At 73.8% G+C, this 56,527-nt stretch carries 50 protein-coding genes and 1 pseudogene (2 of these 51 only partly in view); 27 read left to right on the forward strand and 24 right to left on the reverse strand.

Going from position 1 to position 56,527, the window contains the following annotated elements; all coding sequences use genetic code 11:
• From AC069K_RS08520 to AC069K_RS08550, 7 genes are all read left to right on the forward strand, one after another.
• Positions 1-3,389: the 3' portion of an nSTAND1 domain-containing NTPase gene (locus AC069K_RS08520; RefSeq protein WP_478613550.1), read on the forward strand. It extends 418 nt beyond the left edge of the window; only the last 3,389 of its 3,807 coding nucleotides appear in the window; its start codon lies off the left edge, out of view; it ends in the stop codon at positions 3,387-3,389.
• A 213-nt stretch (positions 3,390-3,602) separates the two neighbouring features.
• Positions 3,603-3,986: a hypothetical protein gene (locus tag AC069K_RS08525; RefSeq protein WP_358834233.1), complete on the forward strand. Its 384-nt coding sequence runs from the start codon at positions 3,603-3,605 to the stop codon at positions 3,984-3,986.
• Positions 3,987-4,452: 466 nt separating this feature from the next.
• Entirely contained in the window at positions 4,453-5,724 is a 1,272-nt protein-coding gene (locus AC069K_RS08530; protein WP_365106220.1) for a phenylacetate--CoA ligase family protein, read from the forward strand.
• Positions 5,721-7,046, forward strand: a complete 1,326-nt coding sequence (locus tag AC069K_RS08535) for an MFS transporter (RefSeq protein ID WP_478613555.1) — start codon at positions 5,721-5,723, stop codon at positions 7,044-7,046. Before AC069K_RS08530 ends, AC069K_RS08535 begins: the two co-directional genes overlap by 4 nt.
• Positions 7,043-8,179, forward strand: a complete 1,137-nt coding sequence (locus tag AC069K_RS08540) for a GNAT family N-acetyltransferase (protein ID WP_478613558.1) — start codon at positions 7,043-7,045, stop codon at positions 8,177-8,179. The genes AC069K_RS08535 and AC069K_RS08540 overlap by 4 nt, the downstream gene beginning before the upstream one ends.
• Positions 8,176-9,324 carry a LuxE/PaaK family acyltransferase gene (locus AC069K_RS08545; RefSeq protein ID WP_365106212.1) on the forward strand — a complete coding sequence of 383 codons (1,149 nt, stop codon included), beginning with the start codon at positions 8,176-8,178 and terminating at the stop codon, positions 9,322-9,324. Before AC069K_RS08540 ends, AC069K_RS08545 begins: the two co-directional genes overlap by 4 nt.
• Positions 9,321-11,864 carry an acyl-CoA reductase gene (locus AC069K_RS08550; RefSeq protein WP_478613563.1) on the forward strand — a complete coding sequence of 848 codons (2,544 nt, stop codon included), beginning with the start codon at positions 9,321-9,323 and terminating at the stop codon, positions 11,862-11,864. Before AC069K_RS08545 ends, AC069K_RS08550 begins: the two co-directional genes overlap by 4 nt.
• Before the next feature lie 52 nt (positions 11,865-11,916).
• Here AC069K_RS08550 and AC069K_RS08555 read toward each other — a convergent pair whose 3' ends face one another.
• A complete protein-coding gene (locus AC069K_RS08555; RefSeq protein WP_365106207.1) occupies positions 11,917-12,264 on the reverse strand; it encodes a VOC family protein in 348 nt (115 codons plus the stop codon).
• 82 nt (positions 12,265-12,346) lie between these two features.
• Positions 12,347-13,162: a uracil-DNA glycosylase family protein gene (locus AC069K_RS08560; protein ID WP_365106205.1), complete on the reverse strand. Its 816-nt coding sequence runs from the start codon at positions 13,160-13,162 to the stop codon at positions 12,347-12,349.
• A gap of 144 nt (positions 13,163-13,306) precedes the next feature.
• On the opposite strand from AC069K_RS08560, the gene AC069K_RS08565 reads away from it, so the two are divergent.
• The 5 genes from AC069K_RS08565 (at position 13,307) to AC069K_RS08585 (ending at position 19,815) form a co-directional block, all read left to right on the forward strand.
• Positions 13,307-14,938, forward strand: coding sequence for an amidohydrolase family protein (locus AC069K_RS08565; protein WP_478613566.1), 1,632 nt, complete (start codon positions 13,307-13,309; stop codon positions 14,936-14,938).
• Between the two features lie 24 nt (positions 14,939-14,962).
• Positions 14,963-15,847 carry a hypothetical protein gene (locus AC069K_RS08570; protein WP_478613569.1) on the forward strand — a complete coding sequence of 295 codons (885 nt, stop codon included), beginning with the start codon at positions 14,963-14,965 and terminating at the stop codon, positions 15,845-15,847.
• On the forward strand, positions 15,840-16,151 hold the full coding sequence (locus AC069K_RS08575; RefSeq protein ID WP_478613572.1) for a hypothetical protein: 312 nt from the start codon (positions 15,840-15,842) through the stop codon (positions 16,149-16,151). Before AC069K_RS08570 ends, AC069K_RS08575 begins: the two co-directional genes overlap by 8 nt.
• A 90-nt stretch (positions 16,152-16,241) precedes the next feature.
• Positions 16,242-19,337 (forward strand): hypothetical protein, encoded by a 3,096-nt coding sequence (locus AC069K_RS08580; protein WP_478613575.1) that lies wholly within the window; start codon positions 16,242-16,244, stop codon positions 19,335-19,337.
• 31 nt (positions 19,338-19,368) lie between these two features.
• A complete protein-coding gene (locus AC069K_RS08585; protein WP_478613578.1) occupies positions 19,369-19,815 on the forward strand; it encodes a hypothetical protein in 447 nt (148 codons plus the stop codon).
• A 48-nt stretch (positions 19,816-19,863) separates the two neighbouring features.
• Here the strand turns inward: AC069K_RS08585 and AC069K_RS08590 are convergent.
• Both AC069K_RS08590 and AC069K_RS08595 read right to left on the reverse strand, forming a co-directional pair.
• A pseudogene (locus AC069K_RS08590) lies at positions 19,864-21,060 on the reverse strand (alcohol dehydrogenase catalytic domain-containing protein).
• Between the two features lie 151 nt (positions 21,061-21,211).
• Positions 21,212-21,709, reverse strand: coding sequence for a MarR family winged helix-turn-helix transcriptional regulator (locus AC069K_RS08595; RefSeq protein WP_478613581.1), 498 nt, complete (start codon positions 21,707-21,709; stop codon positions 21,212-21,214).
• Positions 21,710-21,850: 141 nt separating this feature from the next.
• Between AC069K_RS08595 and AC069K_RS08600 the strand changes: the two genes are divergently transcribed.
• A complete protein-coding gene (locus AC069K_RS08600) occupies positions 21,851-22,201 on the forward strand; it encodes an HGxxPAAW family protein (RefSeq protein WP_478613583.1) in 351 nt (116 codons plus the stop codon).
• On the opposite strand, the gene AC069K_RS08605 is transcribed toward AC069K_RS08600, so the two are convergent.
• The 8 genes from AC069K_RS08605 to AC069K_RS08640 form a co-directional block, all read right to left on the reverse strand.
• On the reverse strand, positions 22,111-22,713 hold the full coding sequence (locus AC069K_RS08605; protein WP_478613586.1) for a GNAT family N-acetyltransferase: 603 nt from the start codon (positions 22,711-22,713) through the stop codon (positions 22,111-22,113). The two genes, AC069K_RS08600 and AC069K_RS08605, sit on opposite strands and share 91 nt — an antisense overlap.
• A 102-nt stretch (positions 22,714-22,815) precedes the next feature.
• Positions 22,816-23,082, reverse strand: a complete 267-nt coding sequence (locus AC069K_RS08610; protein WP_365106180.1) for a hypothetical protein — start codon at positions 23,080-23,082, stop codon at positions 22,816-22,818.
• 382 nt (positions 23,083-23,464) lie between these two features.
• Positions 23,465-24,322 carry an alpha/beta fold hydrolase gene (locus tag AC069K_RS08615; protein ID WP_365106177.1) on the reverse strand — a complete coding sequence of 286 codons (858 nt, stop codon included), beginning with the start codon at positions 24,320-24,322 and terminating at the stop codon, positions 23,465-23,467.
• 169 nt (positions 24,323-24,491) lie between these two features.
• Positions 24,492-24,686, reverse strand: coding sequence for a hypothetical protein (locus AC069K_RS08620; RefSeq protein WP_478613591.1), 195 nt, complete (start codon positions 24,684-24,686; stop codon positions 24,492-24,494).
• The gene (locus AC069K_RS08625) at positions 24,686-25,108 is read right to left on the reverse strand and encodes a hypothetical protein (protein WP_478613594.1); all 423 of its coding nucleotides are present in this window, start codon (positions 25,106-25,108) and stop codon (positions 24,686-24,688) included. The genes AC069K_RS08620 and AC069K_RS08625 overlap by 1 nt, the downstream gene beginning before the upstream one ends.
• A 45-nt stretch (positions 25,109-25,153) precedes the next feature.
• Positions 25,154-26,611, reverse strand: coding sequence for a sensor histidine kinase (locus tag AC069K_RS08630; protein WP_478613597.1), 1,458 nt, complete (start codon positions 26,609-26,611; stop codon positions 25,154-25,156).
• Positions 26,608-27,303: a response regulator transcription factor gene (locus AC069K_RS08635; protein ID WP_478613600.1), complete on the reverse strand. Its 696-nt coding sequence runs from the start codon at positions 27,301-27,303 to the stop codon at positions 26,608-26,610. The genes AC069K_RS08630 and AC069K_RS08635 overlap by 4 nt, the downstream gene beginning before the upstream one ends.
• 93 nt (positions 27,304-27,396) lie before the next feature.
• Complete coding sequence (locus AC069K_RS08640; protein ID WP_478613603.1) at positions 27,397-28,278, reverse strand: GNAT family N-acetyltransferase; 882 nt, start codon at positions 28,276-28,278, stop codon at positions 27,397-27,399.
• Positions 28,279-28,525: 247 nt separating this feature from the next.
• Between AC069K_RS08640 and AC069K_RS08645 the strand changes: the two genes are divergently transcribed.
• The 6 genes from AC069K_RS08645 (at position 28,526) to AC069K_RS08670 (ending at position 37,512) form a co-directional block, all read left to right on the forward strand.
• The gene (locus AC069K_RS08645) at positions 28,526-29,065 is read left to right on the forward strand and encodes a GNAT family N-acetyltransferase (protein WP_365106301.1); all 540 of its coding nucleotides are present in this window, start codon (positions 28,526-28,528) and stop codon (positions 29,063-29,065) included.
• 230 nt (positions 29,066-29,295) lie between these two features.
• On the forward strand, positions 29,296-31,734 hold the full coding sequence (locus AC069K_RS08650; protein WP_478613606.1) for an RICIN domain-containing protein: 2,439 nt from the start codon (positions 29,296-29,298) through the stop codon (positions 31,732-31,734).
• Positions 31,735-31,807: 73 nt separating this feature from the next.
• A complete protein-coding gene (locus AC069K_RS08655) occupies positions 31,808-33,694 on the forward strand; it encodes an ABC transporter ATP-binding protein (RefSeq protein WP_365106160.1) in 1,887 nt (628 codons plus the stop codon).
• A gap of 253 nt (positions 33,695-33,947) precedes the next feature.
• Positions 33,948-35,291 (forward strand): discoidin domain-containing protein, encoded by a 1,344-nt coding sequence (locus AC069K_RS08660; RefSeq protein ID WP_478613610.1) that lies wholly within the window; start codon positions 33,948-33,950, stop codon positions 35,289-35,291.
• Positions 35,291-36,526 (forward strand): MFS transporter, encoded by a 1,236-nt coding sequence (locus tag AC069K_RS08665; RefSeq protein ID WP_478613613.1) that lies wholly within the window; start codon positions 35,291-35,293, stop codon positions 36,524-36,526. The genes AC069K_RS08660 and AC069K_RS08665 overlap by 1 nt, the downstream gene beginning before the upstream one ends.
• On the forward strand, positions 36,523-37,512 hold the full coding sequence (locus AC069K_RS08670; RefSeq protein ID WP_478613616.1) for a TolB family protein: 990 nt from the start codon (positions 36,523-36,525) through the stop codon (positions 37,510-37,512). The genes AC069K_RS08665 and AC069K_RS08670 overlap by 4 nt, the downstream gene beginning before the upstream one ends.
• 2 nt (positions 37,513-37,514) lie before the next feature.
• Here AC069K_RS08670 and AC069K_RS08675 read toward each other — a convergent pair whose 3' ends face one another.
• Both AC069K_RS08675 and AC069K_RS08680 read right to left on the reverse strand, forming a co-directional pair.
• Positions 37,515-39,851: a protein kinase domain-containing protein gene (locus AC069K_RS08675; RefSeq protein WP_478613619.1), complete on the reverse strand. Its 2,337-nt coding sequence runs from the start codon at positions 39,849-39,851 to the stop codon at positions 37,515-37,517.
• Between the two features lie 36 nt (positions 39,852-39,887).
• A complete protein-coding gene (locus AC069K_RS08680) occupies positions 39,888-40,679 on the reverse strand; it encodes a polysaccharide lyase family 7 protein (protein ID WP_478613622.1) in 792 nt (263 codons plus the stop codon).
• Positions 40,680-40,964: 285 nt separating this feature from the next.
• Between AC069K_RS08680 and AC069K_RS08685 the strand changes: the two genes are divergently transcribed.
• The 4 genes from AC069K_RS08685 (at position 40,965) to AC069K_RS08700 (ending at position 44,885) form a co-directional block, all read left to right on the forward strand.
• Complete coding sequence (locus AC069K_RS08685) at positions 40,965-41,807, forward strand: MIP/aquaporin family protein (protein WP_478613625.1); 843 nt, start codon at positions 40,965-40,967, stop codon at positions 41,805-41,807.
• A gap of 53 nt (positions 41,808-41,860) precedes the next feature.
• On the forward strand, positions 41,861-42,475 hold the full coding sequence (locus tag AC069K_RS08690; RefSeq protein WP_478613627.1) for an AAA family ATPase: 615 nt from the start codon (positions 41,861-41,863) through the stop codon (positions 42,473-42,475).
• An 81-nt stretch (positions 42,476-42,556) separates the two neighbouring features.
• On the forward strand, positions 42,557-43,780 hold the full coding sequence (locus AC069K_RS08695) for a 4-hydroxybenzoate 3-monooxygenase (RefSeq protein ID WP_478613630.1): 1,224 nt from the start codon (positions 42,557-42,559) through the stop codon (positions 43,778-43,780).
• Positions 43,781-43,955: 175 nt separating this feature from the next.
• On the forward strand, positions 43,956-44,885 hold the full coding sequence (locus AC069K_RS08700) for an ATP-grasp domain-containing protein (protein ID WP_478613633.1): 930 nt from the start codon (positions 43,956-43,958) through the stop codon (positions 44,883-44,885).
• 84 nt (positions 44,886-44,969) lie between these two features.
• Here AC069K_RS08700 and AC069K_RS08705 read toward each other — a convergent pair whose 3' ends face one another.
• A complete protein-coding gene (locus tag AC069K_RS08705) occupies positions 44,970-45,257 on the reverse strand; it encodes a hypothetical protein (protein ID WP_478613636.1) in 288 nt (95 codons plus the stop codon).
• Positions 45,258-45,482: 225 nt separating this feature from the next.
• On the opposite strand from AC069K_RS08705, the gene AC069K_RS08710 reads away from it, so the two are divergent.
• Complete coding sequence (locus AC069K_RS08710; protein ID WP_358834478.1) at positions 45,483-45,671, forward strand: DUF6381 family protein; 189 nt, start codon at positions 45,483-45,485, stop codon at positions 45,669-45,671.
• A gap of 242 nt (positions 45,672-45,913) precedes the next feature.
• Here AC069K_RS08710 and AC069K_RS08715 read toward each other — a convergent pair whose 3' ends face one another.
• The 3 genes from AC069K_RS08715 to AC069K_RS08725 all read right to left on the reverse strand — a co-directional run bounded on the left by AC069K_RS08715 (position 45,914) and on the right by AC069K_RS08725 (position 48,133).
• Complete coding sequence (locus AC069K_RS08715; RefSeq protein ID WP_478613639.1) at positions 45,914-46,747, reverse strand: polyphosphate polymerase domain-containing protein; 834 nt, start codon at positions 46,745-46,747, stop codon at positions 45,914-45,916.
• Complete coding sequence (locus AC069K_RS08720; RefSeq protein WP_358832067.1) at positions 46,744-47,367, reverse strand: DUF4956 domain-containing protein; 624 nt, start codon at positions 47,365-47,367, stop codon at positions 46,744-46,746. Before AC069K_RS08720 ends, AC069K_RS08715 begins: the two co-directional genes overlap by 4 nt.
• Positions 47,368-47,566: 199 nt before the next feature.
• Positions 47,567-48,133: a thiol:disulfide interchange protein DsbA/DsbL gene (locus AC069K_RS08725; RefSeq protein ID WP_478613642.1), complete on the reverse strand. Its 567-nt coding sequence runs from the start codon at positions 48,131-48,133 to the stop codon at positions 47,567-47,569.
• 128 nt (positions 48,134-48,261) lie between these two features.
• Here AC069K_RS08725 and AC069K_RS08730 point away from each other — a divergent pair, with 128 nt between their 5' ends.
• A complete protein-coding gene (locus tag AC069K_RS08730; RefSeq protein WP_478613645.1) occupies positions 48,262-49,101 on the forward strand; it encodes a carboxymuconolactone decarboxylase family protein in 840 nt (279 codons plus the stop codon).
• Positions 49,102-49,176: 75 nt separating this feature from the next.
• Here AC069K_RS08730 and AC069K_RS08735 read toward each other — a convergent pair whose 3' ends face one another.
• Genes AC069K_RS08735 through AC069K_RS08745 form a run of 3 tightly spaced genes read right to left on the reverse strand, consistent with a single transcriptional unit; the run spans position 49,177 to position 53,001 of the window.
• Complete coding sequence (locus tag AC069K_RS08735) at positions 49,177-50,769, reverse strand: class I adenylate-forming enzyme family protein (protein ID WP_478613648.1); 1,593 nt, start codon at positions 50,767-50,769, stop codon at positions 49,177-49,179.
• The gene (locus AC069K_RS08740; protein WP_478613651.1) at positions 50,766-51,206 is read right to left on the reverse strand and encodes an acyl-CoA thioesterase; all 441 of its coding nucleotides are present in this window, start codon (positions 51,204-51,206) and stop codon (positions 50,766-50,768) included. Before AC069K_RS08740 ends, AC069K_RS08735 begins: the two co-directional genes overlap by 4 nt.
• Positions 51,187-53,001 carry an AMP-binding protein gene (locus AC069K_RS08745; RefSeq protein WP_478613654.1) on the reverse strand — a complete coding sequence of 605 codons (1,815 nt, stop codon included), beginning with the start codon at positions 52,999-53,001 and terminating at the stop codon, positions 51,187-51,189. The genes AC069K_RS08740 and AC069K_RS08745 overlap by 20 nt, the downstream gene beginning before the upstream one ends.
• Positions 53,002-53,535: 534 nt before the next feature.
• Between AC069K_RS08745 and AC069K_RS08750 the strand changes: the two genes are divergently transcribed.
• Positions 53,536-53,706 carry a hypothetical protein gene (locus AC069K_RS08750; RefSeq protein WP_365106113.1) on the forward strand — a complete coding sequence of 57 codons (171 nt, stop codon included), beginning with the start codon at positions 53,536-53,538 and terminating at the stop codon, positions 53,704-53,706.
• Positions 53,707-53,866: 160 nt separating this feature from the next.
• Here AC069K_RS08750 and AC069K_RS08755 read toward each other — a convergent pair whose 3' ends face one another.
• The 3 genes from AC069K_RS08755 to AC069K_RS08765 all read right to left on the reverse strand — a co-directional run bounded on the left by AC069K_RS08755 (position 53,867) and on the right by AC069K_RS08765 (position 56,221).
• Positions 53,867-53,998 (reverse strand): hypothetical protein, encoded by a 132-nt coding sequence (locus AC069K_RS08755; protein WP_358832060.1) that lies wholly within the window; start codon positions 53,996-53,998, stop codon positions 53,867-53,869.
• A gap of 35 nt (positions 53,999-54,033) precedes the next feature.
• Positions 54,034-54,576, reverse strand: coding sequence for a heme-binding beta-barrel domain-containing protein (locus AC069K_RS08760; protein ID WP_358832059.1), 543 nt, complete (start codon positions 54,574-54,576; stop codon positions 54,034-54,036).
• A gap of 220 nt (positions 54,577-54,796) precedes the next feature.
• A complete protein-coding gene (locus AC069K_RS08765; protein WP_478613660.1) occupies positions 54,797-56,221 on the reverse strand; it encodes an amidase in 1,425 nt (474 codons plus the stop codon).
• A 144-nt stretch (positions 56,222-56,365) separates the two neighbouring features.
• Between AC069K_RS08765 and AC069K_RS08770 the strand changes: the two genes are divergently transcribed.
• Positions 56,366-56,527, forward strand: the 5' portion of a protein-coding gene (locus AC069K_RS08770) for a TetR/AcrR family transcriptional regulator (protein WP_478613663.1). It continues 531 nt past the right edge of the window; only the first 162 of its 693 coding nucleotides appear in the window; its start codon is at positions 56,366-56,368; its stop codon lies off the right edge, out of view.

A 56,527-nucleotide genomic window follows, 5' to 3' on the forward strand; every position in this document is an offset into this window, starting at 1 on the left:
AGCGCGTGGGCCACGGCCCCCTCGCGGTGGTCGCGCCCTCGGGCGCGGGCAAGTCCTCGCTGCTCCAGGCCGGACTGCTGCCCGCGCTGCGGCGCGGCGCCCTCCCGGTCGCCGGGTCCGCCGCCTGGCCCGCCGTGGTGTGCACCCCGACCGCGCACCCGCTCAAGGAACTGGTGCGCTGCGCCGCGGACCGGCTGGGCCGAGCGGGCGACGACCTCACCCCCGAGGCGCTGACCGCCCGGCCGCACGTCCTGCTGGACGCGGCCCGCGACGCCGACGGCCGGCCCGGACTGGTGCTCGTGGTCGACCAGTTCGAGGAGCTCTTCACCCTCTGCGCCGACGAGGACGAACGCCGCGCCTTCGTGACCGTCCTGCACACCCTGGCCTCGGGCACCGGGGCGCCCACGGCCGAGGCGGCCGTCGTCCTGGGCGTGCGCGCCGACTTCTTCGGGCACTGCCTCGACCACCCCGAACTCGCCGAGGCGTTCACCCACGGCCTGTTCGCCCTCGCCCCCATGTCCGACGCCGAGCTGCGCACCGCCGTCACGGGCCCCACCGAACGGGCCGGCCTCACCCTGGAGGCGGGCCTGGCCGAGCTGCTCCTGCGCGACCTGCGCTCCGGCCCGGCCGCCTCGCCGGGTTCACTGCCGCTCCTCGGCCACGCCCTGCTGGCGACCTGGCAGCAGCGCTCGGGCCGGGTGCTGACGGTCGCGGGGTACGAGACGACCGGCGGGATCCACGGGGCGGTGGCCCGCACCGCCGAATCCGTGTTCAGCCGCCTCGATCCGGCGGAGCAGCGGATGGCGCACCAGCTGCTCGTCCGGTTGGTGCAGGTCGGCGAGGGCGTCGCCGCCCAGACCCGCCGCCCCCTCGAACGCGCCCTGATCCCCGGCCAGTCGGCGGACCCGGAGGCCGCAGCGCGCGCCCTCGACGCGTTCGTCCGGGCGCGCCTGGTCACCGCGGGCGCCCAGAGCGTGGAGATCACCCACGAGGCGCTGCTGCACGCCTGGCCGAGGCTGCGCGGCTGGATCGAGAGCGACCGCGCCGCCCTCGTCCAGCGCCAGCAGCTCGCGGACACCGCCGTGGAGTGGGCGCGCGCCGGCCGCGACCCCGGGCTGCTGTACCGGGGCGCGCGGCTCGACGCGGTCCGCGACTGGGACCGGCGGCCCGGGGGCGGGGACCCGCTGGGGGAGCGGGAGGCCGCGTTCGTGGCGGCCTGCCTCGCCGAGGAGGAGCGCGGCAGGCGGGCGGCCCGCCGCCACGTCCGGGTCCGCCGCACCCTGCTCGGCGCGCTCGCGGGCCTGCTCGCCGTCGCCGTGGCGGCGGGCGCGGTGGCCTTCGGCCAGCGCTCCGACGCGTACCGGGAGCGGCGCACCGCCCAGTCGCAGGCCATGGCGGTACGGTCCGAGGCGCTCGCCGAGGGGCGACCCGAGGCGTCCATGCTGCTGGCCGCCGCGGCCTACCGGACCGCCTCCACCCCCGAGTCGCGCGGCGCCCTGCTCAGCACCCAGGCCCAGTACTTCGACGGACGGCTGACGGGTCATCAAGGAGCCGTGAACGGCGTCGCGTTCAGCCCGGACGGACGCCTGCTCGCCTCCGGCGGGGCGGACGGCACCGTACGGATCTGGGACACCGCCCGCCACCGGGAGACGGCCACGTTCACCGGGTACGACGGCCCGGTCACCGCCGTGGCCTTCGCGCCCGGCGGCCACCGGCTGGCGACGGCGGGTACGGACGGCTCGGTCCGTCTGTGGGACGTGTCCGCGCGCCGGATGACCGCGATGCTGACCGGCCACCGCGGAGCCGTGCGCGCCGTCGCCTTCGCGCCGGACGGACGCACGCTCGTCTCCGGCGGCGCCGACCGCACGGTACGGCTGTGGAACACCGCCGACGGCACGGCCCGCGCGGTGCTCACCGGGCACGGCGACGCGGTGATGGCGGTCGCCTGCGCCCCGGACGGACGGACGGTCGCCTCGGCGGGCGCCGACCGTACGGTCCGGCTGTGGGACACGGCCGGGCAGAGCGCGGGCGCCGTCCTGACCGGCCACACCGACCAGGTGCTGGGACTGGCCTTCGCCCCGGACGGCCGCACCCTGGCGTCCGGCGGCGCCGATCGCACGGTACGGCTGTGGGACCCCGAGGACGGCACGGCGCGCGCGGTCCTCACCGGGCACGGCGACGACGTGAACGCGGTGGTCTTCAGCCGCGCGGGGGACACCCTCGCCAGCGCGGGCGGAGACGGCACGGTCCGGCTGTGGGACCCGGTGAACCGCCGGGTGGCGGCGGTGCTCTCGGGCCACACCGACTATGTGCTGTCCCTCGCGGCGGGCCCCGACGGGCGCCTGGCGAGCGGCGGGTTCGACCAGTCGGTGGTGGTGTGGGACCCGGCCGGACCGGCGCTGACCGCGCGGCCGTTCACCGAGGCGTGGCAGTCGGCCTTCTCCCCGGACGGACGGCTGCTGGCCGCGGCGGCGGCCGATCACACGGTACGGCTGTGGGAGGTGGCCGGGCGCCGTCCGCTCCCGCCGCTCACCGGGCACGACGGATCGGTGTTCGCCGTCGCCTTCTCGCCCGACGGCAGACTGCTGGCCTCGGCGGGCGCCGACCGCACGGTCCGGCTCTGGGACGTGGCCCGCCGCCGGCTCCTCACCACGCTGACCGGCCACGCCGGTTCGGTCTTCGCCGTCGCCTTCGCCCCGGACGGCCGCACCCTGGCGTCCGGGAGCGCCGACCGCACGGTACGGCTGTGGCGCGCCGCCGACGGCGCGCCCCTGGCGGTCCTGCGCGGGCACACCGACTTCGTCAACGCGGTCGCCTTCGCCCCGGACGGGCGCGCCCTGGCCACCGGCAGCGACGACCTGACGGTCCGGCTGTGGGACCCGGTGGGACACACGGCGGGCCGGATCCTGCGCGGCCACACCGGCTCGGTGCGCGGGGTGGCGTTCTCGCCCGACGGCCGCACCCTGGCCGGTGGCGGCAACGACGGCACGGTCCGCCTCTGGGACACCCGGCGCGGCGCCGCGCTCCGCACGCTCACCGGGCACAGCGGCCCAGTGCGCGCGGTGGCCTTCAGCCCGGACGGGGCCGTCCTCGCGAGCAGCGGCGGCGACCGGACCGTACGGCTGTGGCAGCCCGGCCCGGGGCGGCTCGTCGCCACCCTCAGCGGCCACACGGGCGCCGTGTGGGGCGTGGTCTTCGCGCCCGGGGCGCGAGGCCGGCCGCGGACCCTGGCGAGCAGCAGCAACGACGGCACGGTCCGGCTGTGGACCACCGACGTACGGGCGCGCCGGGCCCAGGTCTGCCGCCTTCTCGGCGACCCGGGTCCACGCGACTGGGCGCGGCTGCTGCCCGGGCTGCCCTACGAACGCGTCTGCGGGCCGGACGGCTGACGGCGGGCCCGGCAACGGGCGCTGTTTCCCGGGGTGTTTCCCGTTTCACGTCGGCGCGGGCGACGGCCGGCTCCTCGACAGGGGCTCCCGGCGACGGCCAGGCTCGAACCCGTCCAGGCCGCGGCGGACGCCACCCCCACCTCTCACGAGCGTCGCTCCACGCGGCCCGGGACACGCGCAGCACTCACGACGCGAACAAGGAGCACGCACACCATGAACGTACGCGACAAGCTCGCCCTGATGGCGTCCGCCACCGTCCTCGCGACCGGCCTCACCGCCGCCGTCCCGGCCGTGGCCGCCGCCCCCGCCAAGGCCGCCAAGCCGGCCGCCGAGTGCGGGGTGCGCTCGGACGGACGGCTCTACTGCGGCAACAAGGCGGGTGCGAAGGGCTATGCGGACCGCTCGTACCGCTCGGCCACCCGCGGGCAGCTGAACGGGACCTTCAGCTGGTTCCAGTGCTGGGGCCACGGCGACCCGCACCCGGGCCAGAACGACATCTGGTACTGGACGCAGCTCGACAACGGCGCCTGGGGCAACGTGCCCGCGGTGGACGTGAACACGGGCCAGGACCCGGCCCCCGGTCTGCGCCAGTGCTGACCGCTCACCGTAGGTGACACCGCGGCCGCTCGCCGACTCTCCCCGGCGGGCGGCCGCGGCGCGTCCGGACGCCGGGCACGCACCGCTCGGGCCCGGGGAACGGCGGCGTGGACAGGCCGAAGGGGATGACCCCGTCCAGGGCGAGGACGGCCACGGCGTGCAGGACGCCAACCTTGGAAGAGCCTCCCGATTCCGGCCGAACGCCTTCGATCGTTGCATGATCAACCGCTTTTCCCCGTAGGAATCATTGTTTTCGGCCAGGAATACCGGTGGATGTGCGGCCAACTTTGCGATTCGCGCGCTGATGTCCCATCATCGTGACCGCGCGTCAGTTCTCGACGCGCCTCAAGGCGCCGGGGGCACGGGGAAACCCCTGGACGTCGACCGATCCCGCAGGCGGCGAGCACCTCGGCGCGCCCTGCCGCGGTGATTCCCGCCCGACTCCGTTCACCTAGGCAAAGGCCGCATGTCCGCCCAGCAGCTTTCGGACCTCATCCGGTTCGCCCGTCACAACTCGCCCTTCTACCGGGAGCTTTACGCGTCCCTGCCACCGGACGCCGACCGCCTCACCGACCTGCCGGTCGTGGACCAGGAGGCGTTCTGGGCGGCCAACACCCTCGACGGCAACCGCGTCCTGACCGGACCCCTCAGCGAGGCGACCGTCTACAAGACCGGCGGCACCACCGGGGCCCCCAAGTTCTCGGTCTACACCCGCGACGAGTGGCGCACCTTCGTCACCGTCTTCGGCCAGGGCCTGGTGGACACCGGTCTGCGCCCCGGCCACCGCGTCGCGGACCTCTTCTACGCGGGCGAGCTCTACGCCAGCTTCCTGTTCCTCCTCGACTCGCTCGCCCACGCCCCCGTGGACAACGTACGGCTGCCCATCGGCGGCGCCGCGCCGCTGGAGTCGACGGTGGCGACCCTGCGGGAATTCGCCGCGCAGGTCCTGACGGGCACCACGACCACGCTGTGCCGCCTCGCCGAGCACGTTCTCGCGGCGGAGCTGCGCCTGGACGCGGTGGAGCTGGTCCTCTTCGGCGGCGAGGCCCTCTTCGCCGACCAACGGCGGCTGCTGGCTGCCGCGTTCCCCAACGCGGCGATCCGCTCGGTGGGTTACGCCAGCGTCGACGCCGGACTGCTCGGCCGCCCCGTGCCCGGCCCCGACCCCCGGGTGCACCGCGCCTTCACCCCGCACTCGGTCGTCGAGATCCTCGACGACACCACCGGCGAGCCCGTCACCGAACCGGGCCGCCCCGGCCGCGCCGTGGTGACCAGCCTCTTCCGCCGCCTCATGCCCGTCATCCGCTACCCCGCGGGCGACCGCGCCGAGTGGACCGACACCGAGCGCGGCCACTTCCGCATCCTCGGCCGCGCCGAGGAGGGCGTGCGGGTGGGGCCCGTGTCCCTGTACGCGCAGGACGCGCAGGACGCCGTCGCCCAGGCCGACACCGAGGGCCGCATCGCCGGTATGCAGCTGGTCGTACGCCGCTGGGAGGGCCGCGACGGCCTGGTGCTGCGGCTCGCCACCGCCCCGGGCGACGACGACCCGGCCGTGCTCGACGTCCTCGCCAAGGCCGTCGTCACCGAACTGGAGAACGCCCGGCCGCTGTACCCGGACAGCGTGAACGCCGGCTTCGTGCACCCGCTCTCGGTCGAGTGGGCGCGCCACCGCGACCTCGCCGTCAACCCGCGTACGGGCAAGCTCGTCCGCGTCCTGGACGAGAGGCCCACGATATGAGCGCCCCGCTCGTGGACGAGGGCCGCCGCGCCCCGCTGGTCCTGCGCAACCGCGCCTTCGGCGCCGTATGGCTGAGCCAGGTCCTGACCCAGGCCGCCGTCCGTATGTTCCAGGTCGGCGTCTCCTGGTGGCTGGTGGCCTACGCGGTCGAGGGCGGACGCGGCCTCGCCTCCGGCCTGTTCATGGCCGTCAGCACCCTGCCCGCCGTGGCGCTCGCCCCGGTGGTGGCCCGTGTCGTCGCCCGCAGCGCCCACCGCTCGGTGCTGCGCACGGCCGCCGCGGTGGCCGGAGCCGTCGCCCTCGCACTCGCCGGGTGGGCGTGGACGAGCGGACTTCCGCTGCCCGCGGTCTATGCCGCGACCCTGGCACTCGCCACCTGCCAGGCCTTCTTCGACCCCTGTCTGACCACCTCGGTGCCCGAACTCGTCGACGACGAGGACATCGAGACCGCGACCGGCTTCGAGCTGTCCACCCAGTCCCTGGCCGGGCTCGGCGGGGCGCTGCTCGGCGCCGTGACCGTCGACGGCGCGGGCTTGGCCGGGCTCGGGGCCGGCTGCGGGGCCGCCTACCTCGCCGCCGCGCTCCTCGTCACGGGCGTCCGCTTCCGTACCGCACCCGGCGCCGACGGCGAGCACACCGAGCACACCGAGAACACCGAGCACACCGAGAACGCCGCGCCCGAGCGGCGCACGCTCCGCGCGATCCTCGGCGGACTGCCGTACGTACGCCGCATCCTGGTGTGCTTCACCGCCGCCAACCTCTTCACCACGGCCGTGTTCGTCGTCATCCCGCTCTACACCCGCACGGTCCTCGACGGCGGCGGCTCCACCGTGGCCCTCCTGGAGGCGTCCCTGGGGTGCGGCACGCTGCTCGGCTCGTTCACCGGCGCCCGGGTGCCGGGGCGGCCCACCGTCACCGGCGCCTGCTGTCTGGCGCTGATGGCGGGCGCCCTCGCCCTGCCGGGCCTGTTCCCCGCGCGGCCGGTCTTCGCGGGGAGCCTGGTCGTGGCCGGCTGGTGCGTCGGCGTCATCGGGGTCCGCTTCGTGGCGCTGTTCCAGCGGCTGGTGCCCACGGCCGACAAGCCCGGCTTCTTCGCGGTGATGCAGGCGGTCCTCGGCGCGTCCTTCCCGGTGGCCTCGCTGCTGTTCGGCCTGGCCGGGGACCAGCTGTCCGCGCGGACCCTGTGCCTGGTCCAGGCGGCCGGACTGCTGCCCGCCGCGGTGGCCCTGGCCCTGCTCGGGTCTCCCGAAGCCGCCGCCGACAGCGCGAGTCCGGGCGAGCCCGCGGCCCGTACCCCCGAGACCGTCGGGAGCGAGCGGTGAACGCCCTCGTCACCCCGGCCACCCGCGCCGACATCGCCGAACTGCGCCAGCTCTACTACGCCGTCTACGGGCCCCACTACCCGGCCGGGCTCGGCACCGACCCCGCCGAGATGGCCCGCCTCATCCAGGACCCCGACTCCCTGTGGCTGGTGGCCCGTTGCCCCCAGACCGGCGAGCTCGCCGCGTCGGCGGCCATCCACGGCGAGCCGGGCAGCAGGATCGGCCGCCTCGAAGGCCTCGCCGTCCACCCCGAGCACCGCGCCGGCGGCCTGGCCGCCCTGCTGACCGAGGCGCTCTGCGCCCGCATGCTCGACAGCGGGCGCCTGGACTCCGTGTACGCCACCGTCCGCACCGTCAGCGCCGGACCCCAGCGCGTCGTCGCCCGCAACGGGTTCCGCCCGCTGGGCGTCCTGCCCAACGCGGTGGATCTCAGCAGCCGCGAGAGCCTCGCGCTCTACGCGCGTCACTCGGCCGGGGTCCTGGAGCGCCGCGTACTGGTCACCGAGGTGCCCGCCGCGCTGCTCCCGCTCCTGAACGTCGTGGAGGGCTGTCTCGGCGTCCGTTACGGGGACGTCCGCGCCACCGGCCCGCTCCCGGAGCCGGAGCGCGGGGACACCGAACGCCTGGAGATGATCGAGGCCCCCGCCTTCGTACGCCGCCGCTTCCGCGAGCGCTTCCCCGACACCGCCGGGTGGTTCTACCCGCTGCACACGCCCAATGTGCTGCTCCTCCCCGAGGACGGCCGGTTCGAGGTCTACGCGTACCTCAACCGCACCGGCGGCTACTGCTCGCTCCTGACCGCCCACCCCGACCCCGCCGCCGCTGCCGCCCACCTCGAACCCGTGACCAGGGCCCTGACCCGGGCCGGGGCGGGCTATGTGGAGGCGCTGGTGCCGCTCGCGCACCACCAGGCGCTCTCCGCGTTCCTCGCCCAGGGCTTCGTCGCGGGCGCGCTCTACCCGGCGATGCGCGCGGACGGCGACGGCTTCCACGACTACGTGGTGCTCTCGCGCACCACCGAGCAGATCGACTTCCGCGGCGTCGTCGTGGAGCCGCCCCTCCAGCCCTATCTGGACTGCTATGTGTCGGCCTGGGCGTCGACCTACCTGCCCACCCCAGAGGTTGCCTCATGAACCCCCATCTCGCCCCGGTCGGCGTCCCCGACCCCGCGCTCCTGCCGCATGTGCAGGAGCTGTGCGACCTGACCGACCCGTACGCCTGCGGACCCGCCGTGGACGAGCTGTTCGCCGCGGCCATGGCGGAGACCAACGCCTGGCACGCCGAGCGCTCCCCGTTCTTCCGCTCGCTGTACGAGGCGACGCCGCCCGCGCACCCCTACCGGGCCCCGCTGGTGCACGCCACCTTCTTCAAGCGCCACGAGGTGCTGTCCATCCCGCGCGAGGACGTCGAGCTGCATCTCACCTCCTCCGGCACCACCGGCCAGAAGTCGCAGATGTTCTTCGACCGCTGGACCATCCGCTCGGCCCAGCGCATGGTCGCCCGCATCTTCGAGCGCAACGGCTGGATCACTCCGGACACGGAGGTCAACTACCTCCTCTACAGCTACGAACCGGCCCCCTCCCTCAACCTCGGCACGGCCTTCACCGACAACTACCTCTGCGACTTCGCACCCGCCCGCACGGTGGAGTACGCGCTGCGCAACACCGGCGACGGCCACGAGTTCGACCCCTTCGGCTGCGTCGCCGCGCTGCGCCGCTTCGAGCGGGACGACGCCCCGGTGCGCATCCTGGGCTTCCCCGCCTTCCTCTACTTCACCCTGGAGCGGATGCGCGCGATGGGCCTGCCGCCGCTGCGGCTTCCCGAGGGCTCCCTGGTCGTCCTGGGCGGCGGCTGGAAGGGCCACGCCGACCGGAGCATCGGCAAGGACGAGCTGTACGCCCGTGTCACCGAGCAGCTCGGCATCCCCGGCGACCGCATCCGCGACACCTTCGGCTCCGTCGAGCACTGCGTCCCGTACATCGAGTGCGACCACCACCGGCTGCACGCCCCCGTCTGGTCGCGCGTCGCCATCCTCTCCACCGCCACCCTGGAGCCGCTGCCGTACGGCGAGCGCGGCTATCTGCACCTCGTCTCCCCGTACATCACCTCCGTACCGGCGCAGAGCGTCGTCATGGGCGACCTCGCCTCGCTTCACCCCGGCTCGGAGTGCGGGTGCGACCTCGGCACCGACTGGTTCACCGTCCACGGACGCGCCGGAGTGAGCCGCAACAAGAGCTGCGCGGTGGCCGCCGCCGAACTGATGAAGGGCATGTCGTGACCGCGCGGACGGAGAAGGAGACAGAGAAGGAGACGCAGACCATGGACCGGACGGCCGGACACCACTACTGGCAGGGCGCGTTCATCGGCGACGAGGAGGCCGGGCGGCGCCTGGCCACCCTGCCCGCCCTCGTCGAGGAGGCCCTGGCGAGCCCGCTGGAGACCGAGACGGTCCTGGCCGCCTGCGACGCCCTCGCCACGGCCCTGCGCGACCCGGCGCACCCGGTACGCGACCGGCTCGTACGGCATCTGCCCGAGGGCGAGGACGCGGCGCTCCTCGACGAACTCGGCACCCACCTCAGCCGTACCGAGCTGACCCGCAAGCTGCGCCGCGAACTCGGCGGGACCGCCCCGGGACGGCTGAACCGGCCCGACGCCCGCGAGACGGTGTACGAGGCGTGGGCGCCGGTCGGCCTCGTCGCCCACATCGCGCCGGGCAACGCGGCCACCGTCGCCCCGCTCAGCATCGTCGAGGGCCTGCTCGCCGGAAACGTCAACATCCTCAAGACCAGCGGCGGCGACACCCTCCTCACCCAGCACCTGCTGGCCGAGCTCGCCGCGTTCGACACCTCCGGCGCCCTCGCCGCCCGCGTCGTCGTGCTGCGCTTCTCCTCCTCCCGCAAGGAGTGGCTGGAGAAGATGTGCGCGCCCGCCGACGCCGTCGCCGTATGGGGCGGCGAGAGCGCCGTCGAGGGGATCGCCGCCCATGTGCCGCCCGGCTGCCGGCTGGTGGAGTGGGGCCACCGCATCTCCTTCGCCTACCTCACCCGCGACGCCTGGGACGAGAGCGCGACGCTGGAGGCACTGGCGGACGACGTGTGCCTCCACGAGCAGCAGGCCTGCTCCAGCCCCCAGGTGGTCTACCTCGACACCGAGGACGAGCGGGACGTCTTCGCCTTCGCCGAGCGTTTCGCGGAGGTCCTGGCCGCCCGGCCCGCGGCCGTGGAGAAGCCCGGCATCGCCGAGCAGGCCGAGCTGACCACCACCGAGCTCGTCGCCCGCCTGGAGGAACACCTCGGTCTGACCCGGGTGTTCGCCGCCCCCGACGGCTCCTGGCGGGTCATGGCCGACACCCGCCCCGCCCTCACCGCCTCGCCGCTGCACCGCAGCGTGTGGGTCAAGCCGCTGCCGCGCGGGAAGCTGATCGCCACCCTGCGTCCGATGCGCCGCTACCTCCAGACCGTCGGCATCGCGGCGAGCCCCACCGACACCGCCGAACTCGCCCGCGCCGCCTTCGCCGCGGGCGTCACCCGCGTCACCCCGCTCGGCGCGATGCTCGCCGGGTACTCGGGAGAGCCGCACGACGGGGTGTACGCGCTCCAGCGCTACAGCCGCCGCGTCGCGGTCCAGGCCGACGCCCGGTTCGCCACCACCGCCTGCCTGGACGACCTGGCCCGGCCCGTCCTCCTGCCGCCCCCGAGCGGCCCGCTGACCGGCAAGGAGGAGGTGCAGGAGCTCAACCGCCAGGTCTCCAGGGCCGACGCCGAGCTGTACTTCCACAGCGGCGGCAGCACCGGCGCCCCCGCGCTCTCCCTCTTCAGCTACGACGACTACGACACCCAGATGCACGCCGCCGCCCGCGGCCTGCTCGCCGCGGGCTACGACCCGATGGCGGACCGTACCGCCAACCTCTTCTACTGCGGCGGTATGTACGGCAGCTTCATCAGCTTCTTCTCCATCCTGGAGCGCCTGGGCGGCGTCCAACTGCCGCTCGCGGCCGGCCCCGACCACCGGGCCACGGCGCGGGCGCTGATCGACCACCGGGCGGACACCCTCTTCGGTATGCCCTCCTACCTGTGGCAACTGCTGCACGAGGAGGCGGACGCGCTGCGCGCGTACGGCGGTATCCGCAAGGTGTTCTACGGCGGCGAGCACTTCACCGACGCCCAGCAGCGCACCCTGCGCGACACCTTCGGCATCGAGGTCGTACGGTCCATCACGTACGGCAGCACCGACCTCGGCCCGCTCGGCTACCAGTGCGCCCGGAGCACCGGCGGCGTCCACCACCTGCACGCCGATCTGCACACCATGGAGATACTCGACCTGGAGGCCGACCGCCCGGTGGCCCCGGGGGAGACCGGCCGGCTGGTCTTCACCACGCACGCCCGGCGCGGCCAGCACCTCGGGCGGTACGTGATCGGCGACCTCGGCCGCGCGGTCGAGGGCCGCTGCCCGTGCGGCAGCCACGCACCCCGCTTCGAACTGCGCGGCAGGACCGGGGACGTGGTGCGGGTCGCCACGTACTTCCTCAACCACCGCCGTTTCGCGGCCATCGCCCAGGAGCGCGCCGGCTACAGCGGCGAGCTCCAGACCGTCCTCACCCGGCTGGACACCCGCGAGCGGCTCACCGTCCGCGTGGAAAGCGCCGGCGGGGCCGACCCGGAGCGGCTGCGGGCGGCGTTCCTGGCCGGCTATCCCGAGCTGCGCTCGGCCGTCACCGAGCGGCTGCTCGACCTGGTGGTGGAGGCGGTCGACGGCGCGAAGCTGGACCGCAGCCCCACCAGCGGCAAGCTGCGCGCGGTGGTGGACCTGCGCGGATAACCGCCGCCCTCCCGCCGGCCCGGGCGATACGCCCGGGCCGGCAGGGGCCGTGTCAGCGGTGTGCCAGCACGTTGACCACCCGGCCGTCGGGGTCGCGGACGAAGAACCGGCGCACGCCCCACTCCTCGTCCTGGAGCGGATGCACGATCTCGGCGCCGCTCGCCCGTACGGCCGCGTAGGCCGCGTCCACGTCGTCCACCTCGACGCTCAGGTCGGGCACCACCGGCGCGGTCCTGTCCTCGGACATCAGGCTGACCTGGGCGGTGGCGGCGGTCGGAGAGGCGAGCGTCATGATCCAGCCGTGGTTCATCACCTCCTCGAACCCCAGCAGTCCATAGAACTCCCGGCTCCGGGGCAGGGCTTCCGTCCGGATGTTGGGCACTACGCGGCGCACGGCCATGGCGGTCTCCGGTCTCCACAGGGGCACAGACGGGTCTCGGTCGCTCCCAGGAGTACCAGAAGTGGTGCCCACGGCCCGGGCTTCAGGTGAACGGGCGCTGGTCGGCCGGGATCTGGACGGTGATCGTGGCCCGCTTCTCCGCCGGGGTCGCCCCCTGCCGGGAGGCCCACGGCTCGTCGGAGCGCATCCACGCCGGGAGCCCCGCCGGGAGGTCGCCCGAGGGGATGGTGGCGAGGTCCGCCGGGGTCAGGGTGGTGCCGTAGTGGACGAGCGGGCGCGCGGCGTCGGGCGTGACCGTGCCGTGCAGGGCGTCGAGCGCGCTGTTCCAGTTCGTCAGCAGCTTCGCCATCGCCACCGCGGGGTCCGTCCCGGAGCCGGCCGCGCTGTCGGGGTAGGTGGGATGGAGGATGTGCTGGTAGGCACCGGTGTACGCGGCGCCCGACGTGGTCTCGCGCCAGCTGTGGAACGCGGTGTCCGCCAGGCCGCCCAGGGCGATCACCGCCTCGATGGGCTGGTGCTCGACGATCGCGTCCAGCCAGCGGTGCCGGTACGCGGCGATGTGCTCGTCCCTGGCGTGCGCGGTACCGCCCTGCTGTCCGTACACGCTGTACAGGAACGTATTGACCATCACATAGCTGGTGTCGACGCCGAGTTTGGCGAGGAACCCCTGGAAGCGGCGGCCCGCGGTGCCGACGAGGATGCGGCGCGTGATGGCCTCGTGGGCCGCCGGGTCCTGGCCGATGACCAGCACGCGGGCCGTGCCGTCGAGCCGCCCGCGGTGGAAGATCGGGCCCCATTCCACGCGGAAGTGGTTGACCGGATAGACGTCGGGGCCGGGGTGGTCGCGTACGAGCGTGGCGTACGGCTCCTGCGCGTAGCCGGGGTCGAAGGGCTGCATTCGGGCTCCTACTCCATGCGGGCGATCAGTCATGACAGAAGGTGATCGCCGGATGACATTACGGCATGGTGTCTATTAAGTGATGTTCATCCGATATGCGGTGTTCATCCTTACCTCCTCGGGAGGACGAGAAGGGACGCCCGTATGTCACCTGGAGCAGACGCCCCGGATACCGGCCGGTTCGCCTTGCGCGGCCGTATCGTCACCCTCGACCCGGCGGACACCGTGCTCGACGACGGAGTCCTCTATGTGTCCGGCACGCTCATCGAGGCGGTGCTCCCGGCCACCGCCCCCGCCCCGCCCGGTTTCGCGGGCGTGACCCCCCTCGACACCCGCGGCTCGGTCTACCCGGGGCTGATCGAGCTGCACAACCACCTCCCGTACGACGTGCTGCCGCTGTGGCAGGTGCCGAAACGGTACGGCAACCGCTCGCAGTGGGGCGGCAGCGGCAACCCCGCCTACCGCACCCTGGTCACCGGCCCGATGAAGGTGCTCGGCCAGGACCCCCGGCTGATGCCCGCCGTCGTGCGGTACGTCGAGGCGAAGGCCCTCGTCAACGGCACCACCACCAGCCAGGGCATCGCCCTGTTCAGCAACGCCGGGGCCCGCCGGATGTACCGCGGCGTCGTCCGCAACGTCGAACAGACCGACACACCCGACCTGCCCGAGGCCGCCTCGCGCATCGCGGACGTGGAGGCGAAGGACGCCGAGAAGTTCCTGGCCCGCCTCAAGCAGCCGCACCGCCTCCTCCTGCACCTGGCCGAAGGAACCGACGCGGCCGCCCGCGCGCACTTCCAGGCCCTCCAGTTCCAGCCCGGCAAGTGGGCCATCACCGAGAACCTGGTGGGCATCCACTGCACCGGCCTGAACGCCGACGACTTCACCGTCTTCGCCGCGCACGGCGGCTCCATGGTGTGGTCGCCGCTCTCCAACCTCCTGCTGTACGGGAAGACCGCCGACATCGCCGCCGCCAAGGAGGCCGGTGTGCTCATGGGTCTCGGCTCGGACTGGTCGGTGTCCGGCAGCAAGGGGCTCCTCGGCGAACTCAAGGCGGCCCGGCTGGCGTCCACCGCCGCCGGATCCGTCTTCAGCGACCGGGAGCTGGTCGCGATGGTCACCCGGGACGCGGCCCGCATCCTGCGCTGGGAGTCGGCCCTGGGGTCGCTGGGCGCGGGGATGCGCGCGGACCTCGTCGTCGTCGCCGGCACCCACGGCGACCCCTACACCTCCCTCGTCGACGCCCGCGACGAGGACATCCGGCTGGTGGCCGTCGACGGCGTCGCCCGCTACGGATCCGGGCGGCTGATGCGGGCTCTGGCCCCCGGGGAGAACCTGGAGCCGGTCCCCGGGACGGCGGGCGAACACGTACTGCGTCTGGACGACGGGACGGCCGACACCATCGTCGCCGGGCTGAGTCTCGGTGAGGCCACCGAGAGGCTGGCCGGCGCGCTGGCCGACCTCCCCGCGCTCGCCGCCACCCCCGTCCCGCCGATCACGGCGTCCCCCGGCGGCGGGGTGCGCTGGCAGCTGGCCCTGGACGAGATCGAGCCCACCGGCGCCGAACTGCGCCCGCGCCTGCCGCTGCTGAGCGCCAGTGGTGAGACGCACCCGACCGGGCCCGGGATCGGCGCGCTCACCGCCGCACCGGCCGAGCTGGAGCCGGTCGCGCTGGACGCCCTGACCGCGTCGGGCGACCCCGTCTTCCTCGCCACCCTGGCCGACGAGGGGAACCTGCCCGCCGACTACGCCGAGGCGCTGGCCCGCCTGCTGACCTGACCCTTCCCCAGACAAGGAGCCCCCATGCTGGTCACCCAGCTCGCCCTCGTGTCCGAGACCGACCAGATCACCTCGTCCCAGCTCACCCGGGTGGCCGCCGCCCTCCAGAAGCAGGCCATCCGGGACTTCGCGCCGCTGTGGCAGATCCCGGCGTCCGTCGACGCCTTCGACAGCCTGCACGACGTGCCGGTCGGCTACTGGCCGATGATCGTCCGCGACGACATCGGCGAACCCGGCGCGGCCGGTGTCCACATGGACAAGAACGGCCAGCCCTTCTCCCTGATCCAGTACAGCGACAGCTGGTCGCTGACCGCCAGCCACGAGATGCTGGAGATGCTCGGCGACCCCTGGGGCAACCGCCTGGTGGCGGGGCAGTCACCGAAGAAGGACCAGGGCGTGGTGGAGTTCCTCGTCGAGGTCGCCGACCCCTCCGAGGCGCCCGAGAACGGCTACACCATCAACGGCTTCCTCGTGTCGGACTTCTTCACCCCGAACTTCTACGACCCCGTCACCGCGCCCGGTGTCCGCTACAGCTTCACCGGCAAGCTCGACGGCCCGCGCAAGATCCTCGAAGGCGGCTATCTGAGCTGGCGCGAACCGGTCACGGACCACTGGTGGCAGCAGATCTGGTTCGACACCAAGGGCCCCGTCTTCCGCGACCTGGGCAAGCTCACCGCGCACGCCGGAAGCCTGCGCTCCGCCATCGACGCGCACACGAGGACCAACGCGCGCATCGCCGCCAGCGGCCCGGAGTCCGACCGCTTCAGCGCCGCCCGGACCCTGACCGCCACCGTCAAGAGGACGACCGCCTCCCGCGCCGATCTGTGGCGCTCCCAGATCGACGAGCTGAAGGCCGGTCGGGTCACCGAGGGGACCTGGCAGGGCGGCGGCAAGCACGACCATGGGTAGCACACCGCGCTCCGGCGCCTCCGGCCCGCGGGAAGAGCCCGAGGGCGACGCCGCCCGGACCCCCGAGCCCGAGGCCTCCGAGCCCGAGACCTCCGAGCCCAAGACGCCCGAGCCCGAGACCCGCGAGCCCGAGGCTTCCGAGCCCGAGACCGGGCCGACGCCGTCCACGCCCGGCGAGGAGAGCCTGCGCGAGGCCCTGCACCGCCGGATGCGCGAGGTGGACGACCGCCGCGCCGGGAAGCCCGCCCCGGGCGACGACAAGGCACCCGCCGACGACGTGGAACCGGAGGAACCTCCGGACTGACCCGCGCGTACGGCCCCGGTGGCGCACCGAAAGGGGGACGGTGGACCACCAGGACGGTACGCATGACCACCGACCTCATGAGGTGAGCCGATGCCTCACTCCTCGCCGCCGCTCCCGACCACCGTCCGGCCCGCCCGGCCCGTCACCGCCCGCCAGGGCTTCCTGCGGGCCTGGGCGGCGCTCGTCCCGGCGGCGCTCGGCCTCGCCTACTTCCTGTGGCGCGCCCCGGACGTCGACCTCCCCCGGCTCCAGCTCGCCGGCTCGGCCACCGCCGCCAAGGAGGTGTACGAGGGGCACGCCGCCGCCTTCCGGGACGCGCTGGTGGCCCATATGGTCTGGGTCGCCTGCGGCGCCGCGACGCTGCTGCTCGTCTTCCAGATCGGGCACCACACTTACGCCGGGCTGCGCGGCCGGCAGGTCGCCCACTGGGCGCTGATCGCCACGTTCGCCGGGGCGGTGTTCGGCCTGGTGGAGAACGGCCTGCTGGTCGGCGCGCTGCGGGCGCACGGCCGCGTCCACGACTGGCCGTTCGCGACGGCCGCGGCGCTGGAGACCGTCCGATGGCTGCTGCTCGGGGCCGCTACGGTCGTCGGCGTGGTGGTGTGGACCACCACGGTCACACGCGCGGGCAGAGGCATGCTGGCACGGCCGACGGCCACGACCCCCGACACCGCCGAGGAGCAGGACCGAGACCAGGACCGGGACGAGGAGCAGGGCGAGGGCCAGGACCGGGGCCAGGGCCAGGGCCAGGGCCAGGATCAGGAGCAGGACCAGGGCGACGGCCAGGGCCAGGACCGGGACGAGGACCGGGGCGGGGTCCTGGGCGAGGACCAAGGCCAGCATCAGGACCAGGACGAGGGCGCGGACCACGAGCCGCACGCCCCGCCGCCCCCCTCGTCCCACCACGACCACGCCCCCTCCACCCCCGAGCTGGTCCCGCCCTGGCCCGTCATGGAGGCGGACGGCCGGTTCTGGCCGTCCGGCGTCGCCCATCCGCGCACCGAACCCGGGGTCGTCTCGGCGCACTGGCGCTACCACAGCACCACCGCCCCCGGCCGGGACCACGCGGAGCTGGGCTTCTGCGTCTCCGGAGGCGGTATCCGCTCGGCCACCGTCACCCTCGGAGCCCTCCAGGCCCTGCGCCGGTCGCTGCGGCAGGCCCGGTACCTGGTCTCCGTCTCCGGCGGCGGCTACACCGTCGGCGCGATGCAACTGGCCCTCAACGGCAGCCTCACCTCCGAGCAGGCCTTCACACCCGGCTCGCCCGAGGAGGACCATCTGCGGCGGCACTCCAAGTACGTCGCCGACGGCACCGCGCAGTGGATGGTCGCCCTCGGGGTGCTGCTGCGCGGCCTGCTCGCGTCCCTGCTGCTGCTGGCCGCCGCGACCGCCGCCATCGGACTGGCGCTGAGCTGGGCCTACCACGCCGTACCGGTGACCGATCTGACCCCGCTCGCCCACCCCGGTGTCCGCTTCTGCGCGGAGTGCACCGCCACGCCGCCGCGCCCCGCGTTCCGCGACCCGGCGGTGTGGGCGGTCGCGTACACGCTCGTCGCCACCGCCGGGCTCTGGCTGCTGTGGCTGGGCGCGTACGTCTGGGACCGCGCCGACCACCTGGCGCGCTGGTTCGCCCGGGCCTTCCAGGCGTTCGTGGTGCTGACGCTGGCACTGACCGTGGTGGTCTTCGTGCTGCCGCTGCTCGCCTGGGCGGCGGTCTACCTCCAGACCCGGCACCAGGTCTCCCGGCCCGACGCCACGGTGGGCGCGGGCCTGACCGTGCTCGTCACCTATGTCGCGGCCCTGGTGGGCACGTTGTGGCGGCGGCGCCAGACCGTACGCACGGGTCTGTCCAAGGTGATGGACGTGGTGCGCGGCCGCTCCGGTCTGAGCCGGGCCGTCCCCAACGGGTTCGTGCAGTATCTGGCGGTGTGGCTCGTGCTGCTGCTCCTCGCCGCCGTCTTCCTGCTCATCCTCGGGTGGGCGACGGCGACCGGCTGGGCCTGGCCGCTGTGGCTCCAGATCTGCGTCCCCGCCGTGCTGCTGTTCATCGGCTCGCTCCTGGACCAGACGTGGATGAGCCTGCACCCCTTCTACCGCCGCCGGCTCGCCTCCGCGTTCGCCGTACGCCGGGAGGTGCTGGCCGGGACGGACGGCACGCAGGTGGCCCGGCCGTACGACTTCGCCAACGAGACCACCGCGCTGAGCGTGTACGGGGCGCGCAAGGAGGGTTTCCCGCAGGTCATCTTCGCCGGGGCGGCCAACCTCTCCGGCAGCGAACGCACCCCGCCCGGCCGCAGGGCGGTCTCCTACACGCTCTCCCACGACTACGTCGGCGGCCCCGACGTCGGCTACGCCTGCACCACCTGTCTGGAGCGGCGCTCCAAGCGGCACATCGCCCGGGATCTGACCGTGCAGTCGGCCGTCGCGATCTCGGGTGCCGCCTTCGCCTCCGCCATGGGGTCCCAGGCGCGGGCCTTCCAGACGCTGTTCGCCCTGTCCAACGCCCGGCTGGGCAGCTGGCTGCCCAATCCCGGGGCGCTGGCGCGGCAGTGGAACGCGCCGCCCTGGCCCTCGCCCCCGGCGCCGCTGATCCGGCGTCTGCCGTATCTGCTGCGCGAGGTGGTCGGCCGCTATCCGATGGACGACCGGCTGCTGCTGGTGACCGACGGCGGCCACTACGAGAACCTCGGCCTCGTCGAACTGCTGCGGCAGGGCGTGCGGACGGCGGTGTGCATCGACGCCAGCGGTGACATCCCGCCCTTCGCCGCCACCCTCGCGCAGGCGATCGCGCTCGCCCGCGAGGAGCTGGGCATCACCATCACCCTGCACGAGCCGACCACCCTGGTGCCCGGCGGCAGCGACCCGCTCCAGCCGCCCGGCATCCTCTCCGAGCTCAACGCCCGGCTCTCCCGTACGTCGGTGGTCACCGGTGACATCACCTATCCCGAGGACCTGGACATCGACGGCCGCCGGGACCGCCACGGCACCCTGATCGTGGCCCGCACCACGCTGACGAAGGACCTGCCGTACGAACTGCTCTCGTACGCGGCGGCCCACCCGGTCTTCCCGCACGACAGCACCAGTGACCAGTGGTTCGACCACCGGCAGTTCGACGCGTACCAGAGCCTCGGGCGCTGTATGGGGGAGCGGGTGCAGGAACTGCTGGACGGGATGGAAGCGTCCTGAGAGGGGAGATTGGCTCGAAGACGGGGGAACGATGCGGGTGGGCACGGCCGGGCAGGGCGGGCGGCGCGGCAGCGCGTGGCGGAGGCCGAGGGCGGAACACGTGGTGGGCGCGGGCGCGCTGCTGAGCGCCCTGGCTCTCGTCGAGCGCGTGCCGCGCCTCGTTCCGGCCCACGAGTACCTGTTGTGCCACGCCTCACCGGCCCTCGACCGGCTGACTCTCACGGCGCTGGGCCTGGTCCTGACGGCGGCGGTCGCCGCAGTGGCGGGCGGCGTCACGATGCAGTCCCGGCGCCTCTCGCATCCGGCCCTCCCCGGGGTGTGGCTGGTGGTCGTGGCCGCACTCCTGGTCGCGGCGGACGGGGTCGACGCGCACGGCGAGGCGCTGGCCGCGCGTCAGGCGGCGACGGGGTTCGCGGCCGGCGGGTGCGACTACGTACCGCAGGACTACAGCGCCACCCCTGGCTGGTTCCACTGGTGATCCGCCGCCCGGCCGTGGCGGCCCGGGCAGGCACGCCGGACAGCCCGGTCAGGGCCGCAGCAGGATCTTGACGGCGCCGTCGGTCCCGCGGTGGAGGAGGTCGTACGCGTACGGCGCCTGCTCCAGCGGGAGGTGGTGGGTGGCGAAGTCGTCCACGCCGAGCGGGTCGTCGTCGGCGAGGAAGGACCTGATGTCCTCGCTCCAGCGGTGGACGTTGGTCCGGCCCGCCCGGAGCTGGATGTGCTTCTCGGCCAGGGTCATCAGCGGCAGCGGATCGGCCGTCCCGCCGTAGTCGCCGGCGAGGGAGACCGTGCCGCCCCGGCGGACCAGGGCGAGGGCGAGACGGAGGGCGGACAGCCGGGCGGCGTCGCCGGAGGGGCGCCGCGCCTCCTCGCCCCGCGCTCCGGCCGCCCCCTGGGCCTCGGCCAGGCGGGCGAGGAGGCCGTCGCCCGCCTCGGTGCCGACGGCGAGGACCACCGAGTCGGGACCCCGGCCGAAGGTGTGGGTGCCGATCGCGGCGATCAGGTCGTCCTGGGTTGCGTAGTCGCCCGGGTCGAACACCTCCACGCCCCGCTTGCGCGCTCGCGCCAGCCGTTCGGGCACCACGTCGACACCGATGGCGTGCGAGGCGCCGCGTTGCAGGGCGATCCGGCAGGCCATGTCGCCGAGCGGGCCGAGGCCGAGCACGGCCACGGTGCCGGCGGGCGGTACGTCCGCTTACTGGACCGCCTGCCAGGCGCTCGGCAGCAGGTCGGAGAGGTAGAGGAACCGGTCGTCCGGCGGCCCGTCCGGCACCGGGACGAGCCCGAACGGGGCCTGGGGCACACGCAGATACTCCGCCTGCGCGCCCGGCACCGAGCCGTACCGCCCGCCGTGGCCGACCAGTGCCGCCCCGGTGTCGTGGTCCGGGTCGCGGGTCGCCCGGCACTGTCCGGGCAGGCCCGCCGAGCACATCCAGCAGTGTCCGCAGGCGAGGTGGAACGGCACGACGACCCGGTCGCCGGGCTTCACTTCCGTGACGTCGGAGCCGGTCTCCTCGACGATCCCGACGGCTTCGTGGCCGAGGATGTCGCCCGGCCTCATGAACGGGGCGAGCGTGTCGTGCCGCTCGTACAGACGGAGGTCGAAGTCGCTCAGTGCCGTCGAGGTGACGCGCACGATGGCGTCCGTACGCTCCTGGATCACCGGTTCCGGCACGTCCTCCACCCGGACGTGCCGCTCGCCCTGCCACGTCACAGCCCTCATCGGCGGTCCCCTCCCAGTCGTCGCGCCCGCACAGCGGGAACCGCCGGGTACCCGGGCCGCGCCGTGGGAACCCGTCAGAGTCGACGGGTTCACGCCAAAAGCGCGCTCCGACCCGCCGTCCACGCCGTCGCCGCCGACGGGGCCGCCGAGATCACCCCTCGGCTGCGTCACCGCCGCCGCGGATGGCGTCGAGGGACTCCTGCATGAGCCCCTTCGCGCGCGTGAACCAGTCGGCCAGTACGGCGACCTCCGCCGGACCGTAATCCGCGAAGAGCGCGCCGAGGCGCTCGTAGAACGGACCGTAGACGGCGAGGACGCGCGCCTGCGCGGACTCGTCCATGACCACCCGCACACGGCGGCGGTCCTCCGGATCGGGCTCGCGGTGGGCGTACCCGGCCTTCTCCAGGCGGTTGAGCACGCCGGTGATCGCGCCGGTCGTCAGGCGCGCCCGTTCGGCGAGGTCGCCCGCGGCGAGGGACTGCCCGGCCATGGAGGCCTCGATGAGGAAGCCGAGGCAGGTGAGGTCGGTGACGTTGAGGCCGAGCCGTGCCGCGATGTCCTGCTGTCCCACATGGGCGAGCGCGATCATCCGGTCCATCGCGTGCAGCGCCTGCTCCGGTGTCGCCGCCGGACGCGCCTTGCCTTCCACCAAAAAACCCCTTACCGTCTAAGATGCTTAGCTGCTAAGGCATTCTATCGCGGGGCCGTGGGGCTGTCCTGCCCCACCGCGCCCGTACACCTGCCCGTACCGGTCTGAGGTGTTCACGTCTCAGGGACCCGAGGAGACGACATGGGGATGCACGGCGATCACGACCTGGGACATACCGTCGCCGGCTGGACCGGGACCGGGGTGGGGGTGCTCGCCAGCGTCGTCACCGGTCTGGGACTCGTCGCGGGCTCCCCGGCCGGGATGCTGCTGGGCGGCGCCCTCGCCGGCGCCGCCGCGCTCGCCACCTGGACGCTGCACCTGGCGGGGTGGGGGAAGGCGTCCGGGCCGCGCCCGCCGGGGCGGCGGCACTGGCGCACGCGCGACACCGCGGCCCGCCGGGGTCACTCCGGCTGTGTGGGCTGCCGCATGGCCGGGCGCCGGGGCGCGGGTGCGGCGGAAGTCGCCCCGGCGGCGCTGTCCGCGGGCTTCTGAGCGCAGGTCAGCACGCGGGTCGTGCTGCCGTCCTCCTCGGTGATGTCGCGGACGTGCGCGAAGCCGAGGCGGTCGAGGACGGCCAGGGACGCCGTGTTCGGTGCGGCGACGGTGGCGTGCACCTCGGCCAGTCCGAGGGTGTCGAAGCCGTACGAGACGATCGCCCGCGCCAGCTCCCGGCCGAGGCCGAGACCCCACGCCTCGGGGGCCAGCGCGTAGATGATCTCGTGGCCCCCCACCTGCTCGGTCCGCTTGATCTCGGCGTGCCCCACCAGCCTCCCGTTCCGGCGGACGGCCCACACGTCGAACCGCTCCTGCGGGTAGACCAGGGTGAAGACCCGCCCGAACAGGGCCCGGTCCTCCGCCTCGGAAGCGGGCCCGTCCCCCATCCACCGGGACACCCGCGTGTCCTGGAACAGCGCGACGAAGTCCTCCTCGTCCTCGGGCGTGTACCGGTCGAGGACCAGCCGCTCGGTGCGCAGGGTCGGGGACGTGGCGGGTGTCGGGGTCACGAGCGGCGACGCTAACCGCGCACCGCGCGCACCGGCAACCGCATTTCGCGACGACCGTCCACGGACGCCCGCCGGCCCGTCCCGCCGCCGACCCGGGCCCCGTTACAGATGCGCCGCCGTCATCGCCATCGCGAGGACGATGGTCAGCAGGGCCAGACTCATCATGGCCGCCCGGGCGGGGCTCATCCGGTCGCCCTCCCACCCCGTCCCGGAGGTGCCGGAGCGCTGGAAGGCCCCGTGGTCGGCCTCCCGCAGCCGGGTGCACCACTCGCAGTCGAATCCGGGGCGGGCTGGTGTGGACAGCCAGTAGGCCCCGGTCAGTTCGGCCCGGTGCGCGGTCTCCGGGCCGTGTGCAGCGTCCCTGTCCATGCCCGGTCCAACGGCGGAGCACGGCCGTGGGGAATGCCTGCGTCCGGTTTCGCGATCAAATCGTTGCCACCGAGCACGGCCCGGGGGGCGGACACGAGAGCGTTCTCCGCCCCTTTGTGCGCCTTCGGTGCGGCGATTCTGGCCGGGGGTTCACTGGTGGCGGGCGCGCGGCGCCTGGGATGCTGGCGGCAGGGCCTCGAAGCGGCCGCGCCTGTCCGTCGGTACGGCCGCGCGCGTGCCGGGACGCAGGGCTCCCCTCCCACTGCGTCCCCGGCACCCGGTGCCCGTTCCGCCGGCAGCGGAGCGGGCACCGACGGCCCGCCGGGCGGCATCGGCCCCAGCCCTCGGCAAGCCCGTCCGGTCCGGTGGCGGCCCGGCGGGGTCAACCCACCTCGCGGCCCCCGCCCAGGAACGTGTCCACAGCCGCGACGAACCGCTCGGCGTCGTCGAGCCACGGGAAATGCCCCGCTCCCGGCTGGACGGCAGGCTCGGCGTGGGCGAAGAGCCCGGCCAGCTCGGTCATCGCGCTGGGCGGCGAGTTGAGGTCGACCTCCCCGGCCAGCACCAGGACGGGCGCGTCGAGTGCGGCGAGCGCCGCCCGTGTGGCCCCCGGATCGAACGCGCCCTCGCCGCCGAAGACCGCCGCCGCCTCCCCGTTCTTCTGCCCGTCCTCCGCGGCCCGGTGCGCCCGGGCCGTCGCGTCCCAGCGTCCGTACCAGAAGGGCGCGACGGCCTGCCAGGCGCCGTCCGTCGCCTTCCCCGCGAAGATCGACTCCAGGGCCGCGAACGCCTCCGGGAACCACGGCTCCTCCCGGCGCAGCAGCGCCGTCTCCCGCCGCGTCTCGCCCGTGACCGTGATGCCCGCCGCGATGACGCTCGGCGTGATGAGGACGAGCTTTCCGAGACGCTGCGGATGCCGCTCCGCGTACCGCAGGGCCAGATTCGCCCCGGCCGAATGCGCGAGCACGTCCACGCGGTCCAGCCCCAGGTGTTCGCGCAGTGCCTCGACGTCGTCGACCAGCCGGTCGCAGCGGTAGGACGCGGTGTCCCGGGGAGTCCGCGACGCGCCGGTGCCCCGGAGGTCCAGGGCGATCAGCCGCCGGTGAGCGGAGAGGCCGCCCAGGTCCCCGAGGTAGGCGGAGGCCTGCATCGGGCCGCCGGGCAGGCAGATCAGCGGGGCTCCGTCCCCGCGGACGTGATAGGCGAGTTCGGTTCCGTCGTACGCGGAGAAAGAAGGCATGGCCGTGACCTTCTCAGGGCCGGTGGGCGCCGGGCAAACGCAATACCGCGCGGGCGGCGGGCCGCCGTGACGCGGGTGCGGGCGATCGGCGGGCTTCTCACACCGCGCGCGGCCGCGCCGGGCGTGCCGCGTGGCGACCCGCCGCCGGCAGGGCGGTTCGCGCACACCGCTACTTGTCGCCCCGGGCGTCCGCCTCGGCCGCGGCCGCCGCCGACTCGGCCGCGCCGACCTTCTGCTCCATCTGCCGTTCCTTGCCCGAGGGGGACTCGGAGGAAGGGGAGTCGGAGGAGGGGGAGCAGCCCGCGGCGAGCGCGACGGCCAGGGCCGCGGCCGCCACGGCGTGCGGGAAGGTACGGGCGCGCATCACTTCTTCCCGTTGCTGTCGGCCCCGCACCAGGCGGTCACGTCCTTGAGGTCCTTCCGGCGCTGCTGAAGGGTCGTCACCAAGCTCTTGCGGTGCGTGAGTTTGTCGTTGAGGTACCTCTCGATCGCGGTGTGTCCCTCCTTCTTGGCGTGGTCCACCCTCTGTTGCAGCCGGGCCACCGAGCCCACGGTGGTCACCCCGCCGCCCAGCCGGCCCAGCGCGCGGTCGAGGCGCGCCGCGACCTTGGGCGCGCGCTCGCAGATGCCCTTGGCGCCGTCGGTCGTGGGTGCCTCGGCCGTGGTGCGCGGCGCCTTGGAGGGGGTGGAGTCCGCGAAGGCGCCGGGGGCGGTGACGGTGAGGGCGGCGGTCGCGGCGAGCGCGGCGGCGGCCATCCGGCGGCGGGACGGGAAGGGTGTGTTCATGGATGCTGCCTCCTGGTCCACGGGATCGGTTCGGACGACCGGAGGCTAGGAGGGCTCTTTGTGGAAACTCTGTGACCGGGCGGCCGTGACGCTGAGCCAGTCCCGCTGGAGGGGAAGCGCCCCGCCCTGCGCGGGCGCGGGCAGCCGTACCGTACAGCGCGTCCCCCTGCGGCCGGGCCCCTCGCCGAGTTCGACGGTCCCGCCGTGCAGCGCGGCCTGCTGGGCGGCCAGGGTGAGGCCGAGTCCGGAGCCGGTGCTGCCCGGGCCCCGGTGGAAGCGGCGGAACACCTCCCGGCGGGCCTCGGGCTCGATTCCCGGGCCCCGGTCGTCCACGGTGAGCACCACCTGCCCGGCCTCGCGGCGGACCGTCACCGCGATGTCGGCCCGGCCCCGCGCGTCCCTGCCGTGGGCGAGCGCGTTGCCGAGGAGGTTGTCGAGCAGGATCCGGATGCCGGGCTCCCAGCAGTGCGCCGGCGCGGGCTCCGCGTCCAGGGTGATGCGGGCGTCCGGTGCCCGCCTCCGCGCCTCGGCCACCGCCGCGTCCGCCGGTTCCGCCAGGTCCAGCACCCGGAACGCGTCCGGCTCCACCAGATCGCCCCGTCCCAGCTGTCGCAACGCGACCAGCAGGGCGAGCAGCCGCGCGTGATCGGCCCGCAGGTCCTCGACGACCGTGGCGCGCTCCGCGTCGGCGAGCCCGGGAAGGGTCAGGACGTCGAGGTTGGTGCCCATGCTCATCAGTGGGTTGCGCAGTTCGTGCGAGGCGGCCGAGGAGAAGGAGCGGGCGGTGTCCAGCGCCTGCGCGGTGCGCGCGGCCTGTTCGTCGTAGCGGGCGAGGACGGTCTGGAGGGTGGCGGCCAGATCGTCGACCTCCGTGACCCGGGTCGGCCGGTGCTCCAGCCGGGCCGCACTCGTCCGGGGATCGAGGCCCGCCGCGCTCCTGCGCAGCCGGCGCAGCGGGCGGGTCGCACCGCCGGCGACGGCCCCCGCGAGGAGCCCGGAGAGCGGCGCGGCGAGCAGGGCGGTGGTCACCGTCCGTCTGCGGACGACGCCGAGCTGGGCCCGGTTGGCGGTGTCGGGCGCGAACACCCACAGGGTGCCGGACAGCTGCTGCCCCGTCACCGGCAGGGCGTACGCCCGCCAGCCGCGCCCCGAGCCGCGCACGGTCACCGGCCCCTCCACGGTGTGCGGCAGCGGGACGGACGCGTCGGGCTGCGGGCCGCCGCTGAACACACCGTCGGGGCCGACCAGCCGTACGCCCACGTCGAGCGCGGAGGTGAGGAGCCGGCGGCGGCGGTTCTCCTCGGCGGTGGGCCGGTCCTTGGCGGCGGCCCGCAGCAGGGTGCGGGCGTCGTGGGACAGCGCGGTGGCCCGGGTCCGCAGATGGCTGTCCTCCGCGCGGTGCAGATCGCGGGCGACGAGGGTCAGCAACAGCCAGCCGCAGGCCAGGACCAGGACCGGCACGACAGCGCCCACCGCCAGGGCGATCCGGGTGGACAGTCTCACGGCCGCTCCCGCAGGACGAAACCCACTCCGCGCACGGTGTGGACGAGGCGCGGGGCGCCGTCGGCCTCCAGTTTGCGGCGCAGATAGCTGACGAAGGTGTCCACCGCGTCGGTGCGGACGTCGACGTCGTATCCCCAGACCCGCTCCAGCAGTTGGTCGCGGGTGAGGACCAGGCCGGTGTTGCGGGCGAGGACTTCGAGCAGTTCGTACTCGCGGCGGGTGAGGTCGAGGAGGCGGCCGTCGTGGTACGCGGTGCGGGCGGCGGGGTCGATGACGAGACCGCAGGCGCGCACCACGTCGTGGTCCACGGGCGGGCGACGGCGCAGCAGCGCGTGCAGCCGCAGCACCAGCTCCTGGAGCGCGAACGGCTTGACCAGGTAGTCGTCACCGCCCGCCTGGAGCCCGGCGATGCGGTCGGCGGTCTCGTCGAGCGCCGACAGCATCAGGACGGGCAGGTCGTGCCCGGCGCCGCGCAGGGCCGTGCACACCTCGATGCCGTTCATGCCCGGCATGGACACATCGAGCACCAGCACGTCGGGCGGCACCTGGGCGACGGCGGCGAGCGCCGCGCGTCCGCCGTCGGCGGTGCGCACCCGGAAGCCGCTGAGCCGCAGGCCCCGCTCCAGCGAGCGGCGTACGGCGTGGTCGTCGTCGACCACCAGGACGTCCCCGGGCCGGTCCGGACCGCTCATCCGCCTCACCTCACTCCACGCCACCGCCCTCGCGCCGCGGCGGGGGGCCAGGGTACGACTCCTGCCTGTGGGCGCCCGGGCGGTCGGCGCGGCCTACAGGTCGAGCTGGTACTCGTGGGCGCTGTGCGTGGGGACGTAACCGAGTTCGTCGTTGACGCGCCGCATGTGGGGGTTGTTGTCCGCGGTGTCGGTGAGCAGTCCCGCGAGCCGGGGGTGGCGTGTGCGGGCCTGGTGGATGGAGGCGGCCTTCATCCAGTGGGCGAGGCCGTGGCCGCGGTGTCCGGGCAGTACGGCGGTGCCGTAGTGCTGGGCGTCGCCGGTGCCGTCGCCCGGGACCACGAGCTCGGTGAAGCCGACGACCGAGCCGTCCGAGGCGTCGACGGCCGCGACGGTGTGGAGGAGTTCGCCGCGCCCGGCGACGGCCGCGGCCGCCGCCCTGACCCGGTCGAGGTCCCAGACGACGGTGCCGAAGTCGGTGGCGCCCATCGGCATGTCGTCCATGGCCCGCCGCGAGGCGACGAAGGTGTCGGCGAGCTCGTCGGGCACCGTCCCCTCCCAGGACGTCAGCCGGTAGCCGGGGTGCGGCGTCCCGACCGCCCGGGCGAGGGCGGCGAGGTCCGCCTCGGCCAGCGACAGGCGTGTGCAGGTCAGGGTCAGCACCTTGTGGAAGCCGCGGGCGGGCAGGAACGCGTCGCCGGGGGAGCCCGCCTCCGCCTGCGCGATCACGCTGCGCCGGCCCTCCCGCCGCCCGGCCTCGACGGCCGCTTCGAGCAGCCGCGACCCCACGCCCGCGCGCCGCTCGACGGGATGCACCTGGATGTCCAGCTCCGCGAGGTGGTCCTGCCCGGGCCGCGTGAACAGCCGCAGGAACGCGGAGCCGACGGGAGCGCCCTCGGCATGGGAGGCGAGCCACGCGAGCCGGCGGCCGGCGCTGCTCTCGGCGGGGTCGGTCAGGGCGGTGATGCGCGGTGACAAGGGTGGCTCCAGGGCGAGAGGGGCGGGGGAGGGGATGGGCGGGACCGCGTGGACCGACTCGCGGGCGAGGGCAGGGAGCTTCGGGCCGGGGACGGGACAGGGCGTGCACCCCGGGCCGTGTACCGGGCGCGAATTGCCGTGCGTACGAGACGTACGGCGGCCTACGCTCGCCGCCATGACATCACATGACCAGCAGGAACGCTCCCCGATTTCGGCTGCCGGAAGCAACGCCCCCGAAGGGGAGTTGGTGATCCGTCAGGAGACGGACGCGGATCACGCGGCGGTGCGCGAGGTCCACACACGCGCCTTCGGTGCCGAGCCGGTGCCCGCTCTGGTGGAGGCGCTGCGCACGGCACCCGCGCCGCTGGCGCCGATGTCCTTCGTGGCCACGCTCGGCGGGCGGGTGGTCGGGCACGTGATGCTGACCGCGTCACGGCTGGACGCTCCGCGCCGGCTCCTGGACGTCCTGACGCTCTCACCGCTCGGTGTGCACCCCGACGCCCAGCGCCGGGGCATCGGCGCCCGCCTCATCGGGCACGCCCTCGCGGCGGCCGACGAGCGGGGGGTGCCGCTGGTGTTCCTGGAGGGGTCGCCGGTGTACTACCGCACGCGCGGCTTCGAGGCGGCGAGCCCGCTGGGCTTCCGCTCGCCGTCCCTGCGCATCCCCGACCCCGCGTTCCAGGTCGCCCGGCTGTCCGCGTACGAGCCGTGGATGACGGGCACCCTGGTCTACTCGGACACCTTCTGGGCGTTCGACTGCGTGGGCCTGCGCGACCCCGAGGCCTGAACGGGCCGTGCCGCCACACCTCTTCAGGGCCCGCCGACCGGCGGGCCCTTTCGCGCGCCCGCGCTCCCCACACCGTCCGAAGGGAAGCCAACAATTACCCAACCGCGCCCGGGCACTTGACGCCCCACTCCCCCCTTCCTAGTGTTTGCTACTGCTCAGTTGAGTTCGCTTGTGATCGAAAATGTGCGTGCATGTAGTGATTCCCCCTGTCAGAGAGGGTCGGCACCACGATGAGATCCCTTCCCCGCGCCCTGCTCGCGGTCCTGCTGCTGTGTCTGTCGCTCACCACCGTCCCGCAGGCGGCCGGAGCGGCACGCGCCGCGCCCGGGGCCACCGCCGCCGGCACCGACATCACCGTCGACGGGGCTTCCCCCGGCCGCGTCTTCGACGGTGTCGGAGCGATCAGCGGAGGCGGCGGCAACACCCGGTTGCTCCTCGACTATCCGGAGCCGCAGCGCGGCCAGATCCTCGACTACCTCTTCAAGCCCGGCTACGGCGCCGCCCTGCACATCCTGAAAGTCGAGATCGGCGGCGACACCAACTCCACGGACGGCGCCGAGTCCTCCATCGAGCACACCCGGGGCAACGTCAACTGCTCCAACGGGTACGAGTGGTGGCTGATGGAACAGGCCAGGGCCCGCAACCCCGGCATCAAACTCGCGGCCCTCTCCTGGGGAGCACCCGGCTGGGTGGGCAACGGCACCTTCTGGTCCCAGGACATGATCGACTACCTGATGGCCTGGCTCGGCTGCGCCAAGCAGCACCACCTCACCATCGACTACCTCGGCGGCTGGAACGAGCGCGGCTTCAACGCCGCCTGGTACAAGAACCTGCACGCCACCCTCGCCGCCCAGGGGTACGCCACCAAGGTCGTCGGCGCCGACGACGGCTGGCAGATCGCCACCGCCATGCGCGGCGACAGCGCCCTCAACGACGCCGTCGACATCGTGGGCGCCCACTACCCGTGCGGCTACATGTCCGCCATGACCAGCTGCTCGACCACCCCGGACGCGCTGGCCACCGGCAAACAGCTCTGGGCGAGCGAGAACGGCTCCGAGGACGCGGCCACCGGTGCCGCCCCGATGGCCCGCGCCATCAACCGCGGCTATCTGGACGCCCGGATGACCGCCTTCATCAACTGGCCGGTGGTGGCCGCGCTCTACCCCAACCTCTCGTTCAACAGCATGGGCCTGGTGACGGCCAACCAGCCCTGGTCGGGGGCGTACAGCGTGGACCGCAGCGCCTGGGCGACCGCGCAGACCACCCAGTTCACCGCGCCGGGCTGGCAGTACCTCGACACCGCCTCCGGCTACCTCGGCGGCAACCGCTCCAACGGCAGCTACGTCAGCTACGCCGCGCCGGGCCGATCCGCCTGGTCCACGGTGTTCGAGACGATGGACGCGACCGCCGAGCAGACCGTCACCCTGAAGGTGTCCGGCGGGCTGCCCGGCGGCGCCCTGCACGTGTGGTCCACCGACTTCTCCACCAACGCCGCCACCGCCCACCTGGTGCCCGGGCCCGACCTCACCCCCGCCTCGGGCACGTACCGGCTCACGCTGCGGCCCGGCCACCTCTACACCGTCACCACCACGACCGGACAGGGCGCGGGCACGGCGGCCCCGCCGCAGCGCGCCCCGCTCACCCTGCCGTACGCGGACACGCTGGCCGGGACCGCCACCGGGCAGGAGGCGCGGTACCTCGCCGCGATGAACGGCGCCTTCGAGACCGCGCCCTGTGCGGGCGGGCGCACCGGCCGCTGCCTGCGCCAGCAGGCCCCGACGACCCCCATCCGCTGGACGAACGAGTCCAGGCCGCAGCCCTACGCGGTGCTGGGCGACGTGAACTGGACGGACTACACCGTCCGTACGGACGCGCTCCTGGAACAGCCGGGGGCCGTCGAACTGCTCGGCCGGGTCGGCACCCAGGGCCGCAACAACAACGGCCTCGACGCCTACCACCTGCGCGTCGCGGACACCGGTGCCTGGTCGCTGCTGCGCACCGACACCGCCTGGTCCGCCACCACCCTGGCAAGCGGCACGGTCACGGCTCCCGGCCTGAAGACCTGGCACACCCTGGCGCTCACCTTCCAGGGCGCCACCGTCACCGCCAAGCTCGACGCGGCCACCCTCGTCACCGTCACCGACGCCGAGTACGGCGCGGGCCAGGTCGGCCTCGGCACCGCGGGCTACTACGGCGCCCAATTCGCCAACCTGAGCATCACCCCCGGCACGACGGCGCCGCTCGACGGCACGTACCAACTCGTCAACGCCAACAGCGGCCAGCTCCTGGACGCCTCCGGGCAGGGCACGGCCGACGGCACCCCGGTCATCCAGTGGTCGCAGAACGGAGGCACGAACCAGCGGTGGCGGCTCGCCTCGACGGGCGACGGCTACTACACCGTCACCGGCGTGGCCAGCGGCAAACGCCTCGACGTGCCCGACCGCAGCGTGGTGCCGGGGGCCCAGCTCGACCTGTGGACCGCCAACGGCGGTACCAACCAGCAGTGGCGCATCACCCCCGGCAAACGCGGCTGCCACACCCTGGAGTCCCGCCTCGACGGCCATCTCGCGGACGTCAGCGGCGGCTCGCTCGTGCTGGGCGCCCAGGTGATCCAATGGCCCGCGAACGGGGCCGCCAACCAGTGCTGGAGGCTGGTCGCGGTGGGCTGACCGGCGGGCCCGGCGGCGGGCCGATTCGGGAAACGCTTGACCTCGACTTAACTAGAGGTCGTACGTTCCTCGTATGAGTATGGAAACCACCGCGTGGACACAGCTCCACAACGTCATCACCGCGCAGCAGGAACGACGTCCGTTCAACCGCGCCACCCTGCGACGCATCGCTGTGTTCGCGCGGCCCCACCGCCGCCGCATCGCCCTGTTCCTCGTGCTGAGCATCGCCACGGCGCTCCTGGCGGTGGCCACCCCGCTCCTCGCCGGGCGCGTCGTCAACGCGATCGTCGGCGGCGAGGAGACGGGGACCGTCACCCGGCTGGCCCTGCTGATCGCCGTGATCGCGCTCGCCGAGGCGGCGCTCGGCCTGGTCGGACGGTGGCTGTCCGCGACGCTCGGCGAGGGCCTCATCCTCGACCTGCGTACGGCCGTCTTCGACCACGTCCAGCGCATGCCGGTCGCCTTCTTCACCCGCACCCGCACCGGCGCCCTGGTCAGCCGCCTCAACAACGACGTCATCGGCGCCCAGCGCGCCTTCAGCAACACCCTCTCCGGTGTGGTCAGCAACCTGGTGACGCTGCTGCTCACCCTCGCCGTGATGCTCGGCATCTCCTGGCAGATCACCCTGCTCGCGCTGGTCCTGCTGCCCGTCTTCGTGCTGCCCGCGCGCCGTATGGGAACCCGGATGGCCCGGCTCCAGCGCGAGGCCGCCGAGCACAACGCCGCCATGGGCACCCGGATGACCGAGCGGTTCTCGGCGCCCGGCGCGACCCTGGTCAAACTGTTCGGGCGGCCCGGCGACGAGTCCGCCGAGTTCGCCGCCCGCGCCGGGCGGGTCCGCGACATCGGCGTCCGTACGGCGATGGCGCAGTCCGCCTTCATCACCGCCCTCACCCTCGTCTCCGCCCTCGCGCTCGCCCTGGTCTACGGGCTCGGCGGCTACTACGCCCTGCACGGCAGGCTCGAAGCGGGCGCGGTCGTCTCCCTCGCCCTGCTCCTCACCCGCCTCTACGCGCCGCTCACCGCGCTCGCCGGGGCGCGGGTGGAGGTCATGAGCGCGCTCGTCAGCTTCGAGCGGGTCTTCGAGGTGCTGGACCTCAAGCCCCTCATCGCCGAGAAGCCGCAGCCCCGGACGGTGCCCGACGGGCCGGTCTCCGTCGAGTTCGACGACGTGCGGTTCGGCTACCCCTCCGCCGACAAGGTCTCGCTCGCCTCCCTCGAAGAGGTCGCCAGCCTCGACACCCGAGGGGGCGCCGAGGTGCTGCACGGCATCTCCTTCCGCGCCGAACCCGGCCAGATGGTCGCCCTGGTGGGTTCCTCCGGCGCCGGCAAGTCGACGGTCGCCCAACTGCTGCCGCGGCTGTACGACGCGGACTCCGGCGCGGTACGCCTCGGCGGCGTCGACGTACGGGACCTGAGCGCCGACTCGATCCGCGACACCATCGGCATGGTCACCCAGGACGGCCACCTCTTCCACGAGTCGGTCCGCTCCAACCTGCTGCTCGCCCGCCCGGACGCGGCCGAGGAGGACCTCTGGGACGCCCTGCGCCGGGCCCGCCTCGACGGTCTGGTCGCCTCCCTGCCCGACGGGCTCGACACCGTCGTCGGCGAACGCGGCTACCGGCTCTCCGGCGGCGAGCGCCAGCGGCTGACCATCGCCCGGCTGCTCCTCGCCCGCCAGCGCGTCGTCATCCTCGACGAGGCCACCGCCCACCTCGACAACACCTCCGAGGCGGCCGTGCAGGAGGCCCTCGGCGAGGCGCTGGAGGGCCGCACCGCCGTCGTGATCGCCCACCGCCTGTCCACGATCCGGTCCGCCGACCTCATCCTCGTGGTGGAGAACGGCCGCATCGTGGAACGCGGCACCCACGACGAACTCCTCGCCCGCGACGGCCGCTACCAGGAGCTCTACCGCACCCAGTTCACCCGCCCCGGGGACGCGCCGGCCGGACTCGGCTGACGGGCGGGGGGCCGGTCCCGTACCGCCCGCACGGTGCTGTCCGGCCGTCGTGCCGGACTACTGGTAGGAAACCTTACGATCCGCTACGCTCCCCGGCGGCGGCTTGGCGCGGTGCCCGTCCCCGTGGGCATGACGCGCTCAGCGAGAGCTCTGACCCGGCTGCCGTGGCGCTGCCCCCTGCCCGTGCGGGCGGGGCGCGGGGCCACGCACCGGTGTCCAGCTCTCGCCGTTCACCCAGCCACGGAGTCCAGGTATGCGCCTGAACACCCCCGCCCCACTCCGCCTCCCACGCGGCCGGGCCCTCACCCTCGTCCTCGCCGCCGTGCTCGTCCTCCTCGCCGGACTGCTGCTCGCCTGGCCCGGACGGGCCGGGGCCGCCGCCGACCCCCTCATCTCGCGCGGGAAGCCCGCCACCGCCTCCTCCACCGAAACCTCCTCCCTCGCCGCCAAGAACGCCTTCGACGGCGACACCGCCACCCGCTGGGCCAGCGCCGAGGGCAAGGACCCGCAGTGGATCCGCGTCGACCTCGGCGCCACCGCCGCCATCAGCCGCGTCAAGCTCAGCTGGGAGGCCGCCTACGCCAAGGCCTACCGCGTCGAGGTGTCCGAGGACGGCGCGTCCTGGACCCCGCTCGCCGAGGAGAAGGCGGGCAACGGCGGCACCGACGACTGGACCGGACTGTCCGACAAGGGCAGGTACCTGCGCGTCTACGGCACGGCACGCGCCACCGCGTACGGCTACTCGCTCTACGAGGCCGAGGTGTACGGCACCGTCGACGGCGGCCCGCCGCCCGGCGGCGCCTTCACCGTGGTCGCGGCCGGCGACATAGCCGCCCAGTGCACGGCCTCCGACAGCGGCTGCGCCCATCCCAAGACCGCCGCGCTCGCCCAGCGGATCGACCCGAAGTTCTACCTCACGATGGGCGACAACCAGTACGACGACGCCCGCATGGCCGACTACCGCGCCTACTACGACAAGACGTGGGGAGCCTTCAAGGCCAAGACCCACCCGATCCCCGGCAACCACGAGACCTACGACCCGGCCGGCTCCCTCGCCGGCTACAAGGCGTACTTCGGCACCATCGCCTACCCGCAGGGCAAGAGCTACTACAGCTTCGACGAGGGCAACTGGCACTTCATCGCCCTCGACTCCAACTCCTTCGACCAGTCCGCCCAGATCAACTGGCTCAAGGCCGACCTCGCCGCCACGAGCAAGCAGTGCGTCGCGGCCTACTGGCACCACCCGCTGTACTCCTCCGGCGGCCACGGCAACGACCCGGTCTCCAAGCCCGTCTGGAAGCTCCTCTACGGCGCCAGGGCCGACCTCGTCCTCAACGGACACGACCACCACTACGAGCGGTTCGCGCCCCAGGACCCCGACGGCAGGGCGACCGCCGACGGCATCGTGGAGATCGTCGGCGGCATGGGCGGCGCCGAGCCCTACCCCATCGAGCAGGTCCAGCCCAACAGCCAGAAGCGGATCAGCGGCCAGTACGGCGTGCTGAAGCTGGAGTTCACCGACTCCGGATACCAATGGACCTACGTCGGCACCGACGGGCAGGTCAAGGACACCAGCCCCAAGTACGGCTGCCACTGATGTACCTGGCCACCACCGGCCGCCCGGACGCGCCGCCCCGCACCTCGGGTGCGGGACGGCGCGTCCCCGGCACCGTCCTCGCGCTCGGCGCGGTCAGCCTCGTCACCGACGTCTCCTCCGAGATGGTCACGGCGGTGCTGCCGCTCTACCTGGTCCTGGGCCTCGGCCTCTCCCCGCTCCAGTTCGGCTTCCTGGACGGCATGTTCAACGGCGCCACCGCGCTCGTACGGCTCCTCGGCGGGCGGCTCGCCGACCGCGGCGGCCGGCACAAGCGCGTCGCCGGCGCCGGCTACCTGCTCTCCACGCTCTCCCGGCTCGGCCTGCTCCTCGCCGGCGGCGCCACCGCCGGCATCGCCGCGGCCCTCGCCGCCGACCGGCTCGGCAAGGGCATCCGCACCGCCCCGCGCGACGCCCTCATCTCCCTGAGCGGCCCGCCGCAGACGCTGGGCCGCTCCTTCGGCGTCCACCGCGCCATGGACACCACGGGCGCGCTCCTCGGGCCGCTCGCCGCCTTCGCCGTCCTCCAGGCGACCACCGACGCCTACGACGCGGTGTTCGTCGTCAGCTTCTGCACCGGCCTGCTGGGCGTGGTCCTGCTCGCGGTGTACGTCCCGGGCGCCTCCCGCACGGCGCCCGCACCCACGACCCCCCGCCCGCGCACGGCCCTGCGCGACCCGGTCTTCCGTCGCGTGCTGTACGCGACCGCCCTGCTCGGCGCCGCCACCATCGGGGACTCCTTCGTCTACCTGCTGCTCCAGCGCGGCCTCGACCTGCCGACCGCCCTGTTCCCGCTGCTGCCCCTGGGCCCCGCGGCGGGCTATCTGCTGCTCGCCGTCCCGGTGGGCCGGATCGCCGACCGGACCGGGCGGCGGCTGCCGTTCCTGGCCGGGCACGCGGCCCTGCTCGGCGCGTACGCCCTGCTGCTCGCCCCGCCGGCCCGGCCCACCGCCGTGGCCGTACTCGCCCTCCTCGGCGTCTTCTACGCGGCCACGGACGGGGTGCTGATGGCGCTCGCGGGACCGCTGCTGTCCGCCCACGGCCGCGCGGGCGGCCTCGCGGTGCTCCAGACCGGCCAGGCGCTGGCCCGGCTCCTCGGCGCGGCCGGTTTCGGGGCCGCCTGGACCCTGTGGGGGCAGCGGCCCGCCCTGTGGCTGGCGGGGGCGGCGCTCGCCGCCGCGCTCCTGGCCGCCTGGCGTGTCCTGCCCGCCGCCGTACCCGCCGAGGAGGCGTCGTGAAGCCCGTCCACCGCCGTCTGCGGCTCGCCCTCGTCGTCGCCGCCGTGCTCCTGCTGGCGGGCGGCTCCCTCGGTTACGTCCTGCACGCCCGGCACCGAGACCAGCCGTCCCGGCAGACCGCGGCCGACAGCTCGTTCGGCCTCGACGTGCCCGGCCTGTACTTCCGTGACTCGGCCACCGGACGGGTCGCGCGCCTGCCGGAAGGAGGAGCGGGGCGGGTGGTCGGCGGCCCGTCCTGCGAACGCTTCCACGCGGCGGGCGAGCGCGCCCTGTGCCTGCGCAAGCTGCCGGGCCTGCCCGCCCGTACCCAGGCACTCGTGCTGGACCGGCGGCTGCGCGAGGTGCGGCGGGTGACCGTGCCCGGCATCCCCAACCGGGCCCGCGTCTCCGCGTCGGGGCAGTTGCTGTCCTGGACCGCGTTCGCCGTCGGCGACTCGTACGCCGCCTCCGGGTTCTCCACCCGGACCTCGATCCTGGACCTGCGCACCGGCTACCTCATCAAGTCGATCGAGGACATCCCGCTGACCGTCGACGGCGTCCGCTACCACGCACCGGACGTCAACTACTGGGGCGTCACCTTCGCCCGCGACGACAACCGCTTCTACGCCACCGTCTCCAGCCGGGGCCGCACCCGCCTCGTCGAGGGCGACCTGCGGAACTGGTCGGCGAAGGCGTTGCGCGAGAACGTCGAATGCCCCTCCCTGTCGCCGGACGGGACCCGCCTCGCCTTCAAGAAGAAGGTCTCCGGCGACCCCCGGGCGCCCTGGCGGCTGTACGTCCTCGACCTCGCGAACATGCGCGAGCATCCCCTGGCCGAGCGGCACAGCGTCGACGACCAGGCCGCGTGGCTGGACGACGCGACCGTGGGCTACGCGCTGCCGGGCGGCGGCGGGCGCGCCAGTGACATCTGGTCGGTCCCGGCGGACGGCACGGGCGAGGCCCGTCGGGTGGCGGCCGGCGGCTCCTCCCCGGTGGCCGTCCGGTGACGTCACGGCCGGTCGGGCGTGTACGGGCTGCCGTCGGCGGAGGTGACGGCGATGGTGGTGGTGCGGCCGGTCGGGTCGATGCGGATGATCGGGATGGCCTTGTCCCGGGGCCCGCCGTCGCCGTCGACGGCGACCCAGCCGCTCGCGCCCGCCACCGGCGGTCCGCCGCGCAGCGCGGCGAGCGTCCGGTGGACGTCGGTGGCCGTCGGGTCGGAGACCGCCGGGGTGGTGCGCAGCGCCCGGGTGGCGAGCAGCACCGTGTCGTACATCATGATCGCCCGCCCGTCGTCGAGACGGGAGCCGGGGAACGCGGCGGCGAACGTGCCGTCGCGGAACGGGGCCACGGCCCGCGGGGCGAACGCGTGGGGCGCGACGCGCCACGCCCCCGGGTGCGCGAGTCCGGTGTAGACGAGGTCGACGCGGCCCGTGCGCAGCGCCGCGGCCAGTTCCCGGGGGCCGAAGCCGTCCGTGCGGACCACCTGCGTGGTGTCGTCGCCGGAGAGGACCGTCAACGCGCGGTCCCGGCACGGCCGTTCGGCGAGCGCGGTGAGGAACGCGGGCAGCGAGGTGCCGCGGCCCGCGAAGTAGACGACGTCCGGCCGGGCGGCGCACAGCTCGCCGCTCTGGCCGCGGAAGATGCCGGTGGGGTCGGGCGCGGCCGAGTCGAACAGCAGGGCGCCCGCCAGCCGTTCGGCGGGCATCCGGGCGCGGAACTGCGTGGCGAGCGTGCTGGTGTACTGGTCGCCCGCGGCGACGTCCTCGACGAGCAGGAACCGGTTGTCGGCGCGGCCCCTCGCCGACAGGAAGCGTACGGCCGCCGCGGCCTGGTCGGCGTTGGCGGGCGCGACCCGGAGGAGACCGGGCGTGCCGGCCCAGGAGTCGGCGGTGAGCACCGAGCCGAACGCGGGCAGCCCCGCGGCGGTCAGCTCCCCGACCATGTCCTGGCTGGAGGCGGTGCTGCCGCCCAGTCCCACGGCGGCCACGATGTGCTCGGCGCGCCGGCGGTGGAGCACCTGTCCGACCGCGTAGGCGCGCTGCTCGGCGCTGCCGCCGGTCTGGGCGACCAGCACCCGGATCCTCGGCCCCGTGCCGGGCTCCCGGTTGGCCTCGCGCTGGGCGAGATAGGCGCCCTCCAGATCGTGCCGGACGCTCGCCATCATGCTGGTGCCGTCGTATTCGGCGGTGATGGGCGTGAGGTAGACGACGGAGGCGTAGGGCCGGGCGTGCGGCCCGGTGGAGGCCCCGACGACCTCACGGTTCTCGGCGTGGATCAGCTTCAGGACCGGGTCCAGATCGCTCTCGGAGGCCTGCGGGGGACCCGGCCGGGCGAGGGCCCCGGCGAGCAGGCCGACGCAGGTGCGTTTGGCGCCCTCGCCGACGGCGCGCTGGCCGGTGGCGCAGCCGGAAGCGCCCGGCAGCACGGCGGACGACGGCGCGTCGGCCCCGGCCAGCAGGACGGCGAGCACGGCGAGGACGGCCGGCGCCGTGCGGCGCCACCGCCCGCGCACCGGGAGCGTCCCGCCCTCCCCGCATCCGCCCGCCCCGGCCCGGGCGGCCAGGCACAGCACCTCGTCCAGACGGGGCCGCCGACCGGGCTCCTTGTCCAGGCAACGGGTGACGAGCGCGCCCAACGGCCGGGGCAGTCCGGTCAGATCCGGCTCCTTGTGCACCACGGCGAAGGCGGCGGCGATCGGCTCCGCGCCCGCCGCATCGGCGTCCTCGAACGGGCTGCGCCCGAGGGCCGCGTACGCCAGCACGGACCCCAGCGCGAACACGTCGGTGGCGCAGGAGACGCGGTGCGGCCCGCACAGCTGCTCGGGCGCCATGAACGCGGGAGTGCCGACCATCGCGCCGGTGTGGGTCAGCGCCCGGCTCTCCGACACCGCCTTGGCGATGCCGAAGTCGATCACCCGGGCGCCGTCCTCGGCGAGCAGCACGTTGCCGGGCTTCAGGTCCCGGTGCACGATCCCCTGGCGATGGATGTCGCGCAGCGCCTCGGCCAGTTGACCCGCCAGCCGGGCGATGTCCGCCACCGGCAGCGGACCGCCCGAACCGACGCGCGCGGCCAGCGACTCGGCCGGTACGTACTGGGTGGCCAGCCAGGGCGGGTCGCCGTCCGGGGCCGCGTCCACCACCGAGGCGGTGAACGCGCCGCTGACCTTGCGGGCCGCCGCGACCTCGCGCCGGAAGCGGGCCCGGAAGTGCGGGTCGTCGGCGTACTCGGGCCGGATGACCTTCAGCGCGACCTGGCGCCCGGTCGGGCTGCACGCGAGGTACACCACGCCCATCCCGCCGGCTCCGAGCCGCCGTTCCAGGGTGAACTCCCCGATCCGCCGCACCAGGACAACATAGCGAAGCGGGGAGGGCGCGTGTGCTCAGCCGTGGGAGACCGTGAGCTTGTAGAAGCCGACCCGGGCGCCCCTGGTGGTGCTGTCGGAGGACGACTGGTTGTACGAACCGGCCTTGAAGTACTGCTTGTAGCTGTTGAACGAGGACGGGATGGCGTAGTGCGTCGTCGTGCCGTTGACGGTGAGGTCGATCGTGTGGCCGCCCGACACACCGATCGTGTAGCTCCACGTCTTGCCGACCGCGACGTGCCCCACGCTGTGGAGGGTCTGGCCGCCCGACGGGGAGTTCTCCGTGCCGAGGACGATGTCGCCGCCGGCGCGGTAGTACAGCTCCAGCAGCGGTTTGGTGGAGGAGCCGCCGGTGCCGAGGTGGATCTGGCCCACGCAGACGTTCGACGTCACGGACACCACGCGCAGGGTCGCGCTGAGCCGGTGGGTGCCGCTCAGGGGCCAGTTGGCGGAACTGCCGTCGCGGTTCATCTCGCGCAGCTCGGAGCGGGCGTAGTGCGAGTTGGGGGTGGTGACGCCCTTCTCGGGCGCCCAGAACGTCATCGCGCCGTCGCGCGTGTCCGTGTAGAAGTACGCGTCCTGGAAGCCGTTCGCCCCCTGGAGGCGGGACGACGGGATCGTGGTCGGCGAGCCGGGGGAGCCCACCGGCTCCTGGAGCTGCCACACGGAGAGGTCGAAGTTGCCGCCGGGCGCGACCGACGGGTCGGCGAGGGCGCCGGTGGTGGTGGCCGAGGCGGCGGGGGAGAGCAGGGCGAGGCCGCCGGCCGCAGTCGCGGCGGTCACGTATATGAGCAGGGAGCGGATGCGCATGGGGGGCGTCCTGTCATGTGGGGGGACAGATGCTCGGTGCGAGGCTCCGGGGAGAGCCGAAGGTTCATATGGATGAACCACGTGTGGTGACGTGAACTCGGAGAACCGTAGAACCCAGGGATGCCCGCGTCAATGGCCGGGAGGCGACGGGGAATTCCCCACCCGCGCCGGAACGCGGGGAAGCCGCCGCCGCCCCGCCGCAAGACGCCGTTCCCGGTCAATTCGCGGCCGGTTGGGTCCTTCGGTGCGTTCCGGCGGCCGGGCGGCCCTACCCTGCGCCTGTTCATGGCCGCCCGCAGGGGCGGCGGGCGGGTCGGCCGAGACGAGGGGGACGGACCGGTGTCCGACGGGGGAGCGGGGACGGGGCGGGCGGTGGCGCCGGACGGGCCGCGGCTCGCACCGGGGAACGAGCCGTGGCGGGGCGCGGCGGTGGAGTGCGCGCTCACGGCGGCCATGATGTTCGTCGTGGTGACCGCGGTGCGGTGGCTGCTCGATCCGGGCTCGCCCGTCTTCATCGCGGATCCGCGCCTCGCGCTGGGAGTGGTCGGGGCCCTGGTCGCGGTGCTGCTGGCGGGGCTGATCCTGAGCCCGGCGGGCCGCCGGTCGGGGGCGCACCTCAACCCGGCCGTGAGCCTGACCCTGTGGCTGATGCGCGTCTTCCCCGGACGGGCGGTGTTCCCTTACGCCGTCGGGCAGTTGGCGGGAGGACTGGCCGGGACCGCGCTGGCCCGGCTGGTGTGGGGGCCGGTGCTCCAGTCGGCGGCCCTCAGCGACGGACTGGCCCGCCCGGCCCCCGGCCGGTCCTCCCTGGCGGTCTTCGTCCTGGAGGCGGCGAGCTTCGCGGCGGTGGCCCTGCTGATCGGCTTCTTCGTCGCCCACCCCGGGCTCGCCCGGCCCATGCCGTACGCCGTGGGGCTGGTGGTCGGCCTGATCATCGCGCTGCTCGGCCCGGTGAGCGGCGGTGCGGCCAACCCCGCCCGCCAGCTCGGCCCGGCCGCCGTCTCGGGCACCACCACCGCGCTGTGGGCCTACCTCACCGCACCCCTGCTGGGGGCCGTACTCGGCGCCCTGGCCCATCGCGGGTACGTCGTGGCGCGCCCCAAGCCGGGCGCGTACGGGGGCGGTTGACCGGCCCCGCACGGGACGGAAATCCCCGTGCGCCGACCGGAGGAGTGCGTACCATGCGGACCGTCGTAGGGGCCGAGGCCGACAGCGCCACAGCAGGGCAGAGGAGCGGAGCAAGCGTGCCGGAAACGTTCTTCCAGGGGCAGGTCGTCGACACCGGCCCCGCCTCCGACGTGTTTCTCGTCATCGGCATCCCGGGGTCCGGCAAGAGTTCGGTATCAGGGGCGCTCGCCCGCCGATTCCCGCTCGGCGCGCACATCGAGGGCGACCGCCTCCAGGATCTCGTCGTCGCGGGCGGGCGCCCGCCCTCGCCCCGTCAGGACCTGGAGGCGGACCGCCAACTGCTGCTGAGGGCCCGTAACGCCTCGGTGCTGGCCCGCAGTTTCCATGCCGCCGGTGTGGTTCCGGTGATCGACGACGTGGTGGTCCGACGGGCCCATCTGGACTTCTACCGGGAGCAGTTGAAGGACCTCCCGCTGCGGCTGGTCGTCCTGGCCCCGGCGCCCGAGGTCGTCTCGCGCCGGGCCGCCGAGCGGGACAAGGTGCTGGCGGACGACTGGTCGTTCCTGGACGCGGCGCTGCGCGGTGAACTCGCCGGTCAGGGAACGTGGTTCGACAGCTCCGACCAGACACTGGAGGAGACGGTCGACGCCATCCTGGCCCAGTTCTGAACGGCCACCGGAAGGGACGGAACCTTCGGACCGGCCAGCCCCCACGCCCCACGCGACGCGACGCGAAAGGACGAAAGCGCCATGGCGGACACCGTCACCCGGACCCAGGTCGGCATCGTCGGCGCCGGCCCGGCCGGACTCATGCTCTCGCACCTGCTCGCCCGCTCCGGCATCGACTCGGTGGTGGTCGACCACCGCACCCGCGCCGAGATCGAGGGCACCAGCCGCGCGGGCATCCTGGAGGCCGACAACGTCCGGCTGCTCACCGACTCCGGGGTGTCCGACCGGGTGCGGCGCGAGGGACGCCCGCACGACGGCATCGACCTGCGCTTCGGCGGCGAGAGCCACCGCGTGGACTTCCGCGCCCTGGTCGGGGAGAGCGTATGGCTCTATCCGCAGACCGAGGTGTTCACCGACCTCGCCGACGCCCGCGCCCGCGACGGCGGAGACGTACGCTTCGGCGTCTGTGGCACCCGGGTCGTCGACCTCACCTCCGAGCGCCCCGGCATCCTGTTCACCGACGCCGACGGGGCGGCGCGCGACATACGCTGCGACGTCCTGGTCGGCGCGGACGGCTCGCGCGGGGTGTGCCGCTCCGCGGTGCCCGAGGCGGAGCGCACCCACTACGTCCGGGAGTACCCCTACGCCTGGTTCGGCGTCCTCGTCGAGGCCCCGCCCAGCGCCCCCGAACTCGTCTACACCCACTCCCCACGCGGCTTCGCCCTGATCAGCCAACGTACGGAGTCCGTGCAGCGCATGTACTTCCAGTGCGACCCCGACGAGGACCCGGCCGCCTGGACCGACGACCGGATCTGGGCCGAGCTCCAGGAACGGGTGCGCGGCGCGGACGGCTTCACCCTCAAGGAGGGCCCCGTCACCGACCGCTCGCTCCTGCGCTTCCGCAGCTTCGTGTGCGAGCCCCTGCGCCACGGCAACATGCTCCTGGCCGGCGACGCCGGCCACACCGTCCCGCCCACCGGAGCCAAGGGCCTCAACCTGGCGCTCGCCGACGTCCGGCTGCTCGCCGAAGCCCTGGAGACGGCACTGACCACACGCGACCGCGCGGCCCTCGACACGTACGGGCCGCGCGCCCTGCACCGCGTCTGGCGCGCCCAGCACTTCTCGTACTGGATGACGACGATGCTCCACCGCGCCCCCGGCGCCACCGACTTCGACGTCCGCCGCCAGCTCGGGGAGCTGGCCGCGGTGGCCGACTCCACGGCCGGCTCCACCTACCTCGCGGAGGCGTACACGGGGTGGAGCGAGCGCCGGCCGGGGCCGGGCGGGGCGCGGGCCGCGCGGTGAGGGCGGGCGCCGGGCCGCTCCCAGGTTGACGGAAAGCCTACTGTGGTCCGGGGCGGGCCCTTCCGTACATTCGGGGAACGCTTCTGTCCGAGTACCGCAGCAGGTTCTTCATCCTTCGCACCGGTCGCGGGCCGCGTCCCGGCCGGGCGCGAGGGGGCAAGGGGACCAAGCCGGGATGAGTGACCGCGAGATCGTTCTCATGACCGACCACAGCTCGACGGAGGGCAGCCGCGCCGCCCTGGCCGCCGCCGTGGAGCTCCTGACGGGACGGCCGCCGGTGCCGGTCGACGCACGGCACTTCCTGACCGGCGGGTCCGGCCGGACGCGTGTCGTGGACCGTGCCGTACGTCTGGAAGTGCCGACGGAGGGCCTGGTGGTCACCCCGTCGGTCCTCCTCGTCTACGAGGTCCAGCCGCCCGAACGCCGCCGCTTCGAACCGTTCCAGCGGCTGATGGCCCGTTACGGGACGGTCTCCCTGGGCACGGACGCCGACGCGTGGCGGGCGGCCACCGACAAGGACCTGACGACGGCCCGGTTTGCCCTGCACGGCATTCCGCACATGGAGACCGTGACCCTGGAGCGGCCGAGCGTGGACGTGGCGGCGGCCGCGTTCGAGCGTCTCGGCCGGGACGTCTGGGCCCGGCCCGCACGCGGTACCTGCGGCGACGACGTCCGGCACATCACCACGTTCGCGCAGCTCTTCAAGGCGCTCGCCCACTTCGCCGACACGGAGCAGACGTGGCTGATCTCCCGGGACGCCCGGAACTTCAACGCCGCCGGGCAGCGCCACCAGTTCCGCGTGTCCGTGCTCGACGGGCGCGCGGTGCAGGCGTGCGAACACGTCCAGGCCCACCCGGACGAGCCCTGCAACGAGGCCCAGGGCGCCGCCTGCACCCCGATGCCGGTGGACGACCTGCCGGTGGACCTCTGCGAGCTGGCGGTCGCCGCCACCAAGGCCGTGGGGCTGCGCTTCGGCGGCGTCGACCTCGCCGTCGAGGACGGCGGCGCGGTGTTCGAGGTCAACGTGCATCCGATGCTGGGCGCGGCCCATCCGGCGGAGTCGGTGGCGGTCCCGTATGTGGAGGCGCATCTGGCCATGCTGTGACGGATGGCCGGACCGTCCCGCCGGGGAGCACGCCGGCCGCCACAAGGCGGTGCGGGCCGGGCCCCGCGCGGCGCGGGGCCCGGCCTAAGCGCCGGCGGCCAGGTAGTGGTTGTGCACCCGCGCGACCTTCGGCTCCGGGCCCTGGGGCAGGCCGGTCTCGGCCGCGAGCGGGGTCACGACCGACATGAACGTCTGCATGGCCTGCTCGGACTCCCACAGGTCGGTGATCTGCACACCCCCGCCCGTCTCGACGCAGATGTGGGCCAGACAGCCCTCGAAGGGGTTGCCGGGCAGAGCCCGGAGCTTGGCGTGGAGGGCGTCGTACTGGTCCGTCGTCACACCCGGCAGTTCGACCTGCATCAGAATCGCCATGGGGTTCTCCTCCGCGAAACGGGGTTCCCGTCCTCCCCGCCGCCCTGGTGACGGCCCGTACCCACGGACAGCAGAGCACGCCAGGACCCGCCGGGCATCCCCTTCGGCGCCGGACGAGTGGCCTGTCCTGCGGCGATAGCGGTGCGTGAGCGTTCCGGATGCGCGGGGTGCGCAGCGCTGCTTCTCTGGTGGCGTCCGCTCCCCCCCCAGAACTCAGGAGTGATCATGAGCATTGCAGACGAGACCGGTGGCCGTGCCCGGCAGATGCGCCAGAAGGCGGAGCAGCTGGAGCAGGCCGCCGAGCGCGCGAGCGACCCGGCCGAGCGTGACCGGCTGAAGCAGAAGGCGCGCCGGCTGCAGGAGGAGAGCAGGCAGACCGACCAGATGGGCAGTGGCGGCATCGACCCCATGTGACACCCCCGCAGGGGAGCCCCTCGCACGCGTGCGACGCGCGAACTCCCCGCGTGAGTGACCGGGCCGGCCGGTGACACCCCCGCGACGACGCGGGAGCACGGTGTCACCGGTCGGCCTCCGCCGTCACGGGGAGAGCGAGCGTCGCCCGGGCCCCCCGGTGGCCCCAGCGCGACTCGGCCGCCCGGCCGGGGCCCCGGAAGGCTCTTCCGGGGCCCCTTCGCGGCCGCGCGGCCGGCCGTCCGCTAGGGAGTGTTCGCCCCGTCGGTGACGAAGGTCCGGCGGGCCGCCCGGCGCCAGCGGTTGGCGGGCAGGGAGGGGCGCAGCACGGCGAGGGCGCCGCAGTACTTGGTGAAGACGGCGGGCCGCACCCGGTGGGCGTGGAGCAGGCGGTCCGCCTCGGTGAGGTGGTCGGCCGACTTCGTCTCGACCAGGACGAGGCCGCCGTCGCACCGCACCCGGCTCCCGGTGCGCAGGTCGACGCAGACCAGCCCGGCGTCGCAGGTGATGCGCTGCCCGTCGGCCACGAACGTCGAACGGAGGTAGTCCGTGCTGAGCGAGGACCGCAGCACCGGCGGCGGGGCGATGCCGTACGCGCGGTGCAGGGTGTCCGCGAGGAACGCCCGGGGTGTGTCGTCCAGCGGAGTCTGATCGCCGGTCAGCGGGACGCGGTGCTTGACGGTGTCGCCGCGGCCGCCCTTGAGCTTGATCTCGAACTGCCGCTCCCCGCTGTCCGCGTAGAGGCGCTCGCGGATCTTGAAGCGGCAGCGGCGGCCCTGGCGGTGGTCGTGGAAGGAGCGCAGTTCGGGGGTGTCGAAGTAGACGGAGTGGTAGCGGAAGGCGCGGCGGCCGTCGATGGTCAGGGCCCGGAACGGCTCGCCGCCGGGGGAGGGCCGGGTGAGACGGCCGATCACCCGCAGGAAGGTCGCGGCGGGCACGAGGTAGCTGCGGTCGAAGCGGGCGAGCAGGGCGGACCGCTCGTTGAGTTCGGCGAGCGAGACGGGCTCGGCCCGGTGGGCGGCTTCGTCGATGGCCCGGACGGCCGCCGTCGGGGCCGGCAGGAAGGTGTCGGTGCTCATACGGCGTCCACGAGGGTCTCGGGGCGGTGCGCGGTCCCGGCGCCCCGGCGGGCGGCGCCGACGCCCGGTTCGCGGTAGCGGACGTCGACGACCATCAGGTCGCGTACGAAGTCGATCTCCATGACCGTCCAGTGCAGCGGCTCGCCCAACCGGCGCGCGAGGTCCGCGCGGAGCGCGGCGGGGTCGCCGTGCACCGCGTCGAGGGTGACCACCGAGCGGCGTACCCCCGACAGCAGCCGGGGATGGTCCGCGGTGTAGACGACCAGCAGGAGGACGGCGCTCAGCGTGGCCGCGAGCCAGAACCCCAGGTGCGGCAGCCCGCACAGGAGCCCCAGGACGAGCGTGGTGAAGTAGTACGCCACCTCCTCGTGCTGGACGGCGTCGGAGCGCAGCCTGATGATCGACAGGACGCCGAAGAGACCGAACCCGAGCGCCATGCCGCCGCTGCCGCCGACTTCGGCGAGGGCCGCGACGATGGTGAACAGGGCCACGTTCAGGGCGAGATACGCGGGTACGAGGTCGCGCCGCCGGTGTCTCGGGTAGTAGATCGCGAAGGTCAGCAGGCATATCGCCGTGAGGTCGAGACCGAGGTGGGCGGTGAGGTGACGCAACGAGTCCAAGGCTCCGCTCCCTGTGCGTACGGGGTGGGACCCCCAGACTCTAGGAGTACGCAGGGTGACCGGTTGGCAACTTCCCGAGGAACAACACGGATCGCTGACGGGGGCGGAGGGTATTTGTCCGATACCGCACGGCTGGTGTCGTGTTCCGCGCTCTTGCCGGACCGCTCCTGCCGGCGGTCGAGGAGGCCGGGCGCCTCGGCTACCGGCCGCGTACCATCGCCACGAGCCCCTCCACCACCCGCACCAGCTCCGCGGGGCTGCCCGCCGTCCTGAGGTCCGTCCGGTACGTGCCGTTGACGAGGAAGGCGGGGACGGTCTGGACACCCGCCCTGCGCGCCTGCGCCTTGACGGCGGCCAACTGGCCCTTCAGGCCGAAGGAGTCGAGGACCGCGAGGTAGCGGGCGCGGTCGACGCCGAGCCCGGCGACGAAGTCCGCCTGCTCCTCGGGCTCGGCCAGCCGCCTCCCCTCGCGCTGGACGGCCTCGTGGACGGCCCGCATCGTCTCCGTGTCGGCGTGCCCCAGGGCCTCCAGCGCGAAGTGCAGCCGCGCGTGCGCGTCCCACGGGCCGCCGAAGGGCGCCGGCACACGGACGAACGTCACCCCGCTCTGCCGTCCCGCCCAGCGGCGCACGGACGGCTCGATGGCGTACGAGTGCGGGTCCCCGTACCAGAAGAACTCCCACACCTCGACCGTGCCGGCCGTGGTCCTCGGGGCGGGCGGGGACAGCTCCACATACCGTCCGCCCGTCGGAATCTCGTCTGCCATGTGCTGCTCTTCCTCACCTGTGTACCGGCGCCGCCCCGGTCGGCCGCGGCCGGGCCGTGGCGCCGGTTTTCCGCGCCGGGCGCGGTCCGCTTGCGCTGGAGTGCGCTCCAACCCCTAGTTTCGTGCATATGAACAGCGCACAGAACTCCGAAGCCGTGTCCCCCGTCCCTTCCACCGCCGCCGCAGGGCCCGCCGACGAGCGCTTCGAGCGCGGCCTGGCGCTGCTGCGGAAGGTCGGCGGCCAGGAGCGGCCCGCCGTGCTCGACAGCCTCGCGGACATCGCCCCCGACCTCGGTCGGATGACCGTCTCCTTCGGCTACGGGGAGCTCCTGGCGAACGACCGGCTCACCCTGGAGCAGCGCGAGCTCGCCACCGTCGCCGCACTGGCCGCGATGGGCACGGCCGCTCCCCAGCTGCGCTTCCACATCGACGGCGCGCTGAACGTGGGCGTCACCCCGGCCGAGGTGCTGGAGGTGCTCATCCACACCGCCGTGTACGCGGGGGTGCCCGCGGCGCTCAACGGCATCGCGGTGGCCCGCGAGGCGTTCCGCGACCGGCCAGGACTCGCCCACGAACCGGTCGCCGCCGGCGAGCGCGGGCAGCGCTACGAGCGGGGCCTCGCCAAGCTCGCGGAGGTCGACGGCCACGCGGGGGAGGCCGTCGTCGCCTCGCTCCAGGACATCGCCCCCGACCTCGGGCGGTACATCATCGAGTTCGCGTTCGGCGACGTCTACTCCCGCCCCGGCCTCGACCTGAAGTCCCGTGAGCTGGCCACCGTCGCGATGTGCACCGCCCTCGGCACGGTCGCCCCGCAGCTGCGCGTGCACGTCCACGGCTTCCTCAACGTCGGCGGCACCCGCGAGGAGGTCGTCGAGGTCATCACGCAGATGGCCGGGTACGCCGGGTTCCCGGCGGCGCTCAACGGGATCGCCGCCGCCCGCGAGGTGTTCGCGGAGCGGGACCGCTGACCCCGCCCCACGGGCCTACCCGCCCGTGAGGCAGGGGTCAGCGGTTTCCGCCGCGGGGAGATCCCGGCGGGGCCGTCAGCCTTCGGTGTCCGCGAAGGCCACGCGCATACTGCGCTTCAGCGCCTTCCCCGTGACGCCCACGTGTTCCTCGGCGCCCTTGACGAGGACCTTCGCCACCAGCGGCCAGCCGCGCTCCGCGAGCAGGGCGTTGACCCGTGACCGCAGGTCCGCCAGCTCCTCCTCCGAGGACGGCACGTCGATGCTGAGCACGGGCACCTGGCGGTCGTCGCCCTCACCGCTGTCGACACCCACGACCGAGCAGTCGACGAGGTTGGGGAAGTGGCGCAGTATCAGCTCCTCGGTCTGGGCGCTGTAGAGGACGCCGTGCGCGGTGCTGATCCGGTCGGTGGTCCGGTCGACGTGGTAGTAGAGGCCGTCCTCGCCGCGGTAGGCGAGATCGCCGGTGAGCCAGTAGCCCTGGATCCGGTTCTTCTCGCTGAGCAGGCTGTTGTTCCAGTAACCCCCCGTGATCGTGGGCGACTTGAGGGCGAGGCGGCCCACCGTCCCGTCCGCCACGGGCTCGTCGTCCGCGTCGAAGATCTCGACCTCCACCCAGGCGAAGGGGCGGCCGATGCACCGCTGGTAGCGGTCGCTGGTCGGCGTGTGCACCGTACGGAACATGGCGAAGCCGAACTCGGACGAGCCGAAGTTGTCGATGAACAGCGAACCGGGCCGCGGGTTCCCGTCCCGGTCGACGTGGTTGCCGCGCGCCACCAGCTTGCGTATGTGCCGTTCGTGGTTGGCGTCGCCGGTGGACATCCACCGGGCGACCGAGGACAGGTCGTAGGCGTCGAGATCGACGCGGCACAGGTCGACGAAGGTCTTCGGGAAGCCCGCCACCAGGTGCGGGCGGAACTCCTGGATGGCGAGGGCGATCTCCTCGGGACCGCGGCGGGTCGCGAGCAGCGTGGTGGCACGCCGGGCGACCGCCGACATCAGCACCGAGATCGCGGACGCGTGGCTCTGCGGCAGGGCCGAGAGGATACGGGTGCCGAGATCGGCCCGGATCTGCTGCCGGACGCCGAAGAAGAACCCCTTGTGGTTGAACTGCACGGCCTTGGGGATGCCGGTGGTCCCCGAGGTGTGGGCGATGAGCACCGGGTCGTCGTCCTCGTGGGTGAAGAGCTTGTAGGCCCCCTGACCGTACGGCTCCTGGGTGTAGTACGTGATCGGTAACCGGTCCTCGGCGAGCCGCTCGGGGTCGGTGACCACGGCCGCCGCCCCGACGTGCTCGACGAACCGCGCCGCGGTCCCGGAGGGGAGCGAACTGTTCACGAACACCGGAATGGCACCGATCTTCGTCAGCGCGATGTAGTGCACGAGATAGCGCACGCTCTCGGCCACATGGACCGCCACCGGGTCCTTGGGGCGGATGCCGTCGGCGTAGTACCCGGCGGCCACCCGGTCGGTGAGCTCGTCGAGCGCCGCCAGGGTGAGCCGGTCGTGGCGGGCCCCGGTGGGAGCGCGATAGGGCCGGTCGAGTTCGATCACGGTCTCGGCCGTCTCGCTCGCGGCCGCCGCCAGCCGGAAGAAGTTGCCCGCGCCGAGGCCGTCGGTCTCGATCAGGCCGATGAGGTCGGCGGCGGAGTCCCTGCGGTCGGTCGTCATGTGTATCGCTCCATCGCTGTACGGATGTCCTGGGGGATGGGGATCGGGCCGTGCCCTTCGAGCGACGTGGTCACCAGCACCGCGCGGATACGGGCGCGCACGTCCTGGCCCGGCGACCCGGTACAGGCGTAGCGCAGCTCGAACGAGGACTTGCCGATGCGTTCGACGGTGAGCGTGATGTCCAGCGCGTCGCCGAGCCGGCTCGGCGCGAGGAAGTCGCATTCCAGGCGGACGGTGGGAATGCCGATCCGCCGCTCGGCGAACAGTCCCGCGTAGCCGACCTCCAGCCCCGTCTCGAACCAGTCCTGGAGCACCTCGTTGACGAGCAGCAGATACTGCGGGTAGAAGACGATGCCCGCCGGATCGCAGTGGTGGAAGAAGACGCGCTTGCGCTGGGTGAAGCCGGCCGGGCCGGCTTCAGAGGGAGGCGGTGCCACCGCTCGCTCCTTCCCGCTCGGCCGACGGAGCGGAGCCGCCGTCGGCGCCGCGCAGACGGAAACGCTGGATCTTGCCGGTGCCGGCCCGGGGGAGTTCGGCGCAGAACGTGATGAGGCGCGGATACTTGTAGGGCGCCATCTCGGCCTTGGCGAACCGCTGGAGTTCCAGGACGAGTTCGGGCGAGGGCGTGTGCCCCTCCGCCAGCACGACGTGGGCCCGCACCACCGCCCCGCGCTCGTCGTCCGGCGCGGCGACCGCCGCGCACTCCTTCACCGCCGGATGGGTCAGGAGGGTGGCTTCGACCTCGACGGGCGAGATGTTGTACCCGGCCGACACGATCATGTCGTCGAGGCGGGCGTGGTAGTGCAGATAACCGTCCTTGTCGGCCCAGCAGGCGTCGCCGGTGAGGTTCCAGCCGTTGCGTACGTAGTCCGCCTGCCGCGCGTCGTCCAGGTAGCGGCAGCCCGTCGGCCCCTTGACGGCCAGCGCGCCGACCTCGCCGTACGGCAGGGGGCGCCCGGCGTCGTCGACGACCGCGGCGAGGTAGCCGGGCACCGGGCGTCCGAGCGCGCCGGGCCGGGTGGCGGCCTCGTCCCCGCGCATCGCGATGAAGATGTGCAGCATCTCGGTGGAGCCCAGCCCGTCGATCAGGTCGTGGCCGGTGCGCTGCTTCCACATCTTGCGGGTGACGGGCGGCAGCGGTTCCCCCGCCGAGACGCATTCGCGCAGCGAGGACAGCCGGTACGGGGCGGGGTCCATGCACATCGCCCGGTACGCGGTGGGTCCGCTGAAGCAGACCGTGGCCCGGAACTCGTCGATCGCCCGGGCGAGTTGGCGGGGTGCGGCCCGGTCGAGCAGGACGACGGAGGCGCCGATGTGCAGGGGGAAGAGCAGCAGCCCGCCGAGGCCGTAGGTGAACGCCAGGGAGGGAGTGCCGATGAAGCGGTCGTCGCTGGTGGCCCGCAGCGTGTGCTGGGGGAAGGAGCGGCACACCGCCATCACGTCACGGTGGGAGTGCACGGTCGCCTTCGGCATCCCCGTGGTGCCGGAGGTGAAGGCGATCAGGCAGGGATCGGTGGCGGCGGTGTCCGCGGGGGAGAACCGGCCGGGGTGCCGGGCCATGGCCTCTTCGAGGCCGACGCCCACGCCCGGGTCCGTGTCATCCCGCGTCGCGCCCGGGTAGTACATCGTCCGCAGCGCCCTCCCGCCCGTGCGGGCCGCCTCCAGTTCGGCACTGAGGGCGGACTCGCACAGCGCGTGGCTGATGCGTGCCTTGTCGATGACGTACGCGAGTTCCTTGGCGCGCAGCAGCGGCATCGTGGCCACCACCACCCCGCCGGCCCGCACCACGGCCAGCCAGATCGCCACCATCATCGGGGTGTTGGTGCCCCGCAGCAGCACCCGGTTGCCCGGCACCAGGCCCATGTCCTCGGTGAGGACGTGTGCGATGCGGGAGACGGTGGCGTGGAGTTCCGCGTAGGTCCAGCGCACTCCGTGCGGTGAGAGCACCGCGAGACGGCCCGAGCGGTCGGCAGCGCCGACGGGGCCGTCGAGAAGCTCGGTCGCGCAGTTGAGCCGGTCCGGGAAGCGCAGCGTGGGCAGGTCGAGCAGGGTGTCCGGCTGGAGGGCGGGGGGCGGTAAGTGGTCCTGCACGAAGGTGTCGAGGTGCCCGGTGCCCGTTTCGGGTGGCGCGGGAGGCGCGGAGGAGGACGGGGGCGGTGACGGGGCGGGAAAGGAGGATGGGGTGCTCAACTGCCTGCCCTTCGGGTGGCTTCCGGTCGGCTGACGCCTCATTCAAGGGGCGACGGCGGGGGAATGCGTTGACGATGCGTGCACGGTGGTGGCCTGTTCGTGCGCGGACCGCGCGTACCGTCCCCCGTGGCGTGGACGTGCCGCTACGGGGAAGTGGGGGGCAGGTGGTCGGGAGAGGGGGGCGAGTGCCGTCTCCGCCACGCTAGGGGGCATCCCGGCGGCGCGTAATCCCGCAGTTTAGGGATTGCGCAATGACGCGGAGCGTGAGGCCTTGGGGAGGGCTCGCTGGCTGAAATGCCTGTCCTGAACCGCCAGTTGGGCACCCCGGCCCCTTGGCCGGAACCGTGTGGAGCCCGGCAGGCGCGCCGCCGAGCGGGCTCTCCACTCATCCGCTCGCCGGGCCTCCAGGGCCGCCCACCGCCACGGCGGTGCGAGCACCGACCGGATCTCTGCGCAGGACGGCCGGAAGGCCTCCGGGGCACTCATCCCTGCCCGATCTGCCCGTAATGCGATCTTCGTACGTATGTGCGAGCCTGGTGGGGTTCACCCTCCGCGGTCCTTGAAGGAGGCAACGTCGTGGGTAAGAAGCAGACCCGGCAGAACCGTGGCGCCCGCACCGGCGGACACGAGCGCGCCGCGACGGCGGAGACGAAGGAGTCGACGGGGTCGCCCGCGGCACGGGAGGCGATGCACCCGGTCCCGCAGGAGACCTCCCACAAGCAGTCACGGAAGTTCGGGCACAACTGACCGCCGCCGCCGAAGCGGAAGGGGAGACGACGGCTACCCCGGGCGACGGGAGTTGACGGGGGAGCTAGTCGTGCGGCTGGGACCGGCCGCGGGCTTGACGTCTCCGGAGCCGCGCCGGGCGTTCCGCCCGGCGCGGCTCCGCGCGCGGTGCGGCGGGGCGTCAGCGCGGCCCGAAGAGGAACAGCGCGAGCAGTAGCAGGAGCAGCAGCGACCAGCCGAGCACGCCGACGCTCCGGCGGTGCGGGTTGCGCCCCTGGGGCCATGCGTCGACGTCGTGCGGGTCTCTGTCCATACGGGCCAGTTTACGAGCGGGCGGCCGGGGCGCGGCTATGCCGTGCGCCGCAGGCGCGCCGAGAGGTGGTGCTGGAGCGGTTGGCCGACCGCGGCCAGGTCGTGGACGAAGGTGAGGGTGTCGTCGCCGGTGAGCGTGTAGCGGCGCCGGGTCGCGGTCACCTCCTTGGCGGTCGGGGTGAGGGCCACCTGGTCGGCCGAGAGGTCGACCGTGTTCTCGCCCGCGTGGCCGACCGCGATCTCCGCGATGCCGGTCGGCTGGGTGATCAGCGCCTCCACCCGGCCGTCCGCCTGGAGCCGCCACCAGCCGCTCTCCCGCGCCGAGGGGCGCAGCGGCGCGTCGTCGACACCGAGCAGCCAGGCCCGTGCCTCGTACCGCAGGAAGGGGCGCCCGTCGTGGCTGAAGACGACTTCCTGCGCGTAGGAGAACTCCCCGTCGATCGTCGGATACGCCCCCTGGCCCCGGCCGTGCCAGGTGCCGATGAAGCCCAGCACCGGCCCCAGCAACTCGTGCGGTGCGGGCACGTCGTCGATGCGCCCGCTGTCGGGGTACGGGTTGTCCAGCACAGGGTCGAACACGGGGGCACTCCTGGGGTCGGGGGCGGCGGCCGGGCCGGCACCGGGTGGGTGAAGCCTAGAACGAGTACCCCCGGGCGACGGGCTTACCGCCCCGCTGTCGGCGGGTGGTGGGCCTGCCGTGGTGGTCCCGTCGAGGGCCGCGCGGCCGCCCCCCGTACGGTTCCGGCTCACGCCCGCCCCTCGACGGCTGCGGACCGGCGCCCTCAGGTCGTCGGCGCCCCTACCGGACCGGCCGGGGATCCACCGGCGTCAGCACCCCGAGCCGGTCCTCGACCGCCTGGGCCGCGTCCAGGCACAGGTCCTCGCGGAAGGGACGCCCGATGATCTGCACCCCGCAGGGCAGCCCGTCGGTCAGCCCGGTCGGCACGGCCACGGCCGGTACACCCACGAAACTCGTCGCCGTACACAGGCGCATCGCCGAGGCGACCCGGTCCCGGCCCGCCCTGTCGCGCGACTCGAGACCTGGCTCGACCGGCGGCTCGGTGAACGACGGACCGAGCACGAGCGGGTACGTGTCGAGGAACTCCGCCCAGGAGCGGCGGATGTTCATCCACGTGCCCATGAGCCGCATGACCTCGTCCGCGTTGGTGGCGGGCGGGGTCCGCTCCATCGCCATCTCGATGTAGCGGTGGCCGCCGTCGCCCAGAAGGGTGCGCACCACGGGCCAGTTGGGGGCGAACTCGGTCACGGTGATCCGGTCGTACGCTTCGAGGGTCTCGTCCAGCCGGGGCACGTCCGCCACGTCGCACACGTCGTACCCGGCGTCGCGGAGCGCGTCGGCTGCCCGCTGGAGCGCCGCCGCGACCGCGGGGTGGACGCCGCGGCCGCCGGGGTCCGCGACGACCGCCACCTTCACGGCACCGGGCAGCGGGGCGCCGTACGCGGGCACCGGAACGGCACGCGGGTCCCGGGGATCGGTGCCGGCCAGAACCTCGTAGGCCAGGCGCAGATCGGCCACGCTTCGGGCCAGCGGTCCGTCGGTGACCAGCGTCTGGGAGGCCGGGCCCGGGTCGTCCGGCCCCAGGACGCGGTGGTCGGCGGGGAAGCGCCCGGGGGTCGGCTTGAGCCCCGCCACTCCGCAGAACTGGGCGGGGACACGGATGGATCCGCCGGAGTCGTTGCCCAGCCCGATCGCCGCCATGCCCGTGGCGACGGCCACCGCGTCACCCCCACTGGTGCCGCCGGGCGTCCGCTCGTGGTCCCACGGGTTGAGCGTGTCGCCGAACAGCTCGCTGCGGGTGTGCATCCCGGCCAGGATCAGGGTGGGCATGTTGCTGTGGCCGATGGGGACGGCGCCCGCGGCACGCAGCCGGGCCACCGGGGGTGCGTCGGCCGGGGCGACCAGATCGCGGAAGCGCGGCACGCCGAAAGTGGTCGGCACGCCCTCGATCGGCGTGGACTCCTTCACCGTGAACGGTACGCCCGCGAGCGGTCCGAGGGCCTGTCCCGCGGCCCGCCTGCGGTCGGTCCGCTCCGCGCTTTCGCGGGCGCGGTCGGCCAGAAGCTGGGTGACGGCGTTCACCTGCGGATTGACCGCGGCGATGCGTTCCAGATGGCTCTCGACAAGGTCGACGGCCGACACCTCCCCGCTCCGTACGGCCGCCGCCTGTGCCGTCGCCGGCCTGCGCCACAACGCGTCCCGCATGGTTCGCACTCTCCCGCCCTTGTTCCGATGCGCTTGCATCGGAACCATATCCTGCTTACCGATGCGAGTGCATCGAATAAAGTGGCCGCCTCGGCGCGAGGAACGCGAGGAGCGCGGTGAACACGGCCCATGGAGGCGGACGGGATGCCCAAGCAGGTGGACCACGAGGAACGGCGCCGTCTCATCGCCGACGCCGTGTGCCGGCTCGCCGACGAGCGCGGGCTGGAGGGGGTGACCCTGCGCGATGTCGCCGCCCGCGCGGAGGTGTCGATGGGGGCGGTCCAGCGCTGCTTCCGCACCAAGGAG

The organism is Streptomyces sp. NPDC043908 (genome assembly GCF_056435525.1).

Bases quoted from the DNA above. Each gene is read 5' to 3' on its own strand.
- AC069K_RS08685 (WP_478613625.1), top strand. From the start codon at position 40,965: ATGGCCGCCCGCAGGGGCGGCGGGCGGGTCGGCCGAGACGAGGGGGAC.
- AC069K_RS08615 (WP_365106177.1), bottom strand. From the start codon at position 24,322: ATGCCTTCTTTCTCCGCGTACGACGGAACCGAACTCGCCTATCACGTC.
- AC069K_RS08715 (WP_478613639.1), bottom strand. From the start codon at position 46,747: ATGAGCACCGACACCTTCCTGCCGGCCCCGACGGCGGCCGTCCGGGCC.
- AC069K_RS08635 (WP_478613600.1), bottom strand. From the start codon at position 27,303: ATGAGCGGTCCGGACCGGCCCGGGGACGTCCTGGTGGTCGACGACGAC.
- AC069K_RS08730 (WP_478613645.1), top strand. From the start codon at position 48,262: ATGAACAGCGCACAGAACTCCGAAGCCGTGTCCCCCGTCCCTTCCACC.
- AC069K_RS08545 (WP_365106212.1), top strand. From the start codon at position 8,176: ATGAACCCCCATCTCGCCCCGGTCGGCGTCCCCGACCCCGCGCTCCTG.
- AC069K_RS08610 (WP_365106180.1), bottom strand. From the start codon at position 23,082: ATGGACAGGGACGCTGCACACGGCCCGGAGACCGCGCACCGGGCCGAA.
- AC069K_RS08625 (WP_478613594.1), bottom strand. From the start codon at position 25,108: ATGAACACACCCTTCCCGTCCCGCCGCCGGATGGCCGCCGCCGCGCTC.
- AC069K_RS08710 (WP_358834478.1), top strand. From the start codon at position 45,483: ATGAGCATTGCAGACGAGACCGGTGGCCGTGCCCGGCAGATGCGCCAG.
- AC069K_RS08755 (WP_358832060.1), bottom strand. From the start codon at position 53,998: ATGGACAGAGACCCGCACGACGTCGACGCATGGCCCCAGGGGCGCAAC.
- AC069K_RS08585 (WP_478613578.1), top strand. From the start codon at position 19,369: ATGCGGGTGGGCACGGCCGGGCAGGGCGGGCGGCGCGGCAGCGCGTGG.
- AC069K_RS08570 (WP_478613569.1), top strand. From the start codon at position 14,963: ATGCTGGTCACCCAGCTCGCCCTCGTGTCCGAGACCGACCAGATCACC.
- AC069K_RS08690 (WP_478613627.1), top strand. From the start codon at position 41,861: ATGCGGACCGTCGTAGGGGCCGAGGCCGACAGCGCCACAGCAGGGCAG.
- AC069K_RS08705 (WP_478613636.1), bottom strand. From the start codon at position 45,257: ATGGCGATTCTGATGCAGGTCGAACTGCCGGGTGTGACGACGGACCAG.
- AC069K_RS08745 (WP_478613654.1), bottom strand. From the start codon at position 53,001: ATGAGGCGTCAGCCGACCGGAAGCCACCCGAAGGGCAGGCAGTTGAGC.
- AC069K_RS08580 (WP_478613575.1), top strand. From the start codon at position 16,242: ATGCCTCACTCCTCGCCGCCGCTCCCGACCACCGTCCGGCCCGCCCGG.
- AC069K_RS08560 (WP_365106205.1), bottom strand. From the start codon at position 13,162: ATGCAGCCCTTCGACCCCGGCTACGCGCAGGAGCCGTACGCCACGCTC.
- AC069K_RS08765 (WP_478613660.1), bottom strand. From the start codon at position 56,221: ATGCGGGACGCGTTGTGGCGCAGGCCGGCGACGGCACAGGCGGCGGCC.
- AC069K_RS08665 (WP_478613613.1), top strand. From the start codon at position 35,291: ATGTACCTGGCCACCACCGGCCGCCCGGACGCGCCGCCCCGCACCTCG.
- AC069K_RS08530 (WP_365106220.1), top strand. From the start codon at position 4,453: ATGTCCGCCCAGCAGCTTTCGGACCTCATCCGGTTCGCCCGTCACAAC.
- AC069K_RS08725 (WP_478613642.1), bottom strand. From the start codon at position 48,133: ATGGCAGACGAGATTCCGACGGGCGGACGGTATGTGGAGCTGTCCCCG.
- AC069K_RS08650 (WP_478613606.1), top strand. From the start codon at position 29,296: ATGAGATCCCTTCCCCGCGCCCTGCTCGCGGTCCTGCTGCTGTGTCTG.
- AC069K_RS08700 (WP_478613633.1), top strand. From the start codon at position 43,956: ATGAGTGACCGCGAGATCGTTCTCATGACCGACCACAGCTCGACGGAG.
- AC069K_RS08535 (WP_478613555.1), top strand. From the start codon at position 5,721: ATGAGCGCCCCGCTCGTGGACGAGGGCCGCCGCGCCCCGCTGGTCCTG.
- AC069K_RS08525 (WP_358834233.1), top strand. From the start codon at position 3,603: ATGAACGTACGCGACAAGCTCGCCCTGATGGCGTCCGCCACCGTCCTC.
- AC069K_RS08735 (WP_478613648.1), bottom strand. From the start codon at position 50,769: ATGACGACCGACCGCAGGGACTCCGCCGCCGACCTCATCGGCCTGATC.
- AC069K_RS08655 (WP_365106160.1), top strand. From the start codon at position 31,808: ATGAGTATGGAAACCACCGCGTGGACACAGCTCCACAACGTCATCACC.
- AC069K_RS08565 (WP_478613566.1), top strand. From the start codon at position 13,307: ATGTCACCTGGAGCAGACGCCCCGGATACCGGCCGGTTCGCCTTGCGC.
- AC069K_RS08695 (WP_478613630.1), top strand. From the start codon at position 42,557: ATGGCGGACACCGTCACCCGGACCCAGGTCGGCATCGTCGGCGCCGGC.
- AC069K_RS08680 (WP_478613622.1), bottom strand. From the start codon at position 40,679: ATGCGCATCCGCTCCCTGCTCATATACGTGACCGCCGCGACTGCGGCC.
- AC069K_RS08600 (WP_478613583.1), top strand. From the start codon at position 21,851: ATGGGGATGCACGGCGATCACGACCTGGGACATACCGTCGCCGGCTGG.
- AC069K_RS08555 (WP_365106207.1), bottom strand. From the start codon at position 12,264: ATGGCCGTGCGCCGCGTAGTGCCCAACATCCGGACGGAAGCCCTGCCC.
- AC069K_RS08660 (WP_478613610.1), top strand. From the start codon at position 33,948: ATGCGCCTGAACACCCCCGCCCCACTCCGCCTCCCACGCGGCCGGGCC.
- AC069K_RS08620 (WP_478613591.1), bottom strand. From the start codon at position 24,686: ATGCGCGCCCGTACCTTCCCGCACGCCGTGGCGGCCGCGGCCCTGGCC.
- AC069K_RS08575 (WP_478613572.1), top strand. From the start codon at position 15,840: ATGGGTAGCACACCGCGCTCCGGCGCCTCCGGCCCGCGGGAAGAGCCC.